This window comes from Acinetobacter sp. ANC_7635 (genome assembly GCF_056779945.1).
Genome location: NZ_JBWYIS010000002.1, coordinates 115,343 through 173,013 on the forward strand (window position 1 = coordinate 115,343; position 57,671 = coordinate 173,013).

The 57,671-nt window shown below is 37.5% G+C and carries 56 protein-coding genes and 1 pseudogene (2 of these 57 running past the window's edge); 38 read left to right on the forward strand and 19 right to left on the reverse strand.

Going from position 1 to position 57,671, the window contains the following annotated elements:
* From AC1M89_RS04500 to AC1M89_RS04525, 6 genes and pseudogenes are all read left to right on the forward strand, one after another.
* On the forward strand, positions 1–274 hold the 3' portion of the coding sequence (locus AC1M89_RS04500) for a hypothetical protein (protein ID WP_481595901.1). Its footprint begins 653 nt before the window's first position; the window shows 274 of its 927 coding nt (coding positions 654–927); the start codon falls outside the window, past its left edge; the stop codon is at positions 272–274.
* Positions 275–396: 122 nt separating this feature from the next.
* Positions 397–1,515: a hypothetical protein gene (locus AC1M89_RS04505; RefSeq protein WP_481613964.1), complete on the forward strand. Its 1,119-nt coding sequence runs from the start codon at positions 397–399 to the stop codon at positions 1,513–1,515.
* Between the two features lie 56 nt (positions 1,516–1,571).
* Positions 1,572–1,867 (forward strand): annotated as a pseudogene (locus AC1M89_RS04510) (type VI secretion system Vgr family protein); the annotation flags it as partial.
* 375 nt (positions 1,868–2,242) lie between these two features.
* Positions 2,243–2,479, forward strand: a complete 237-nt coding sequence (locus AC1M89_RS04515; RefSeq protein WP_481613965.1) for a helix-turn-helix domain-containing protein — start codon at positions 2,243–2,245, stop codon at positions 2,477–2,479.
* A gap of 106 nt (positions 2,480–2,585) precedes the next feature.
* Positions 2,586–2,900 carry a transposase gene (locus tag AC1M89_RS04520; protein ID WP_481591352.1) on the forward strand — a complete coding sequence of 105 codons (315 nt, stop codon included), beginning with the start codon at positions 2,586–2,588 and terminating at the stop codon, positions 2,898–2,900.
* Positions 2,901–2,903: 3 nt separating this feature from the next.
* On the forward strand, positions 2,904–3,056 hold the full coding sequence (locus tag AC1M89_RS04525) for a transposase (RefSeq protein ID WP_481591441.1): 153 nt from the start codon (positions 2,904–2,906) through the stop codon (positions 3,054–3,056).
* Positions 3,057–3,289: 233 nt separating this feature from the next.
* On the opposite strand, the gene AC1M89_RS04530 is transcribed toward AC1M89_RS04525, so the two are convergent.
* A complete protein-coding gene (locus AC1M89_RS04530; RefSeq protein WP_035267346.1) occupies positions 3,290–4,069 on the reverse strand; it encodes a ferredoxin--NADP reductase in 780 nt (259 codons plus the stop codon).
* Positions 4,070–4,174: 105 nt separating this feature from the next.
* Here AC1M89_RS04530 and tsaA point away from each other — a divergent pair, with 105 nt between their 5' ends.
* The 5 genes from tsaA (at position 4,175) to AC1M89_RS04555 (ending at position 9,416) form a co-directional block, all read left to right on the forward strand.
* The gene (tsaA, locus tag AC1M89_RS04535; protein WP_481613966.1) at positions 4,175–4,894 is read left to right on the forward strand and encodes a tRNA (N6-threonylcarbamoyladenosine(37)-N6)-methyltransferase TrmO; all 720 of its coding nucleotides are present in this window, start codon (positions 4,175–4,177) and stop codon (positions 4,892–4,894) included.
* Positions 4,895–5,022: 128 nt separating this feature from the next.
* On the forward strand, positions 5,023–6,780 hold the full coding sequence (tfpB, locus tag AC1M89_RS04540; protein WP_481608794.1) for a type IV pilus assembly ATPase TfpB: 1,758 nt from the start codon (positions 5,023–5,025) through the stop codon (positions 6,778–6,780).
* A gap of 102 nt (positions 6,781–6,882) precedes the next feature.
* Positions 6,883–7,260, forward strand: coding sequence for a NirD/YgiW/YdeI family stress tolerance protein (locus AC1M89_RS04545; protein WP_481608795.1), 378 nt, complete (start codon positions 6,883–6,885; stop codon positions 7,258–7,260).
* A gap of 146 nt (positions 7,261–7,406) precedes the next feature.
* Complete coding sequence (locus AC1M89_RS04550; RefSeq protein ID WP_481591355.1) at positions 7,407–8,072, forward strand: response regulator transcription factor; 666 nt, start codon at positions 7,407–7,409, stop codon at positions 8,070–8,072.
* Positions 8,073–8,084: 12 nt separating this feature from the next.
* Positions 8,085–9,416 carry a sensor histidine kinase gene (locus AC1M89_RS04555; protein WP_481613967.1) on the forward strand — a complete coding sequence of 444 codons (1,332 nt, stop codon included), beginning with the start codon at positions 8,085–8,087 and terminating at the stop codon, positions 9,414–9,416.
* 100 nt (positions 9,417–9,516) lie between these two features.
* Here the strand turns inward: AC1M89_RS04555 and hemP are convergent, their stop codons facing one another.
* The gene (hemP, locus tag AC1M89_RS04560) at positions 9,517–9,687 is read right to left on the reverse strand and encodes a hemin uptake protein HemP (protein ID WP_035267337.1); all 171 of its coding nucleotides are present in this window, start codon (positions 9,685–9,687) and stop codon (positions 9,517–9,519) included.
* A gap of 136 nt (positions 9,688–9,823) precedes the next feature.
* Here hemP and AC1M89_RS04565 point away from each other — a divergent pair, with 136 nt between their 5' ends.
* On the forward strand, positions 9,824–10,726 hold the full coding sequence (locus AC1M89_RS04565) for a thiamine phosphate synthase (protein ID WP_481613968.1): 903 nt from the start codon (positions 9,824–9,826) through the stop codon (positions 10,724–10,726).
* Positions 10,727–10,756: 30 nt separating this feature from the next.
* On the opposite strand, the gene AC1M89_RS04570 is transcribed toward AC1M89_RS04565, so the two are convergent.
* Together AC1M89_RS04570 and mrcB are read right to left on the reverse strand one after the other, a co-directional pair.
* Positions 10,757–11,326, reverse strand: coding sequence for a tetratricopeptide repeat protein (locus AC1M89_RS04570; protein WP_481613969.1), 570 nt, complete (start codon positions 11,324–11,326; stop codon positions 10,757–10,759).
* A 26-nt stretch (positions 11,327–11,352) separates the two neighbouring features.
* Entirely contained in the window at positions 11,353–13,749 is a 2,397-nt protein-coding gene (mrcB, locus tag AC1M89_RS04575; RefSeq protein ID WP_481613970.1) for a penicillin-binding protein 1B, read from the reverse strand.
* A gap of 227 nt (positions 13,750–13,976) precedes the next feature.
* Here mrcB and AC1M89_RS04580 point away from each other — a divergent pair, with 227 nt between their 5' ends.
* Positions 13,977–14,918, forward strand: coding sequence for an NAD(+) kinase (locus tag AC1M89_RS04580; RefSeq protein ID WP_092767167.1), 942 nt, complete (start codon positions 13,977–13,979; stop codon positions 14,916–14,918).
* 2 nt (positions 14,919–14,920) lie between these two features.
* Positions 14,921–15,187, forward strand: coding sequence for a YeaC family protein (locus AC1M89_RS04585; protein ID WP_035267325.1), 267 nt, complete (start codon positions 14,921–14,923; stop codon positions 15,185–15,187).
* 50 nt (positions 15,188–15,237) lie between these two features.
* Here the strand turns inward: AC1M89_RS04585 and AC1M89_RS04590 are convergent, their stop codons facing one another.
* Positions 15,238–16,239: a glycosyl transferase family protein gene (locus tag AC1M89_RS04590; protein ID WP_481613971.1), complete on the reverse strand. Its 1,002-nt coding sequence runs from the start codon at positions 16,237–16,239 to the stop codon at positions 15,238–15,240.
* A 211-nt stretch (positions 16,240–16,450) separates the two neighbouring features.
* Between AC1M89_RS04590 and AC1M89_RS04595 the strand changes: the two genes are divergently transcribed.
* The 4 genes from AC1M89_RS04595 to AC1M89_RS04610 all read left to right on the forward strand — a co-directional run bounded on the left by AC1M89_RS04595 (position 16,451) and on the right by AC1M89_RS04610 (position 21,737).
* Complete coding sequence (locus AC1M89_RS04595; RefSeq protein ID WP_035267322.1) at positions 16,451–17,593, forward strand: acyl-CoA dehydrogenase family protein; 1,143 nt, start codon at positions 16,451–16,453, stop codon at positions 17,591–17,593.
* Between the two features lie 282 nt (positions 17,594–17,875).
* A complete protein-coding gene (gene pheA, locus AC1M89_RS04600; protein WP_035267321.1) occupies positions 17,876–18,985 on the forward strand; it encodes a prephenate dehydratase in 1,110 nt (369 codons plus the stop codon).
* A gap of 19 nt (positions 18,986–19,004) precedes the next feature.
* Positions 19,005–21,251, forward strand: coding sequence for a bifunctional prephenate dehydrogenase/3-phosphoshikimate 1-carboxyvinyltransferase (locus AC1M89_RS04605; protein WP_481608801.1), 2,247 nt, complete (start codon positions 19,005–19,007; stop codon positions 21,249–21,251).
* A 111-nt stretch (positions 21,252–21,362) separates the two neighbouring features.
* Complete coding sequence (locus AC1M89_RS04610) at positions 21,363–21,737, forward strand: hypothetical protein (protein ID WP_092767159.1); 375 nt, start codon at positions 21,363–21,365, stop codon at positions 21,735–21,737.
* A gap of 67 nt (positions 21,738–21,804) precedes the next feature.
* Here the strand turns inward: AC1M89_RS04610 and AC1M89_RS04615 are convergent, their stop codons facing one another.
* Positions 21,805–22,434 carry an alpha/beta hydrolase gene (locus AC1M89_RS04615; protein ID WP_035267316.1) on the reverse strand — a complete coding sequence of 210 codons (630 nt, stop codon included), beginning with the start codon at positions 22,432–22,434 and terminating at the stop codon, positions 21,805–21,807.
* A 123-nt stretch (positions 22,435–22,557) separates the two neighbouring features.
* Here AC1M89_RS04615 and yaaA point away from each other — a divergent pair, with 123 nt between their 5' ends.
* Both yaaA and AC1M89_RS04625 read left to right on the forward strand, forming a co-directional pair.
* Positions 22,558–23,337 carry a peroxide stress protein YaaA gene (yaaA, locus tag AC1M89_RS04620; protein ID WP_481608802.1) on the forward strand — a complete coding sequence of 260 codons (780 nt, stop codon included), beginning with the start codon at positions 22,558–22,560 and terminating at the stop codon, positions 23,335–23,337.
* 210 nt (positions 23,338–23,547) lie between these two features.
* A complete protein-coding gene (locus AC1M89_RS04625) occupies positions 23,548–23,955 on the forward strand; it encodes an HD domain-containing protein (protein WP_481613972.1) in 408 nt (135 codons plus the stop codon).
* A 37-nt stretch (positions 23,956–23,992) separates the two neighbouring features.
* On the opposite strand, the gene AC1M89_RS04630 is transcribed toward AC1M89_RS04625, so the two are convergent.
* The 4 genes from AC1M89_RS04630 to AC1M89_RS04645 form a co-directional block, all read right to left on the reverse strand.
* Positions 23,993–25,405, reverse strand: a complete 1,413-nt coding sequence (locus AC1M89_RS04630) for a cryptochrome/photolyase family protein (RefSeq protein WP_481613973.1) — start codon at positions 25,403–25,405, stop codon at positions 23,993–23,995.
* A gap of 130 nt (positions 25,406–25,535) precedes the next feature.
* Positions 25,536–26,018 carry an FKBP-type peptidyl-prolyl cis-trans isomerase gene (locus AC1M89_RS04635; RefSeq protein ID WP_092767151.1) on the reverse strand — a complete coding sequence of 161 codons (483 nt, stop codon included), beginning with the start codon at positions 26,016–26,018 and terminating at the stop codon, positions 25,536–25,538.
* 135 nt (positions 26,019–26,153) lie between these two features.
* Positions 26,154–27,440, reverse strand: coding sequence for an NAD(P)/FAD-dependent oxidoreductase (locus AC1M89_RS04640; protein ID WP_481613974.1), 1,287 nt, complete (start codon positions 27,438–27,440; stop codon positions 26,154–26,156).
* 122 nt (positions 27,441–27,562) lie between these two features.
* Positions 27,563–28,873, reverse strand: a complete 1,311-nt coding sequence (locus AC1M89_RS04645) for a D-alanyl-D-alanine carboxypeptidase family protein (protein ID WP_481613975.1) — start codon at positions 28,871–28,873, stop codon at positions 27,563–27,565.
* Between the two features lie 179 nt (positions 28,874–29,052).
* Here AC1M89_RS04645 and AC1M89_RS04650 point away from each other — a divergent pair, with 179 nt between their 5' ends.
* Positions 29,053–30,756, forward strand: a complete 1,704-nt coding sequence (locus AC1M89_RS04650) for a M61 family metallopeptidase (RefSeq protein ID WP_481613976.1) — start codon at positions 29,053–29,055, stop codon at positions 30,754–30,756.
* 129 nt (positions 30,757–30,885) lie between these two features.
* The gene (locus tag AC1M89_RS04655) at positions 30,886–31,590 is read left to right on the forward strand and encodes a hypothetical protein (RefSeq protein WP_481613977.1); all 705 of its coding nucleotides are present in this window, start codon (positions 30,886–30,888) and stop codon (positions 31,588–31,590) included.
* Between the two features lie 16 nt (positions 31,591–31,606).
* Here AC1M89_RS04655 and uraH read toward each other — a convergent pair whose 3' ends face one another.
* Positions 31,607–32,002, reverse strand: a complete 396-nt coding sequence (uraH, locus tag AC1M89_RS04660; protein ID WP_481588988.1) for a hydroxyisourate hydrolase — start codon at positions 32,000–32,002, stop codon at positions 31,607–31,609.
* A gap of 127 nt (positions 32,003–32,129) precedes the next feature.
* Positions 32,130–32,912: an rRNA large subunit pseudouridine synthase E gene (locus AC1M89_RS04665; protein WP_481613978.1), complete on the reverse strand. Its 783-nt coding sequence runs from the start codon at positions 32,910–32,912 to the stop codon at positions 32,130–32,132.
* Between the two features lie 304 nt (positions 32,913–33,216).
* On the opposite strand from AC1M89_RS04665, the gene AC1M89_RS04670 reads away from it, so the two are divergent.
* From AC1M89_RS04670 to AC1M89_RS04690, 5 genes are all read left to right on the forward strand, one after another.
* A complete protein-coding gene (locus AC1M89_RS04670) occupies positions 33,217–33,768 on the forward strand; it encodes a M23 family metallopeptidase (protein ID WP_481613979.1) in 552 nt (183 codons plus the stop codon).
* 234 nt (positions 33,769–34,002) lie between these two features.
* The gene (locus tag AC1M89_RS04675; protein WP_035268717.1) at positions 34,003–34,194 is read left to right on the forward strand and encodes a hypothetical protein; all 192 of its coding nucleotides are present in this window, start codon (positions 34,003–34,005) and stop codon (positions 34,192–34,194) included.
* 104 nt (positions 34,195–34,298) lie between these two features.
* Complete coding sequence (locus AC1M89_RS04680) at positions 34,299–34,424, forward strand: hypothetical protein (RefSeq protein WP_257219857.1); 126 nt, start codon at positions 34,299–34,301, stop codon at positions 34,422–34,424.
* 172 nt (positions 34,425–34,596) lie between these two features.
* On the forward strand, positions 34,597–35,424 hold the full coding sequence (locus AC1M89_RS04685) for a PhzF family phenazine biosynthesis protein (protein ID WP_481613980.1): 828 nt from the start codon (positions 34,597–34,599) through the stop codon (positions 35,422–35,424).
* 72 nt (positions 35,425–35,496) lie between these two features.
* Positions 35,497–38,286: a M16 family metallopeptidase gene (locus tag AC1M89_RS04690; RefSeq protein ID WP_481613981.1), complete on the forward strand. Its 2,790-nt coding sequence runs from the start codon at positions 35,497–35,499 to the stop codon at positions 38,284–38,286.
* A 54-nt stretch (positions 38,287–38,340) separates the two neighbouring features.
* Here the strand turns inward: AC1M89_RS04690 and AC1M89_RS04695 are convergent, their stop codons facing one another.
* Complete coding sequence (locus AC1M89_RS04695) at positions 38,341–39,405, reverse strand: amidohydrolase family protein (protein WP_481613982.1); 1,065 nt, start codon at positions 39,403–39,405, stop codon at positions 38,341–38,343.
* Between the two features lie 140 nt (positions 39,406–39,545).
* Positions 39,546–39,935, reverse strand: a complete 390-nt coding sequence (locus tag AC1M89_RS04700) for a DUF3144 domain-containing protein (protein ID WP_481586410.1) — start codon at positions 39,933–39,935, stop codon at positions 39,546–39,548.
* A 113-nt stretch (positions 39,936–40,048) separates the two neighbouring features.
* On the opposite strand from AC1M89_RS04700, the gene AC1M89_RS04705 reads away from it, so the two are divergent.
* Together AC1M89_RS04705 and AC1M89_RS04710 are read left to right on the forward strand one after the other, a co-directional pair.
* The gene (locus AC1M89_RS04705; RefSeq protein ID WP_481613983.1) at positions 40,049–40,681 is read left to right on the forward strand and encodes a hypothetical protein; all 633 of its coding nucleotides are present in this window, start codon (positions 40,049–40,051) and stop codon (positions 40,679–40,681) included.
* 142 nt (positions 40,682–40,823) lie between these two features.
* A complete protein-coding gene (locus tag AC1M89_RS04710) occupies positions 40,824–42,533 on the forward strand; it encodes an ATP-binding cassette domain-containing protein (protein WP_481613984.1) in 1,710 nt (569 codons plus the stop codon).
* Between the two features lie 168 nt (positions 42,534–42,701).
* Here AC1M89_RS04710 and AC1M89_RS04715 read toward each other — a convergent pair whose 3' ends face one another.
* The 3 genes from AC1M89_RS04715 to AC1M89_RS04725 form a co-directional block, all read right to left on the reverse strand.
* Entirely contained in the window at positions 42,702–43,391 is a 690-nt protein-coding gene (locus AC1M89_RS04715; protein WP_092767123.1) for an aspartate/glutamate racemase family protein, read from the reverse strand.
* A 383-nt stretch (positions 43,392–43,774) separates the two neighbouring features.
* A complete protein-coding gene (locus AC1M89_RS04720; RefSeq protein WP_180028591.1) occupies positions 43,775–43,999 on the reverse strand; it encodes a hypothetical protein in 225 nt (74 codons plus the stop codon).
* A 396-nt stretch (positions 44,000–44,395) separates the two neighbouring features.
* Positions 44,396–45,616, reverse strand: coding sequence for an MFS transporter (locus AC1M89_RS04725; protein WP_481614021.1), 1,221 nt, complete (start codon positions 45,614–45,616; stop codon positions 44,396–44,398).
* A gap of 135 nt (positions 45,617–45,751) precedes the next feature.
* On the opposite strand from AC1M89_RS04725, the gene AC1M89_RS04730 reads away from it, so the two are divergent.
* Positions 45,752–46,399 carry a TetR/AcrR family transcriptional regulator gene (locus AC1M89_RS04730; protein WP_481595933.1) on the forward strand — a complete coding sequence of 216 codons (648 nt, stop codon included), beginning with the start codon at positions 45,752–45,754 and terminating at the stop codon, positions 46,397–46,399.
* Between the two features lie 39 nt (positions 46,400–46,438).
* On the opposite strand, the gene AC1M89_RS04735 is transcribed toward AC1M89_RS04730, so the two are convergent.
* Positions 46,439–47,905: a CYTH domain-containing protein gene (locus AC1M89_RS04735; RefSeq protein WP_481613985.1), complete on the reverse strand. Its 1,467-nt coding sequence runs from the start codon at positions 47,903–47,905 to the stop codon at positions 46,439–46,441.
* Positions 47,906–48,120: 215 nt separating this feature from the next.
* On the opposite strand from AC1M89_RS04735, the gene AC1M89_RS04740 reads away from it, so the two are divergent.
* The 8 genes from AC1M89_RS04740 (at position 48,121) to rapA (ending at position 56,995) form a co-directional block, all read left to right on the forward strand.
* Positions 48,121–48,501 carry an Mpo1-like protein gene (locus AC1M89_RS04740; protein ID WP_035268687.1) on the forward strand — a complete coding sequence of 127 codons (381 nt, stop codon included), beginning with the start codon at positions 48,121–48,123 and terminating at the stop codon, positions 48,499–48,501.
* 296 nt (positions 48,502–48,797) lie between these two features.
* On the forward strand, positions 48,798–49,472 hold the full coding sequence (locus AC1M89_RS04745) for an HAD family hydrolase (protein ID WP_481608816.1): 675 nt from the start codon (positions 48,798–48,800) through the stop codon (positions 49,470–49,472).
* A 502-nt stretch (positions 49,473–49,974) separates the two neighbouring features.
* A complete protein-coding gene (gene thiE / locus AC1M89_RS04750; RefSeq protein ID WP_481586403.1) occupies positions 49,975–50,595 on the forward strand; it encodes a thiamine phosphate synthase in 621 nt (206 codons plus the stop codon).
* 31 nt (positions 50,596–50,626) lie between these two features.
* Entirely contained in the window at positions 50,627–51,925 is a 1,299-nt protein-coding gene (hemL, locus tag AC1M89_RS04755; protein ID WP_481586402.1) for a glutamate-1-semialdehyde 2,1-aminomutase, read from the forward strand.
* Positions 51,926–52,014: 89 nt separating this feature from the next.
* Positions 52,015–52,431: a GlcG/HbpS family heme-binding protein gene (locus AC1M89_RS04760; protein ID WP_035267160.1), complete on the forward strand. Its 417-nt coding sequence runs from the start codon at positions 52,015–52,017 to the stop codon at positions 52,429–52,431.
* Between the two features lie 7 nt (positions 52,432–52,438).
* Positions 52,439–53,149: a phosphopantetheine-binding protein gene (locus tag AC1M89_RS04765; RefSeq protein WP_481595992.1), complete on the forward strand. Its 711-nt coding sequence runs from the start codon at positions 52,439–52,441 to the stop codon at positions 53,147–53,149.
* 160 nt (positions 53,150–53,309) lie between these two features.
* Entirely contained in the window at positions 53,310–53,954 is a 645-nt protein-coding gene (locus tag AC1M89_RS04770) for an RluA family pseudouridine synthase (RefSeq protein WP_180028829.1), read from the forward strand.
* Positions 53,955–54,157: 203 nt separating this feature from the next.
* Positions 54,158–56,995 carry an RNA polymerase-associated protein RapA gene (gene rapA / locus AC1M89_RS04775; RefSeq protein WP_481595938.1) on the forward strand — a complete coding sequence of 946 codons (2,838 nt, stop codon included), beginning with the start codon at positions 54,158–54,160 and terminating at the stop codon, positions 56,993–56,995.
* Positions 56,996–57,024: 29 nt separating this feature from the next.
* Here the strand turns inward: rapA and AC1M89_RS04780 are convergent, their stop codons facing one another.
* Positions 57,025–57,671: the 3' portion of an enoyl-CoA hydratase-related protein gene (locus tag AC1M89_RS04780; RefSeq protein ID WP_481608817.1), read on the reverse strand. The gene runs 157 nt beyond the window's last position; 647 of the gene's 804 nt are visible here — the last part of the coding sequence; the start codon falls outside the window, past its right edge — the gene reads right to left on this strand; it ends in the stop codon at positions 57,025–57,027.

The following is a 57,671-nucleotide window of genomic DNA, read 5'->3' on the forward strand; positions in this document are numbered from 1 at the left end:
ACTTGATCCAGATTGCCCACAATATGATCATGAGGAAGATACGGAATGGGTATTGGTTGAACGAATTGCAGACGAGGGTGGGTCATCTGAGACTATTCAAGCTGAAAATTTAAAAGGTTTTGCTGGGCAGACTTGTCAACAGACAGGTAATTGGTGGAGTCCTGCAAATCAATTGCAATCCCGTTATTTTGAACAGGGAGAAGTATTTCCGAAGATTGAGAATAATAGCTGGGGAGAAACGATTTGGTATTTAGAAGTTACTAATAAGAAATAATTTATATATAAAAGATTGGATTGTCAAAATAATGATAAAGTTTTGATGAAGGTAAAATTCTATCTGAGATCAAATCTGATTGGGATAAGGAGTTTTAGTAGTTTGATAGTGATGACTAACTTATGCTTAGAAGCTGTTCTAAATTAACTCGTTTTCAAAAACAATCAGTTGCCTTAATCTATTATGTTACTTCACAACCTTATTTGGAAATGTTACTGACCAAACTGGATGATTTGATTCAATATACGGGTGGAGTAATTGATTTAGCTGATCAGCAGTATCGTGACCGTGTTTTATTGCAAGAAGGTTGGGGAATGGGGGATACTTCAGCTAATTGGAGTACCTATGCTTACCCATCTTTACTCGATTTCAGATTAGGTCTAATCAGAATTATTGAAGAAACGAAACAGGAAAAATATGGCTGGACACCTGCATATAATACAGCACGTATGTTAGGTGAGTTTCGACCGAACTGGATGTCAGAAGAAGAAGAAGCTGATTTTAAATTGCGTTTTGATGAATTATACAGATTATGTAGTTATTACGACTCTTGCGTAAAGCCTCCAAGATCATGGAGTTTATATGGTTTATTTGAAGTGATTAAAGAACTGGGAATTTTTGAATATAAAGTACCTAAATTTAAGCTTCGTACAGACATACGTGTAAATAGTGGGGAAATTATTCCAAAAACAGGGGTATATATTCCTGTGGGTGATCGATATGGCGTACCACAATTTGCTTGGACTTATCGCGATGAAAATAGTTTTACACGTGGGCAATTAGAAGAGTGTGAAACATTAAATGCTTTAGGAAAGGACTTATTTTCTAAGTTTAATGAATATACAGCATGGACTCCTTCTGAAGAGTTAAGGGCATTCGCAATTGAAAATATTAAAAATAAGCGAATAGAAGATGATTGGGATTATTTAAAATCAGATCGAGAAGTACAATTGGAACTAACCCCATCATTAATCTCAAGAAATGCATTTACTAGCTTTGATTCTAGCTGGTATTTCGTTGAGTTAATAGAAGGTGAGTTTGAAGATATTGGGGTTGAGGATGTAGATACTTTTGCTACACCTGATTTAAAAGTTATAGGGGGAGAATTATGCCCAAGAACAGGTTATTGGATTTTATCTAATGATAAAGCAAAACGACTGTATTTCACCAAAGGAACCATAATGAATAAATCTAGCAAAGACTGGGGCGAAGAATATTGGGTATATGACGGTGAAGAATAGAAATTCATTCTAGGCTTTTATTTAATTGAACGCTTTGTCATGCTACCCCTTATGATGAAATCTTTGAACTCAGAACAGATCAAAGGGGGCAGTGCGTGCAGGAGAAGGTATACTCATCTCTACCTACAAACAGGAACAAGCGAAAGACATCAGTGAAGTGGCAAAAAATCAACAAACTGATCCACTGAGCTTACTCGAAAACCTACAGGACTACCTCAAAAACTTAGAGAGCGAAGACCAAAGCAAAGCCGCTACGTTTAAACAAGCGATCATGCTCTTGGCTTCACCAAGTTCCATTGCCATAGAAAGCAATGAAGATATACATCTCAGTGTAGATGGGGAGATCAACCAGAAAAACAATTTGATGAATATGGCAAATTAAATAATCAATCTAAACAATAAATAGAGTTAGTGGTATTACGGTTGGTGAAGGATTTAAGTTACCGTTGTTTCGTTATCCTGAAGATAAGTCACCAGAATCTAACGATGATAAGCCTCACGGTAATTCATCTAATAATGGTCGTGGAAGAAATTAAATAGCTTATTAATTAGGATTTGTAAATGAGCACATCAACTTTATTTTTGAATAATCAAGAAATAGAAGAGTTAGTTCAGGATATTCCTCTTGATACGTCAATAATAGACCTCTTTCATAAATCAAAAACTGATCTATCTTTAGTTGATTATTTGTACCGAAGAATTTTAAATCTTCATGCATAATCTGCGGATGAAATACATTGATTCAAAGAAGCTCTCTGAAACACAGTTTAAGCGATATACAGGCATCTCATGGTCAACCTTTGATTTAATGGCTAAACAGCTAAAAATGCTTGTACCTGCTAAAGGTAGACCATCTAAGTTAAGTGTAGAAGATCAAATCCTTCTGTGCTTAAGTTATTGGCGTGAATATCGAACATTGTTTCATGGCGCAACGAGTTATGGTGTGTCAGAGCCTACTGCTTAAAGAATCGTCCGCCACGTAGAGGATTGCCTGATCAAGTCCAATCTATTTAATTTACCCAAGAGTTTGCCTGAAGGCGAAAGTATCGACTGGAATGTGGTGATCGTAGATGCCACAGAAATTCCAATACAAAGACCTAAAAAAACAGAAGAAAAGCTATAGTGGTAAGAAGAAAGCTCATACTTTCAATGTACAAGCCATCATCCACTATAAGACTCAGCAAATTCTGAGTTTATGTACGAGTCGTGGTGCAGTACATGATTTCGAGCTCTTCAAACATAACCTGAATCAAATTCCTAAAGGGTCTTTTATCCTTGCAGATAAAGGCTATCAAGGGATTTATACGGTGTATCCAAATAGTCTATTGCCATTAAAAGCAAAAAAGCACTGTAAACTAGAACCTGAGCTAAAAGTTTACAATTAAGAAATCAATAAAAGAAGAATTGGGATTGAGCATGTATTTGGGACTTTGAAGACCTTCAAAATCCTTGCTGAGCGATATCGCAACCGTGGCAAAAGATTGGGATTAAGATTCAGTTTAATCGCAGGGATTTATAATTTAGAACTGAGTAAAAAATGATTTATGAAAGAACCCTATTGTTTACTAGTATTAAAGTTAATACATTAGAAACTAAGTGTTAGTGATTACTGTGAATGTTGAATATCTGAAATGACGATATTGCTTCTAGTTCAGCATTGCTGAATAAAGTTACTACAGAGTTAAATCAAGATAAAATCGATTTAAATAATAGGGAAAATAAAACACTCCATAAAAAAACCGAGCAAAAAAGCTCGGTTTTTTTTGTACGTTATTTATTTTTCAACAAAAGCACGTTCAATCACATAATCACCAAGAACACCCATACGTGGAGATTCTTTTAAGCCATGTTGATCAAGAAGTGCAGCTACATCGTCAAGGAATGCAGGAGAACCACATAACATTGCACGGTCAGTTTCAGGATTAAAACGAGGTAAGCCGATTTTCTCGAAAAGAGCACCAGTTTCAATCGCAGTTGTAACACGACCTTGAGTATGGAAGTCTTCGCGTGTAACTGTTGGGTAATAAATTAACTTTTCTTTCGCACCAAGTTCCCCAAAGAACTCATGGTTTGGAATTTCATTTTGAATAAGGTCTTGATAAGCCAATTCTGAGATATAGCGTGTACCGTGTACAACGATGATTTTCTCGAAACGCTCATAAGTTTCAGGATCACGGATAGTCGAAAGGAAAGGAGCTAAACCAGTACCTGATGATAAAAGATACAAGTTTTTACCAGGATTTAAATCATCAAGAACAAGTGTACCAGTCGGTTTTTTAGAAACTAAAATTTCATCACCAACTTTTACTTTTTGTAGGATTGATGTCAAAGGACCATCTGGAACTTTAATAGAGAAAAACTCAAGTTCTTCTTCATAGTTCGCGCTAGCAATCGAATACGCACGCATTAAAGGCTTGCCATTGACTTCTAAACCAATCATCACAAATTGACCATTTTTAAAACGCAATGCTGTATCGCGAGTCGTTTTAAAACTGAATAATGTGTCATTCCAGTGGTGTACGTGAGTAATCTTTTCGACGTTAAAAGCAGCCATTAAAGGTCTCAATAAATTATCAAATTAGAACAGCTTGCTATTCTAAACTAAAACCATTCTCGATAAACTGAATATATTTAATTGAGCTTATCAAAAAAAGTGATTATGAATGAGCTGACTTTACCTGTGATTGGTATAATGAGATCTCCCTACAAAGAAAAGTTTGGTATTCCACGTCAGCCAAATTTAGTAAATGTTGAAAGTTATATTGAACTATTGGCGCCATATAATGATGAACTGGCTTTTGAAGGTATACATGATTTCAGTCACTTATGGCTGATTTGGCAGTTTCACGATAATAAAAATCAAGATAATCAAAAATTTAAGCCTCAAGTCAGACCACCACGTTTAGGTGGAAATAAAAAAGTGGGAGTCTTTGCGACAAGAAGCATGTACCGTCCAGCACCTATCGGCATGTCAGTCGTTCAATTCAAAAAACTTTTTAAAGAAGGTGATTCTTTGAGGCTGTATGTGTCAGGCAGCGATCTATTAGATGGAACACCAGTTATCGATATCAAACCATATATTCAATATTCTGATGCCGTAGTTGAGGCGACGAGCGGTTATGCACAAGATAAACCAATTCAAAAAAATGTTGTTTGGTCAAAAACTGCTGAAATTCAAAGAAATGAACTGTTAGTGCAACAACATGTCGCAGAAAGTTTAATCAAAGAATTGGAGCAAGTTCTATCATTTGATCCAAGACCATCTTATCAAAATGATCCTGAGCGAACTTATGGGCTAAGTTTCGGCCCCTTAAATGTCAAATTTAAAGTGGATACTGAGGTTGAGATCGTTGCACTGGAACTTTGTGCAAACGAATAAATTGTTGGACTGATGTATTTAAAGCTGAATTTGATCTAATGAATTTAATTGTAAATTCTGAACAGGCTAAAGGCTTATGTTGAATAAAGAATTTGTTATAGTTGGGCTCAAGGAATGGGGCAATTTGAATGAATTTTAATTTTGAAATTGATACAACATGGTGTTTAGAACAACTACTAAAAGATGGTCGTATTTTAGAGCGAGATAAGTTGCTCATTCAAACCCGACACCGCCAAAAAGATCAATTTAAATGGCATCCATTGCAGTGGATTGCTCATTTTGAATTGGTAGATCAAGTTCAACCTCAACATAAGTTAACACTGCAACGCTTATGTGAGTGGTTAGCATTAAAAACACAACTCCAATATTATGTGATTGACCCGCTTAAAGCAGATGTTGCAGCACTGACCCAGGTCATGTCACAAGAATATGCATTCAAAAATAAAATTCTAGCGGTGGAGGTGCATCCTGATCAGATCTTAATCGGTACAGATCAACCATTCTTGGATGATTGGGTTAAGAATTTAGAAAAGAGCTTAAGTCCTAAAAAAATTGTTAAGGTTTTACTGAATCCAGAGCAGTTACAACGTTACTTGATTGAATATTATCAAGTGAGCCGAGCAGTAAACTCTTCTCAATATTCAGGAGCTTACGACCGACAGAGCCGAGGTGTTGAATCCCTTTTACAATTGGGTGATAGTCAAAATCCTGATGCCAACGATCAGCACATCGTAAAATTAGTCGACTGGTTGCTTCAATTTGCCTTTGAACAGGGTGCGAGTGATATTCATCTTGAGCCTCGTGCGGAGAAAGGACGTGTTAGATTCCGTATCGATGGTGTGCTGCATACGATTTATAACATGCCCAGCAATACACTCACGGCAGTAATTTCTCGTATTAAAATTCTGGGTCGTATGAACGTTGCAGAAAAACGACGTCCTCAGGATGGGCGATTAAAAACGCGTACACCTAAGGGTCAAGAAACTGAACTGCGTTTATCAACTCTGCCTACTGCAGCAGGCGAAAAAATGGTAATGCGAATTTTTGATCCTGAAGTATTAGTGAGGAGTTTCCAACAACTGGGTTTTGAAGGAAAACTGCTAGCACAATGGAATGCCATTACCAAAAATAGTCACGGCATCATTTTAGTGACAGGTCCAACTGGTTCAGGTAAAACCACAACCCTGTATTCATCAATGAAACAACTTGCGACTGAGCAATTAAATGTTTGTACGATTGAAGATCCTATCGAGATGATAGAGCCGAGCTTTAATCAGATGCAGGTAAACCCTGCAATTGATCTTCATTTTGCCGATGGTGTACGTGCCCTCATGCGCCAAGATCCAGACATTATCATGGTAGGGGAAATCCGAGACCAAGATACAGCGAATATGGCGATTCAAGCTGCGTTAACAGGTCATCTCGTACTTTCAACACTTCATACAAACGATGCACCTTCAAGCTTGACTCGTTTACATGATCTAGGGGTGCAGCCATTTTTAACAGCGGCAACAATCTTAGGGGTTTTGGCGCAAAGGCTAGTCAGAAAATTATGTTCTCATTGTAAAGAAAAACGGGAAATTAATGCTCAAGAATGGGAGCATCTGACCTATGGGTATTTAGTAAAGATGCCTGCTCAAGTGTATCATGCCAAAGGCTGTGAACATTGTCGTCACACAGGGTATAAGGGGCGGGTGGGTATATATGAATTTATGCCTGTGTCTCTAGAAACAAAACAAAAAATCAGTGCTAATCTTAATTTAGATGAATTACGTGCTCACGCAAAAAAAGAAGGTGTAGAGCCGTTGCGTATTGCGGGTGCTCGAAAAGTCCTTGAAGGGGTAACGACATTAGAAGAGGTGCTAAGAGTCGTACCACTAAGTTAATTGTCAAAGATTAATAAATATTCATATTTCTTAAGATTCGCTTCAGCTTTGTTTGTTTTAATAGCTTCATCGAAACAAACATCACTTGAAAAGGTATAGAAAATGAAAATGTTTAATCAAGCTTTAATTGCGACAGCTTTAGTCGGTGCAACTACATTTGCAATGGCTAATACGGCAGTGAACCAAAGTGCTGTTAATCATGCAGCCATTGCACAACAAGCAATTACGACTGTTAAAAGTGCTTTAACTGCCAAAGATGATACGCCAGTGAAATTAAAAGGCTATATTGTTAAGGCAACTGGTGATGAAAAATATCAATTCCGCGATAGCACAGGTGTGATCACTGTGGATATTGATGATGAACTTTGGCAAGGTAAACCAATCTCTGCAAAAACACCTGTTGTTTTAATTGGTGAAGTGGATATTGATTATAAGCCTGCTAAGCGTGTAGAAATTGATGTAGATCAAGTTCAATTTTAATGAGCTATTTACTGAATTGAGTATTTGATTTATGGCTTTTAAGTACTCAAACCAAAAAAACCACATTCTCCAGAAATGTGGTTTTTTTATGCATCTTTTTTTGAAAAACTTTATAGTGAATGAATTGTGGCTTAGTGAAGAGAGACATGCGTATATTGTTAGCAGAAGATGATGTGTCACAAGCTGAAAGTATCAAAGCTTGGTTAGAAATGGATGGATATAGTGTTGATTGGGTCGAGCGTGGAGATCATGCGATATTAGCAATTGAGCAGCATCAATATGATTGTTTATTACTTGATCGTGGATTACCGAAAGCAACTGGTGATGACATTCTGACACATTTAAGAAAACACCAACACAATACACCAGTTATTTTTATTACAGCCCAAGACAGTATCCAAGATCGTGTTGGAGGACTTGATTTGGGGGCTAATGATTATCTAGTTAAACCATTCAGTTTAGATGAGCTCTCGGCGAGAGTGAGAGCACAATTACGTACTCAGCACAAAGGCACGTCTCAAATCCTAATGTATGGATCCGTGAGTTTGGACCCCCAAACCAAAGTTGTTAAATTGAATTCAGAAATTGTCAATCTCACAGCGAAAGAGTACCAAATTTTATATAAGTTGATGCAACATCCTGAACGTGTTGTGACACGTGAACAACTAGAAGAGTCCTTATATGCTTGGGGTGATGAAATCGAAAGTAATGCAGTTGAAGTTTTTATTTATCAGATTCGGAAAAAAATAGGCTCAACCATGATTAAAACGATTCGCGGATTAGGTTATAGAATGAATTTAGATCAGGCTTAAGGTAGAACAGCGTTGCATCAGCACCCTATTTCTTTACAAAATCTTCTTGTTAAGTCTTCAATGCTCAGTTCGATGTTGGCGGGCGTTATCGCATTAATTCTTTTATTGGTGATCTCGCTTTACCAAAACATGCAGACCCATGACAATATGATGGATGAAATCGCCGATTTGATTTTGGTCAGTGATATTTCAAGTCATGTGGGAAATGAGTTAGATGATTTAAGTGAACAATTTGATATCAAATATGAATTAAAGCTCGATGAACTTATTTTGATTGAATCCCAAGACCTTGCTTTCAATCAAATTGGTTCCAAGGTGTTTTTTCAGAATGATCACTTTGGTTTTGTTTGGCTAGAAGGACGATTATTTCGTTATTACAGTGAGCAAAGTGATCAGCAAATTCTAACTATGCTTCAACCCATGTCAGCGCGTGTTGATCAGTTATTCAAAAGTTTGCTGGGCTACGGTGGTGTTCTCATTATTTTATGGGGCATTCAATGGTTTATTCTACACTTTATTATACGACGTCAGTTTAGATCTATTCACCAACTTTCAAAATTAATTTCCCAAAAGACTGTTAAGGATTTATCACCGATTACACCTTCAAAACCAGAACTAAAAGAACTGCAACCTATTGTGAGTCAAATAAACCAAATGATGGAGCGTTTAGATCGGGCAATTACTGCGGAACAACGTTTTACAGCTGATGCATCCCATGAATTAAGGTCGCCACTTTCAGCGATTCAAATGCGGTTACAACTTTTAAAACGAAAATACCAGTCTGATCATGAGGATTTGTCACAAGACTTAGAGCAGATTCTAAAAGATGTGAGTAGGGGCTCAAATATTTTAGAAAATTTACTTTTGTTGGCCAGACTTGATCCGTCTTCAACGCAAGATGTACCGATACAGTCCATAGATTTAGACCGTTTGACGAAAGAGGTTTTACATTCAGTACAACCTTTGAGCCAAGAAAAAAATATTCAGTTTAAAACTGAGTTAGGAAATCATGCGATTAAGGCAAATCCTGAGTTAATGTTTAGCTGCATTCGAAATTTAGTCGATAATGCAATCCGCTATACGCCACAGAATGGAATCGTTGATATTTTAATCAAACAAAATAATAATGAAATTCTATTTGTGATTGAAAATGAAGGTCACGGCATTGAGCAAACAGTGATTGATCGGCTGGGAGAAAGATTTTATCGTCAGTTAGGCACACGTACAACGGGCTCAGGATTAGGATTATCAATTTGCCGTAAAATTGTCGAATTACATCAAGCCGAGATTGTATTTAAGAAATCGAAGTTAGGTGGGTTAAAAGTTGAAATAAAATTTCATTAAAACCAGTGTCTATAAAGTTGAAGAAATAAAATTAAAGAAGCAGTATGCGCTGATTCATACTGCTTAGTTCCACGATTATTATTATCAAATTTTAGAATTTTTATTTTGTCAAAATGAGTCGATTATTTCGTGTGAGACGAAGGCGATATTCTTCTCCTGCATGCATAATGCGAATTTCTCTGCCTAGAGCAAATAGATTATTTGAGTGAAGCATTGGTAATGCTTGGTGGTTTTCGTTATTACGTGTGAATAAGCTAAATGGTGCGTTCATTCCTTGGACTCCGTGGTATGTGGTGAACGATTTAAATGATAATCATTATCGAATAGAGCTGTCAACGATAATTTTTCTCATTTATAAAAAAACATAAAATGCTTACAATTAAGTACTCATTTTTTGAAAGATAATCATGTCAAAAAAAACGATTAATGTTTCTATAGCGTTGTTATTCCATAAAAATCAAGTTCTTGTAGGGTGGAGAGAAGCCTCTTTACATCAGGGGGGGAAAGCTGAGTTTCCTGGAGGGAAAGTCGAGTTAGGAGAAACTCCTGAACAAGCTTGCCAGCGTGAAGTTCAAGAAGAGGTGGGAATTTTTCTAGATCATGTCTATTTATTTGATCTTATTACGCATGAATATGAAGATCTAATCGTAAAATTGAACATTTATCAGGCTTATGTTGATCAGTCTTTACTAGATCATATTCAAAGTCCTTGGACATGGCATGATCGTTCAGCACTAACCATTTTGAATTTTCCTAAAGCTAATGATGCCATTGTTAAACGACTACTCTGGCCGAATAAAATTGCAATAAAAAATATAGATCGTCTCGAGACAACCATTGATCTTAATCGAGTTAGCTATTTGAGAACTGAAAATGCTTTAGATTTTGCGCTGCAACTCAACCAGTATAATCAACTGGATCAGCTCATTATCAATCGTGATGTGTGGATAGGATTATCAGAATCAAATCAGAAAAAAGTATTTGCCGTACAATTTAAACATGATCAATTGATGCAATTAAATTCTGATTCATTTATGGAGGAATGGAAGGGCATTAAACGCATCGCATCCTGTCATGACCATTCTAGTGTCAGTCGAGCTGTAGCGTTAGGTTTTGATGCAATATTTTTAAGTCCAGTACTGTGTACAACATCGCATCCTCAGCAAGCACCCTTAGGTTGGACGCAGTTTGAATTGTTATCAAAAGATATACATATACCAGTTTATGCGCTAGGCGGTATGAAGCCTGAATTATTAGATCAGGCCATACAACATGGAGCTTATGGAATTGCTGGTATTCGTGCTTTTTAAAGGCATTAAAAAGTAAAACTCATGCTTAAATCAAAATTTCTTGATTTGGTTTTGTGCTTCTTGGATGAGTTTTTGATTTTTTTGGAGTTGACCTGATTTCAAAATAATTTGCCAAAGTTGTCGCTTCATCGTTGCTGTTTGAGCATAACTGAGACCTCGTTTTGCCAACGATTCAGCATTTTTTGCCTCATTTTTTTGATTGGCAATCATCGCGAGATACATATAGGTCTCTGCAGATTGAGGGGCAAGTCTTTGTGCTTGGAGTGCGGCTTTCTCAGCTTCACTCCATTTTGCTTGACGAAATGCATGATGGGTTTGTTGCATTAGATTTTTAAATGCGGGAAGTTGGCGGCCATCATCGAATTTTTGAGTTGTGCTTTTCTGTTCAGGAATAACAATTTGTAATTGTTCCCGTTTAATCTCGGGTCGATCATAAGGCGTAATTTTAATACCATCGGCATCTTTTTGAGATGGTGTTGTTTTAGTCTCAGCTTGTTTAGGTTTCTGAGACGGTTGTGAGTTTTGAGGGGAGGTTAAAGTTTGGCAACCGCCTAAGAGTAATATGCTGGTGAATACTACGCTAAAATTCAGTTTTTTCATTAACCTTAACTCCTCCTAAACTTATTTTAAGGATTATAACTTCCACTCGAAAGTACTCGAGTGGCATTCGTATTTAAATCCCGTTCCATTTCTGTTTCGCTCTCACGAATATATTGGTCGATGCTGTCTTCTGCTGGAATTTCTTCTGCATTCGTTTCAGGAACGTAAGTCGGCTCTACTTGGTAGTGTGGTAAGCCACATGCTGTTGCGCGACGTGGAACAGTATATTTAAGTATCGGTACATAGAGCGCACCTTGACAACCTTGTGCTGAAAGCTCACCGCTATTTGAATCAATCCAATGCCATTGTACCTCATCAGGTTGACGTAAATTGACTGGTTTTTGCTTCAGTTGCTTCATTACGTTGGTCCACACGGGTAAAGCGCCAGATGAGCCCGTTAAGCCTGTGACTTTATTGTCATCTAATCCAAGCCAGACAACAGCCAAATGATTACCTGAATACCCCGCGAACCAAGAATCTCTTGTATCATTGGTCGTACCTGATTTACCCGCTAGATTTAGATTCGGAGCGAGGCCGTTATAAGCAGTACGTCCTGTACCTGCCGACATCACACGTTGTAATCCGTAATTTAAAATATAAGCAGCCGATGGGTCGATCGTTTGTTGAACATTTAAACTATAGCGATTAATGAGCTGACCATTGGTATCAACAACTGTTCGGATAGATTTTGTAGGATATTTAAACCCTCCAGTTGCAAAGTTGCCATAAATATTCATGATTTCCATAGGCGACATTTCAACAGCCCCTAAGAAAATCGATGGGTAATTTGGAATAGGTGAAGTCACGCCAAACTTCATTAAATGATTGGTAAATGAAGAAAGTCCAAATTCTTGTCCCAAGCGAACTGTAGATAGGTTATATGAATTGGCTAAAGCTTGAACCATTGGGACGTAACCATACGAAGTTCCGCTATAATTTTTTGGGGTCCAAGTCTGATTGCGATCGACTGGCACACTAATTGGCGAGTCTTCGATTGCCGTCGCCCAGTTATAACGACCAGATTCCAAAGCAGTTAGGAAAATAACAGGTTTTAATAATGAGCCTACCTGACGTTTTGCATCAACTGCGCGGTTAAAACCTGTGAAGTCAGATACTGAACCTACGGCCGCAATCAATTCACCATTTTCAGGGTGAGAAACTAATACCGCACCTTGAAGCTCTTTCAAGCGTGCAGGATTGGCCTTAGACAGTCTTGATACTGAATCTGTAAATGATTTTTGTACTTTGATTTGTGCGATTGGATCTAATGTTGTGAAAATTCGAAGACCTTGTTTCGTTAAATCGCTTTCTTGGTATTCTGTTTTGAGTTGACGACGTACGATGTCTAGGAAATCAGGGAAGCGAGCTGGACCTAAAGTCGGTTTTTTAATCACGTTTAAAGGTTTAGCTGACTCAGTTTCATATTGATCTTCAGTCAAATATCCCATGACTAACATATTGTTTAGAACAACATTACGGCGTTTTAATGCACTTTCAGGATTTCTCCAAGGATTGTATAAGCTAGGACCTTGAACGAGTCCGACAAGGAAAGCCTGTTGCGCTATACTCAATTCTCTAAGTGGTAAACCAAAATAAAATTGAGACGCTAAACCATAGCCATTGATCGAGTAATTACCATTTTGTCCTAAATTAACTTCATTCAAATATGCTTCCAGAATTTCATCTTTGTCATAATGAAACTCAAGCAACAACGCCATAAAGGCTTCATTCACTTTACGTTTGATTGTACGTTCAGGGGTCAAATAAAAGTTTTTAACCAATTGCTGTGTGAGTGTAGAACCACCTTGACGCTTACCACCAGTAACGTTGCTTACAACTGCGCGTGCTGTACCACGAAACGAGACGCCGTGATGATGATAGAAGTTGCGGTCTTCAGTCGCAATAAGCGCTTGAATTAAAGGTTTAGGAACACGATTGAGTTTAATGAGAACACGGTCCTCGTTGTGTTGAGGGTAGATTCCCCCAACTAACATTGGTTCTAGACGGGCAATCCCCGTACTCGATGGTTTTGTTGCTTTAATCTCTGAAATTTGACTAGCGCCAAAACTGACTTGGAGGATTTGTTCTGGTTCTACACTATCACCAAAATCGAAGCCACGCGTGTGGACATATATAGTATTGCCTTGAACCAAAAAATTACCTGGCTTGGTATAGTCTTCAGCGTTTTTATAACCCAACAGACCTAGCTCTTGAATGAAGTTTTGTTGCTCAACGGGTGCATTAGCATAAACTTCCAAGGGGCGTGCATATACTTTCGCTGGAATATCCCAACGATTGCCTTCAAATTTATCGCGAATAATATTATCTAAACGGATTAGATAAATACTAAAAGCTACAAATGCAGAAATCACCAGCACTGAGAAAATCAATGCAATTAAGCCAATACCACGTTCAAACTTCATAGATCAAAAAGCAAAACCCTGTTTTATTGCGCTCATCATGCGAAGCTTTTTTATAATTTGCAATAATTAAACTGTGAATTTATGCCTTTTTTAGATAAATGTAATGATTTATCTAATTCAATATTAAGGAGAAAATTAAGATTTTAAGTTGGGGAAATGTGAAATTATTCGTGAAATTCATAACATGAAACAGGCTTGAAATATGTAAGTCACAGAATGATGATGATATGATACTCAACAATTCATCTGGAGCCGTAGCATACGTGCAACTTTCAGCAAAGTCATTTCGTAATATTGGATTAATTGGACGACCAGATAAATCATCTGTGGTTGAGACTTTAAGTCTAATTCATGACCATTTGATTAGTTTAGGTTTGCATCCAGTTTTTGATTCAGAAACCGCTAAATTGGTCCCTTATAAAAATTCGCAAACGGTCAGTCGAGCTTTATTGGGTGAAGTTACAGATTTGGTGATTGTCGTAGGTGGTGATGGTTCATTGCTTCAAGCGGCTAGATCTTTAGTGAAATACAATACTCCCGTCATCGGGGTAAACCGTGGGCGTTTAGGTTTCCTAACAGATATCAAACCGACAGAAGTGTTATTTAAATTAGATCAAGTCTTGAAAGGTGAGTTTCAGCTAGATCGTCGTTTTTTATTAGAAGTCGAAGTTCGTAGTAAAAATGAACTGATTTATGATGCAATAGCATTGAATGATGTGGTTCTGCATTCAGGTAAGTCAGTCCATATGATTGAGTTTGATCTTCATATTGATGGCCAATATGTTTATCGCCAACACAGTGATGGTTTGATTGTATCGACACCTACGGGTTCAACAGCATACGCACTTTCTGGTGGCGGTCCAATTTTGCACCCAAGTATGGATGCGATCGCGCTAGTGCCAATGCACCCGCATACGCTTTCTTCTCGTCCGATTGTGGTGGGTGGTCAAAGTGAAATTAAAATTCAAATTCGTAAGAATCGAGTGTTGCCAATGGTGAGTGCTGATGGGCAACACAGTGTTTCTTTAAATGAAGGTGATTGGTTGCATATTCGCAAACATCCTTTCAAACTTACTTTATTACATCCACCTGGATACGACTTTTATATGGCATGTCGTACCAAACTAGGATGGAATCAAGATTACGATTCATTTCATCAGCAGGACTAAACATGAATATTGAACAAATGTTATCAGTTTTGGATGCAGACATCGTTGCTCGTTTAAGAACTGCCGTTGAAATCGGTAAATGGCCAAACGGTGTAGCTTTAACTCAAGAGCAGCGTCAGATTTCAATGCAAGCAGTCATTGCTTGGGAAGCTAAAAATCTGCCAGAAACAGAAAGATCAGGGTATATTGATAAAGGTCATAAAGAGGAAGGTGATGAATGTGATTCACATGTTCCAGAGCCAGAATTTCAACCTATACGTTTTGTATAATGTTCTATGCTTAAAAAAGACACCTGATGGTGTCTTTTTTTAATCCGAAGTTAAACTCGATGACGTGATTGCCAGTATTCTTGAGCCAAAGTCTGCGCTTGTGTAAATGTATCAGCCACATTCATGGTGTAAAGTGCGATTCCCATAGTTTCAATAACAGCCACCTCTCCGTAAGTATGTTGGGAATCACCTAACCATACTTCTTTGAAAGTATCTAAGTTCAACTCTTCTTCAATTGCTGAACGATCAGCTGTGAGTTTCGGAAGTTCAAGCTCATACAGTTCACCGTCTCGTATACCGCAAATTAAGGTTTTTGCATCTGGGTTTCGTTCAAATTCACCGCCTTCACCTTTAATCACCGCACTGTTAACGTAACCTAATTTGGCAGCAGTCTGTTGATGAGAATTGCGATACGCAGGGTGAAATATCGCTTGCAAAGTGGCTTTGGCATTGAAGGGATTGATGAGTCGTGAAAGCGTATGAATGGGTGAGCGTAAGCCCATGATATTGCGTAATGCAATTAAATCACTCAAGGTAGGTGAAATGACTTCGAGTGGTATATAGGCAAAGTTATGCTGATTCAGTTCTGATGCCACTTCGTTTTCATTTTGACAAATGGTATAACCTAAATACTGTAAAACTTGTTCTGTATATAATCGATTAATGGTATGTCCAGAAGCCCCATGCATTACAATACGATGACCATGTTTTGCTAAGGTTAACGCCGATAAGATAAACCACGGATAGTGTTTGCGTTTCCCCGCGTAAGATGGCCAGTCTAGGTCGACATCAATAGCTCTAAATTTAAGTTGATCACGAGTCGCTTGCACAAAGCCAGCCAGTTCATCTACAGATTCTTCTTTCACTCGTAAAAGCATTAAAAAAGCACCCAGCTGAACGTCTAATACCTCATTTTTTAAAATCATCTCAAATGCTTGATAGGCTTCTTCATAGGTCAGTGATCGCGCACCATTTTTTCCTTTGCCAAGAATACGAACAAATTGCGCAAATGGGTGTTCAAAGTCTTTATATAAATTACGTTTTGTATTCATGATCAATGCAGTTGGATGTTCTTAATGACAGTGTAACGTGGAATGATGCTTGGACTAAAAGCTAAATATAAAACTTAATGACCAAGCATTATTTTTAGCTTTTGAGACTGACCAAATTGTATGAATTTTCAAGCGCTTTTGTCCATGACAACTGGAAAAAAACGGGATAGCATGAAAACTTATAAAAAAATGAAGTGTAAGGAACACAAGAATGTTGGCATATGATGCAGATTTAGAATTATTCCGTGATAATTTCAAACGTTTTATGAGTGAGCACGTTGCTCCTCATTATGAGCAGTGGGAACGTGAAGGAAAAATGCCACGTTCAGTGTGGAATGCACTTGGTGAAAATGGCTTCTTGTGCGTAGATGTTCCTGAAGAATATGGTGGTTATGGTGTTCCAACAGAATATTCTTTAATGTTGGTTGAAGAGTCGGCACGTGCAGGTTATAGCGCATTATCGACAGGAATTTCATGTCACTCAGAAATTGCAGCACCATATATTCTACACATCGCGAACGAAGAACAAAAAAAATACTGGTTGCCAAAAATGGTTTCTGGTGAAGTGGTGGGAGCAATTGGAATGACAGAGCCAGGTGCTGGTTCTGATTTACAAGCCATCCGTACGAATGCCATTTTGAATGGTGATCATTATGTTTTGAATGGCTCTAAAACCTTTATTTCAAATGGTCAGCATGCAGACTTGGTTGTGCTTGCCGTTAAAACAGATCCTCAGGCACGTGCTAAAGGCGTCTCACTTCTATTGGTTGATACTCATTTAGAAGGGTTTAAAAAAGGCACAAATCTCGACAAAATCGGTTTGCATTCGCAAGATACTTCGGAACTCTTTTTTGACAATGTCAAAGTTCCAGCTGATCAGCTTTTAGGTCAAGCGGGTCAGGGATTTGCATATTTGATGCAAGAATTACCACGTGAACGTACAGCGATTGCTGCGACAGCATTAGGAGCAATTCGAGGTTCAATTGATGTGACAGTTCAATATGTCCAAGAACGTCAGGCTTTTGGTCAAAAAATTGGACAATTCCAAAATTCTCGTTTTGTTTTAGCACAAGCGAAAATCGATGAACTGGCTACAGCCGCTTTTTATAATCAAAACCTAGCATTGTATAAAGAAGGGAAATTGGATGTTGAAACAGCAGCTGCATTAAAAAGTTTCAGTACAGATATGCAAATGAAAGTGGCGGATAATCTACTGCAACTCTTTGGTGGCTATGGCTATATGACGGAATATCCTATTTCACGCTTCTTTGTGGATGCACGTATTCAACGAATCTACGGCGGAACCAACGAAATCATGAAAGAAATCGTAGCACGTGGCATGCTAGGACGTTAATTTTTATCCGTATTTACATCTCGCTTGATGAATACAAGCGAGATGTATTCGAATGTGTTTTCAATTTTTAAAACTTATAGAACGAACTGATTTTAAAAAAAAGATTAAAGCTATCCTATTCAATGTTCTTGTCTTTTTTCTAATTTATAGCGCGTATTGGATTGATGATTATTTCAACTGTATATTTTTAAGTCTTATTGCCATAAAGTTTGGTTGCTTAACATTTGAAAGCTAACTATTGTTATACTGTTTACATAACTGATTCTGTAAGGCGACATTACAATGATCAACGATGATCAAAACACGACGAATTCTTTAGACTTAGCTAAAATCCGCGAAGATATCGACTCAGTAGATCAACAACTCCAACAACTGATTAACCGTCGAGCACGACTTGCTGAAGCTGTAGCAAAAGCAAAATTTGCTTCTGAAGAAAATCCAATGTTTTATCGTCCTGAGCGTGAAGCACAAGTTTTGCGTAATGTGATGGAGCGTAATGAAGGTCCTTTATCTGACGTGACGATGGCACGTTTGTTTAGAGAAATTATGTCTGCGTGCCTTGCTTTAGAAGCACCACAAAGCATTGCTTTCCTTGGTCCAGTAGGAACTTACACCCATTCGGCAGTACTGAAGCATTTTGGACATGATGCGGTTGTACGCCCACTTCCTACAATTGATGAAGTGTTCCGTGAAGTCGAAGCAGGCAGTGCACATTATGGTTTAGTTCCTGTTGAGAACTCATCAGAAGGCGTGGTTAACCACACGCTTGATTGTTTCAAAGCGTCACATTTAAATGTGATTGGTGAAGTTGAATTACGTATTCATCATCAATTTTTGATTTCTTCAAATACGCGTAAAGACAGCATTAAACAAATCTATGCGCATCAACAAACTTTAGCTCAATGTCGTGGCTGGCTCGATGCTCATTATCCAGGTGTTGAACGTGTGGCTTTGAGTTCGAATGCTGAAGCTGCTCGCCGTATCCGTAATGAATGGCATTCTGCGGCAATCGCATCTGAAACAGCTGCGAGCTTATATGATTTAGAAATCTTACATAGCAATATTGAAGATAATCCAGAAAATACCACACGCTTCTTAGTTATTGGGCGTGAAAAAGTACCACAAAGTGGTAATGATAAAACTTCTTTATTGATCTCTGCACATGACCGTGCAGGTGCGTTATTAGAAATTTTAGCGCCGTTCGCTAAACATAACATTAGCTTGACCAGTATCGAAACAAGACCTGCTTTGCCTGAAAAATGGGCTTATGTATTCTTTATCGATTTAGAAGGGCATATCGAACAAGAGAACGTACGTGCGGCTGTCGAAGAAATTCGTCCATTAGTCAAAGAAATCCGTGTTCTTGGTTCATACCCAATTGCGGTACTTTAAAAAGAGTTGAAACTTAGATATGTCTCAACCTTTATTTAAAAAAGTTGCATTTATTGGGCTAGGATTGATTGGATCAAGTTTAGCACGTGTCATTCAAGCACATGGTCTTGCTGAAAATGTTGTGGCATCCACGCGATCTGTTCAAACGTTAGAAGATGCTAAAGCTTTAGGTTTGATTAGTGAAGGATATGCTGATGCCAAAGATGCAGTGGTTGATGCAGATTTAATTGTTCTTGCTTTACCCGTGAGAGCTACACAATCTGTATTAAACTCGATCAAATCTGTGATTACTCCTGATACTATAATTACAGATGTGGGCAGTACCAAAGGCAATGTGGTTGAGGCTGCAATTGCGGTTTTTGGTGAGCAGTTACCCGCAGGTTTTGTTCCAGGGCATCCAATAGCTGGTGCTGAACATACTGGTGTTCATGCAGGTAAAGTAGATTTATTTGCTAACCACAAAGTGATATTAACGCCGTTAGCAACAAGTGCTGAGTGGGCAGTGCAAAAACTGATTCAGTTATGGCAAGCTGCTCAAGCTGAAGTAATTTGTATGGATGTGGAAAAGCATGATGAGGTGCTTGCGCATACAAGTCATCTGCCACATTTAATGGCATTCAATTTGGTTGAGCAACTTGCAAATCGTGAAGATAATCTGGACATTTTCCGTTATGCAGCAGGTGGTTTCAGAGACTTTTCTCGCATTGCGGCGAGTGATCCACAAATGTGGCATGACATATTCTTTGCCAATAAAAAAGCGATTTTGAATGCTGTTGATGGATTTGAGAACCAATTGGCTCATATTCGACAGCTCATTGAAAACGAAGATTCAAAAGCACTCATGGGATTGCTTGGACATGCTCAAGCAGCACGCCAACATTTTAACCATATGCTTGCCAAGAAACCTTTAATGGAGAACAAAACTGTGACACAGCAATTTACTATTCTGCCGGGTGCTAAATCATTTTCTGGAAAATTTAGCGTGCCAGGTGACAAATCTGTGTCACACCGTTCAATCATGTTTGGTGCGATCGCTGAAGGTACAACACATGTTACTGGTTTCTTAGAAGGTGAAGATGCCTTAGCAACACTTCAAGCATTCCGTGATATGGGTGTAAATATTGAAGGTCCAAAAAATGGTGAAGTCACGATTCATGGTGTAGGAATGTATGGCCTTAAAGCTCCAGCAAGTGAGCTTTATATGGGTAACTCTGGGACTTCGATGCGTCTTCTGTCAGGGATGTTGTCTGCGCAAAAATTTGACTCAGTAATGACTGGTGATGCATCGTTGAGCAAACGTCCTATGGAACGTATTGCAAAGCCACTCCGTGAAATGGGTGCTCAAATTCAAACAACAGGTGAGCGTGGCACACCGCCAGTATCGATCACAGGTAATCAGCAACTAAAAGGTATTCATTACGATTTACCGATGGCTTCTGCACAAGTGAAGTCTGGCATTCTGCTCGCTGGTTTATGGGCAGAAGGTGTAACGTCGGTGACTGAGCCAGAACCGACACGTGATCACTCTGAGCGTATGTTACGTGCATTTGGGTATGATGTGAAAACTGAAGGTAACCGTATTTCTTTAAAAGGTGGTGGTAAGTTAGTTGGAACGAATATTCAAGTGCCTTCAGATATTTCATCTGCTGCGTTCTTTATGGTGGGTGCTGCCATTACTGAAAATTCAGATGTAACACTTGAGGCAGTGGGTATTAACCCTACTCGTACTGGTGTGATCGAAATTTTGAAGCAAATGGGGGCTGATATTTCAGTCGAGAATGAACGAATTGCAGGTGGTGAACCAATCGCTGATATTCGAATTCGTGGCACTCGTACTTTGAAAGGCATCCACATGCCTGAAGATCAAGTGCCTTTAGCGATTGATGAATTCCCAGCATTATTTATTGCTGCAGCTTGTGCTGAAGGTCAAACAGTGTTAACTGGTGCAGCTGAACTTCGTGTAAAAGAGTCTGATCGAATCCAAGTGATGGCTGATGGATTGAAAACAATGGGTGTTGATTGTACGCCTACGGAAGACGGTATTATTATTGAAGGTAAAGGTAAGTCTGGTGATTGGTCTGCTATCTTTACAGGTGGTGAAATTGAGTCACATCATGATCATCGTATTGCAATGAGTTTCTCCATTGCGGGTCTGCGTACTTCAGGCGCAATTAAAATTGTGGGAACTGAAACCGTTGCAACAAGTTTCCCAACATTTACTCAACTCACTGAACAAGCGGGTTTATCTATTCAAGTTAGTGAATAATACGACCAAAGATTTGTATATTTCTTTTCAAACAGCCAAGCAAAAGCTTGGCTGTTTTGTTTATATTGCTTATTCTAATTCTATATAATTAAAAAGCCTTTGGATGAGGAAATGAAAAAATTACAATTTTTAGTTGATCAAACGAAATACGCTAAGGCTCATTCAAGTCATTCTCATGATAATGCACAAACTTACGTTACAGCATTGTTATCTGAACAGTTGGTGCAACATGGATTTCACACTCAAACTACGAATCCGCATGAATTAGAAGTCAGTGTCTCTGATCACCCAATCGCTTTAGGGGTGAACTGTAATCAACCAGATGGCGAAGGACATTTTGTATGTGAAATAAGTGCGCATGCAGACGAGGAACAGGATTGGTTCCAAAAAATTGAGACGCAGAGTGTGATTAAACAACTTGCGCAAGCAGTAGAGCAGACATTAAGAGAAGATGAGTCGTTCCAGTCGCTAGAATGGAAATCCTAACGAGGAATAAAACAAACCCAATGTAAAGAATCTACACTGGGTTTTTCTGAAACACGTAATATTTATATTAAGCCGTAAGGAAGCGAGTGATCGCGACGCGAAGTTGCTTCAAATAACCTGTGAAGAAGTGATTAGCACCAGGTAGCACTGTAATAATATGGCGTTGAGGCTTTGCCCATTCAATTAAATCGGATAATAAAGTGACTTCATCTGCTTCACCATGAATAAACAGAATATCACCTTTAATTGCCGGAGTAACATAGTGACGGATACCAGCAACTGTGGCTGTTGGTAAACCACATAGAATGACTTGTTCAGGTTGAATTTCTTGAGGTAGTGCATGATAGGCCTTCGCCATAACATGTGCACCAAAACTAAAGCCTCCAACATAGAAAGGCAATGTAAGGTGTTTTGCACGTACTTGACGGATGACTTCTAAAATATCTTCTGTTTCACCAAATCCTTCATCGTGAACCCCTTCACTTTGACCTGATCCACGGAAACTTGGACGATAAACGATATAACCACGCTCAAGGAACATTTGAGCTAGCAGAGTGGGAACTTTGTGTTGAGGAGTACCACCTTGAAGCGGGTGAGGGTGACAAACGACCGCAAATCCTTTTACTTCAGACTGAGGATAATCTACAAAAACCTCAATTTTGCCAACAGGGCCTTGAATGAACATTTGTTCAGACATAAAAATACCGATTAACGTGCAGGAGAATCGTATATTTTAACGTCAATAATTAAAAAAAACACAATTGGAAATAAAATAAGTCTACTGTTATAGTTTGATTAATTGTTTTTTGATCAGGTTTCTATGTTTGCCTTAATTTCTCCTGCTAAGACATTAGATTATGAATCTACACTTCCAACTGATGAGCATACTTTACCAAGATTGCTTGACCACTCACAACAGCTTATAGACGTAAGTCGTAAATTGTCTGCTTCAGAAATCGCCAAATTAATGAGTGTGAGTGAAAAGATTGCGAATCTTAACGTGGAGCGTTTTAGAGATTGGCAATCAGACTTTGATTTATCAAATGCACGCCAAGCAATTTTTGCTTTTAAGGGGGATGTTTATACAGGTCTGGATGCGTATTCGCTTACGCAAGCTGATTTAGAATATGCTCAACGCCATTTAAGAATGCTATCTGGTCTCTATGGATTACTTCGACCAATGGATTTAATGATGCCTTATCGTTTAGAAATGGGCACGAAATTAGCAAATCCACGCGGTCACAATCTTTACGAATTTTGGGGCGATGAAATTACCCAGTTGATCAACGAAGACTTATCAGAAGCCAAGAGTGATTTATTGGTCAATATCGCATCCGATGAATATTATAAATCGGTGAAAGAAAGCAAAATTAAAGCTGAAATTATCAAGCCTGTATTTTTAGACCAGAAAAATGGAAAATATAAAGTGATAAGTTTCTATGCTAAAAAAGCCCGAGGATTGATGGCACGTTATATTATCGAAAATAAACCTAACACGGTGGATGATCTTAAATCATTCAATACAGACGGCTATTATTTCGATGCTGAAAGTTCTTTGAAAGGTGAGCTCGTTTTTAAACGTGATGAGCAGGCTGCTTAAAAATAAATAGGCGGTAGCGGGGCAAGGTGTCTGATGATTGATGCATATTTAAACCAGTTGAGAAGATACTGGGCCGTTACTGCACAACAGCTTGAACTATCCTCAGAGGATTCCATATCTATTCTTGATAGATTAGAAGTTCATTACAGTGAGCCTCATCGGCATTATCATACAGTGCAGCATATCGTTGAATGTATGGATCACTTATAATTGGTTCTACCAAATTTAAAAGATCCTTTATCAGTCTCTATAGCTCTTTGGTTTCATGATGTCATATATGAGCCTAAGGCACACGATAATGAACAACAAAGTGCTGATCTGATGCTGAACATCATATCTCCCCACATGGAGATGAGGAGATATGAGAAAATTTATCAGTGGATATTAGCGACCAAAGAGCATCGTGCTTCAGTTGATTCAGACCTTATCTATTTACTTGATATTGATCTTGCAATTCTTGGTTCAACCGCCAAACGTTTTGAAGAATATCAGCAGCAAATTCATCAAGAATTCAGTTGGGTACCCTCTGAAATTTATACACTAAAACGAAATGAAGTTCTTAATACCTTTTATCAAATGGAATCCATTTATAAAACAGCTTATTTTCATGACACTTAAGAAAATCAAGCCAAACAAAATTTAGAGCGAGCATTCGTTAGGCTGATTTGAAAGCAGCTAATGCGCGCTGTCGACTCATCTTTAAATCAACAATAGGTTTTGGATAATTGAGTTTAAGATTCGGATATTTAGCATAAGGCTCATGAATGATTTTCGCATCAAGATGAGCTAATTCAGGTATCCATTTGCGAATATAATCACCTTGACTATCAAATTTTTGTGATTGACTAATGGGGTTAAAAATACGGAAATAAGGTACAGCATCTGTACCTGTTGAAGCACACCATTGCCAGCCACCATTATTTGCCGCTAAATCCCCATCTATCAAATGTTGCATAAACCATTGTTCGCCTTTACGCCAGTCGATGAGCAAATTCTTACTAAGGAACATGGCGACAATCATTCTGACACGATTGTGCATCCATCCTGTTTGAAGCATTTGACGGATTCCAGCGTCCACAATTGGAATACCCGTTTGTCCAAACTTCCAAGCATTTAATTCATCGGGTGCATCACGCCATGGCACATTAGACGTATTTAAATTGAATGGTTGATATTTCGATAATCTTGGAAAGTCAAACAGGATGTGTTGATAAAATTCTCGCCATAATAACTCATCTAACCAAGTTTGTTGACCATCAGAGTAGAGATGAAAATTGCCATTTGAGCGACTAAAAATTGCAGCCAAACATTGTCGAATCGAAATAATTCCTAGATTTAAATACGGTGATAATTGACTGGTAGTATTAATGTTTGGAAAGTCGCGTTGCTGTTTGTAGGTCTCTAAATTCTCGTCAACAAATTTCTCGAGCATTTGTAGTGCAAATGACTCTCCAACAGGCCATTGATATTTAATCTGAGCATCAGGATAAAAATCATGTATCGATGGAATTTTGGAGGTATGAAAGCGTTGTATAAGCTCATGAGGTTGTACTTTCGGTACAGCGAGTGGTTGAGGAACAGAGATATTCAAGATTTCATAGCATGCACGTTTATAAGCACCAAAAACTTGGTAAGGCTGGTGCGTCTTATTTCGAATTGATCCAAGTGGGAAAATTGTGCGGTCATGATAATACTTGACAGTTACTTGATGCGATTCTAATAAGGTCTGCACTTGTGCATCACGATGTAACTCATTCACGCCGATTTCAATGTTGGCGTGTATCGCAGTAATTTGATATTTATTTGTGAAAGTTAATAATCTAGCTGGTACATCGTCCCATTGGGGAACGATTTCCACTACAAGTGGGATATTGAATTGCTTTAACTCACTTTCAAGTGATTTAAGTTGGCGAAGATAAAAGTCAATTTTAATCACTGCATCATCATGCAATTTCCATTGTTCAGGCGAAAGTATCACCACTGCACAAGTATTCCCATGCCGGTTTGCCTCCATTAACGCCGTGTTGTCCCTAACTCTTAAATCCTGACGAAACCAAATGAGATTCATATGATTAATATCCAAATATCCTCAGGAAATTATAAGAATTTGAATCATTTAAATCGTTAAGCATTGTAATTTTTTGCATAAAAAAAGGCGAAGCAGAAGCTTCACCTTTTTGTCCTAAAATCCGTAGATCTTAGTGGTGGTGACCACCAACACCGTGAACGTGACCGTGATCTAACTCTTCTTGAGTTGCTTCACGGATTTCAACGATTTCAACATCAAATGTTAAGTCTTGACCAGCAAGCGGGAAGTTAGCATCAACGATTACGTTTTCGCCCTCAACCGCTTTAACAGTCACAATTTGAACGCCATCATCAGTTTGCGCTTGGAATTGCATACCAGCTTCGATGTTGTCTACGCCTTGGAACATTTGTTTAGGTACTTCTTGAACTAAATCAGTGTTGTACTCACCATAAGCTTCAGCAGCAGGAATCGTTACTGTGAATTTATCACCAGTCGTTTTACCTAACATTGCTTTTTCTAAGCCAGGGATAATGTTGCCAGCGCCTTGCAAATATGCAAGTGGTTCACCTTGAGATTGATCGAGAGTTTCACCCTCTGCATTAGTCAATTTATAGTTAAATAAAACCACAAGGTCATTTGCAATAACTGTCATGTTAATGATCCATTCAAATATTTTAAGGGTACATCATAAAGTGAAAACCAATTTTTGTAGACAATTTTCTAAAAAAAATGCAGTTTCGATAATTTATAACGCTTAAATATTACATTGGGGCGTCTTTTCGATTTTTCAATGCAATTTGATTTTAGGTGCTATTTTTCTGGTCACAAAATCTTTGGCTGTGAGTAACCCTGCCTGTGCATAACCATAAATCGTGGCTTGATGCAGTCGGTAAAGCGATACATACATCGACTTCGCCACAAATCCTTGAACATTGACCTGACCAAGTAATTCACCAACTGCTTTATTCTCACTTAAAGACACAAGTGAACCTTTGTCAGAAAAATTGAACATCGGCTGTGATTTTCCTGAAATTCGTGCTTTCATTGCATCAACGAGGAAAGCAGCCTGTTGACTTGCAACTTGCGCACGCGGTCCTAAAGCTGTTTCACGGGCATCTAAAATACAGTATGCGCAATCACCGAAAGCAAAAACATTCGGATCTGCTTTTGTTTGGAGTGTTGCAAATACGTGTAAGCGACCCATACGATCTTTTTCGAAGCCTTCTAGGTTTTGAATCACTGCTGGAGTTTTAATGCCTGCAGCCCAAACTTTTAATTGTGCTGGAATTGAACTTCCATCATTAAAGTAAATTTGATTAGCATCCACTTTTTCGACACGCTTAGACGTTAAAATATCCACATTCATGCGCTTAAGCTGCTTGGTGCTGTGGTCTGACATTTTTTCAGAAAGAGCCGGTAGAATACGATCCGCGCCTTCAATTAGTGAAATTTTGACGTTTTTAGGGTCAATTTTATTTAGACCGTATTTAAAGAAGTTTTGTTTGGCTTGAACTAATTCAGCTGCAAGCTCAACACCTGTTGCACCTGCACCTATAATGCCAATATGCAGCTCACGATGGTCATTGTTATTTTGAGCTTCGATATAAAGATGAAGTAGATGCTGCTGGAACTGTTCGGCCTGTTTTGGATTATCTAAATAGTGACAATGTTCTTGCACACCTGAAGTATTAAAATCATTGGAAACCGAACCAACCGCTAGAATAAGAGTGTCATAACTTAGCGTTAAATGATCAGTCGATTGGTCATAGGTCGATGCAACAGGTTTGAGCAATTGAATGGTCTTGGCTTCACGATCTAATTGTTCAAATTTACCCAATACAAACTCATAATGATGTTTCGCAGCATGACCAAAATAGTTTGTTTCTTCATCACTAGGGCTTAGTGTACCTGCTGCAATTTCATGTAAAAGTGGTTTCCAAATATGTGTAAGCTTTTGGTCAACTAATGTAATTTTTGCTTTTTTAGATTTGCCCAGCGTGTCACCCAGTTGTGTTGCTAGTTCTAAGCCACCAGCACCACCACCCACAATGACAATATGATGAAGATTCGACATTTAATATTCCTATTTTTATAGCGTCATAAATAAAAAAGAGATGGGGGTTAATATGCCATCTCTTTTTTAAAGAATTGTTCTTTTTGTATTACAAGTTACAGATTTACAATAAAAAACTGCAATCAGTTTAAAGGATAGATTTTTGCTTGATTTGCACTGCTAGATCCGAAACTAAATAATTGTTTAAACCAATTCAAAATACTTTCAAACCATGATGCTTCATCAATTTGAAGTTCATCCTCAATCAATACCGTTTGAATGAGTCGATTATTTTGATAGATATGAATACGTGCCAACTGCTGAATTTGCGCTATAGGTGCGGTTAATGATTGTGTTAGTAGCTCGACGTTCATATGCGTTTGAGTTTGCTGTAAAGGCTCAAGAGCTGAAGTGAATCCAAAAGCATCTGTTTGAATCAAACGATGAGTTTGATTGTCAAAATTACGCATATCAATCATTTGATTCGCGTTATACAAAGAGGTCGTCACGATACTTGGCTTTTTAGTTTCGACTCTGAACATTTTTAAGGTAGATGCGACTACAGGGAGTTCAGCAATTAGTTGCTTATTTTTAATTGCAATTTCATTGCGTGTATAAGCATAGGATAGGTTTAAAAGCTGATGTGCGATTTCAGCGCGTTTGAAGCCACTTTGAGCACCGAGTACCACAACAATAAGTCTTCTTTGATTGAGCTCAAATTGTTGAGTTGGTCGGTTGGCTGTAAGTGCAAGGTTATAGCCTGCAGCACGAGTAAACCCTGTTTTTAAACCATCAACAGTAGCATCTTGTTTTAGTAAGATATTCGTTGCACGGTGAAAATGCTGATTGTAAGTAAAACTTTGCTGTTTCGAGTAGTCAAGGTAATCGGGTGTTTCATTGGTGAGTGCTTGTGCGAGCACGGCTAAATCATGCGCTGTTGAATAGTGCATATCCATTGTAATGCCCGCAGGATTGGCAAAGTTTGTATCTTTCATGCCAAGTGCTTTGGCTTCTTGATTCATGCGTTGAACAAATGCAGGCACTGATCCTGAAATTCGTTCAGCCAATGTGACAGCAGCATCGTTGGCAGACATGATAATTAAGCCTGCTAAAAGCTGATCAATCGTAATTTGTTGAGTCGGCTTCAGATACATCTGAGACTCATCCCATTGAACTACATTGACGACTGGTGTGGCAGTAATAACTTCATTTTTGCTAATTTTACCCGCTTGAATGTCTTTCAGAACGATGTATGCCACCATCATTTTGGTTAACGAAGCTGGTGCACGTTGGACATGGCTATTGTGTTCAGTAATGACTTGACCTGATTGTGGATCTAAGACAGTCCATGCTTCAGCTTCTAAACTTTCTGGTGCAACTTCGAACAAGGAAGCATGTGTGATATTTACTATAAAAAAACTAAAAATTATGAGTAGAGCAGAGTAGAGTTTCAACGGGTTTACCTATATAAGCCAATCCAATGGCATAGATCATCAAGCACACCGCATGCTATGCCTTTTTTTTCTGAAACTCTAGTCAGATTTGTAGACAATTAATACGAATCGCGCAACTCCAAGTAAAAAAATGCTACTCTAAATACAAGTTGGTTCTATAGTTTCTCAATTAAGACATTATGTTGCATTATCAGATCGAATTTGACGACTTTCGTCAGCATCTCATTCACGTTACTGTTCGTTTCGTTGCTCAACCAACTCAAATATTGAGCTTGCCAACTTGGATTCCAGGAAGTTATCTCATTCGAGAGTTTTCAAAACATATTGAGTCTGTTCGTGCCTATGATGAAGATGGTCGAATACTCAAGATTCGTAAAAATGAAAAAAATAAGTGGCAGTTATTTAATACTGATTTTGAGCTGATTACGGTTGAGTACGACGTCTATGCATACGACCTCTCAGTACGTGGTGCTTATGTTGATGAAACACGCTTATATGTGAATCCTGCTTGTGCATGTTTAGGTTTAGAAGGACAAGAAGATAAAGCGGTAGAAGTTGAGTTATTTTTGCCAGATGAATTGAAACATTTCCAACTCGCTACAGGATTGGCATCTAAAAGTTTAGTGCGTGGTCGCTATACGCTTAAGGCAAAAAACTACGCTGAATTGATTGATGCACCATTTGAGCTTGCAGATCAAACTCGTTTTGCTTTTGAAGCAAATGGTATTCCACATGAGTTTGTGGTTTCTGGCAAACATGCGATGAATGTCCAACGTATGAAACAAGACATTGAGAAAATCTGTGCGACAGAAATATCCATGTTTGGTTCAGCACCATTTGAAAACTACACTTTTATGACCATCGCGACGGGTAACAGTTATGGTGGTTTAGAGCACCCGAACTCAACCAGTTTGATTTCTCCACGTGATGATCTACCTAAGTCCAATGAGCCTGTTGAACCTTCCGCTGATTATCAGCGTTTCTTAGGTTTGTGTAGCCATGAATATTTTCATTCATGGTTGGTGAAATTTATTCGCCCTGAAAATTTTGTGAATTATGATTTAGACAAAGAAGGCTATACCTCTTTGTTATGGATTTTTGAAGGCTTTACGTCCTACTATGATGATTTAATTCTACTTCGTAGTGGTGTGATTTCTCAGGAATCTTACTTGAAGTTGTTAAAGGCGCAGATCGATCGTTATTTGCAAAATCCAGGTCGTTTTGTTCAAACTGTTGCAGAGTCAAGTTTTGATGCATGGGTCAAATTCTATCGTCAAGATGAAAACTCTAACAATTCTGGCACAAGTTACTATAACAAGGGTTGCTTAGTAGCGCTGTGTCTAGATTTAGGTTTACGTTTAAGAGGTTCAAGTCTTGATGCATTGATGCGTAAGCTGTATGAAAATGCGCAACAGGGTATACAGGTTCATGAACGTACCATCTATGAACTATGCCAAGAATTAACAGGTGATGATTGGTCTGAACAAATTAACCATTTGATTAATACCACGGATGAGTTACCGCTTGATCAGTTGTTCCCTGAATTTGGCTTAGACTATGTTTTAAAGCATGATAAATCTTTACCATTTGGTTTAAAACTTGTAGATAAACCTGAAGGTGTATTAATTCAGTCTGCTCGTCGTGATGGCGCTGGTGTTAAAGCTGGGCTTTCTGCTCATGATATTATCATCGCAGTTGATGGTTTAAAGGCGACCACTAAGCAACTCGACAAGTATGCAAAATTGGAAGTTACTTTTAATGTACATGCTTTCCGTCGTGATGAATTAATGCAATTTGAAGTTCAATCAGGTGGTAGTGAACTCACTGAAGTGGAACTTAAGGTTACAGATCAATCTAAAGTTGATAAATGGCTTAAAGCTTAATTTAACTTAGGATTTAAAAAAACCAGTGTTTATGCACTGGTTTTTTTTTGAAAAGTTTTATGAAAAAATTGAAAATTAAAAACAGATAATATAATAATGATACTTATATATAATTTTATCAAAATCAAAATGTTAAATAATTTTTCTGAAAATAAGAAGCAACTTTACTCTATGGTTGTTTTATGTTTAGTATCATTGTTAGTTTATTTTAAGACAAGTAGTGATCCTATATTTTCATTAATTCAAGGTACTTTTTTAGAAAGCTTTTTTTATCAATTTGCAGAAGGGAATAACATATTAAATGCATTGAGTATTGGTATATTAGTTAGTTCAATTTTTTGGTATTTAAATATTTATTTACCAGAAAATAGAGTTAAAAACTCCAAGTTAAAGAGATTAAATAAAGCTTTGATGTTAATTATTGAAGCAAAAAATGGTAATCCGTACAGTTGGGATAAACATTATATTCATTGCCTACCATTTGAGAAAAAACATTTAATTTTCTTAAAAGAAGTAAAAGATCAATTGGATAATAAAAAAATTTATAATTCATTAGCAGAAAAAGCTTTTTATGAAATTTGTGAATCGTCTTTTGAACTTTTTAATTTTTTGAGCATAACTGCTAACGAAGTATCTCCTAAGCATGGTGAACTTTGGGATTCAATGGCTAGAAACATTGCACAAATTGGTAAATTTTATCCAGAGTTTCATAGAAAAAAAATTGACTCAGGTTGGCGCTTAGGAGATAAAAAACAAGATTTCTCAAGTGGTTTATTTGAACTCAATATGACAGAGCTACTAGAAAAGATAGAGAAATGGATTGATTTACATTGAAGGATGTCTTCTAAAATCAATTACCCCGATAGGTTGAATAACCATATGAACTTAATAACAACGGAATATGGTAATGATCTAAACTACCATCAATCACAAAAACCACTGGCACTTCTGGGAAGAAAGTACGTTTGTTATTTGCTTTAAACCAGTCACCAGTTTTAAAAGTTACTCTGTAAACACCTTTTTGAAGATCTGTTTCGGCTGGATATAGAGCCTTGATACGACCATTTTCATCCGTTTTAGCTTCGTTGAGCTTTATCCATTTTTCACCCTGCTGCGCTTCAAGGGTAACTGCAATATTAGAAGACGGAAGACCAGTTTCTTGATTAAGCACATGAACACTTAAAGGATTTGCCAAAGTGAATGTTGAGAATGCAAAACCTGAAAGAGCAAGCGTAAATTTTTTCATAAGTATCAACTCACAATAAGCAAATAATCGAAAAAGTGTACTTAAAATGAGAGATTATTTAAGTTAATTTATGTATAAAAAAAGGATGCAATCGCATCCTTTTTACTTTTTATACAATAGCTTGAGCTTAGCGTGCGCGTCCACGTGGAGCTTTTGTATTTGGGCGAGTAGTACCATTGGTCTTACGACGTGGTTTCTCATGTTCTTCCATTTGCCAAATACGTTTAGTACCCGATTTTTTCTTAGTACCATCTTTATTGACTTTCTTATTAATCGGCTTGCCACCTGTACCGCCTGGTTTCTTCACATAAGAGCGTGAGCGGTATGGCTCTTCTGCAGGAACATTTTGAAAGTCAGGATAAAGTAATGGTTCAATTTCTCTAGTTTCGCCAGATTCAAGACCCATCTGTACTAAGTCAATTGATCCAATTTTAGTGCGAATAAGACGTAAAGTTGGGAAACCTACTGCTGCAGTCATACGTCGAACTTGGCGGTTACGACCTTCGCAAATCGAAATTTCAACCCAAGAAGTAGGTACAGAAGCACGGAAACGAACAGGAGGATCACGATCCCATAACCACTCAGGCTGTTCAACTTTTACAGCTTTTGCGGGTAGAGTCATACCGTCTTTAAGCTCTACACCTTTACGAAGCTGTTCTAAAGCCTCTTCAGTCACATCACCATCAACTTGAACCAAATAAGTTTTAAATTTCTTATTGGCAGGGTTGGTAATGAACTGATTTAAACCACCATGGTCGGTTAAAAATACTAGACCTTCAGAGTCCATGTCTAAACGTCCAGCAAGACGTAATGTCGGATCGTCAACAAAATCAGACATTGTCATATGCGCTTCGTCTTTACGAAACTGGGAGAGAACGCCATAAGGTTTATTGAGAATGACGATTTTCATATAAAAACTTCAATAATGTGCAAATAGTGAAAGGTCTGACTTATCAAGAATTTATGAACATCCTGAATTGATCTGAGGATTCGATCATTGAAGTCAAACAAAATAAATCGGGGAATTGGTGACTATTATGCGTGATTCAAAAAAGAAAGTATCGTATTGATCAAAAAAAATATGTAATTCTGACGATTTAATCGGTATAAGCAGGCTTTTATTGGTTTCTGACAAGTGCTTTTAATTTAAACAATACAATGCAAACGTCGATCAGACGCTAAAATTTAACTCAATTTAAGATGTTAGGTTGTATATGAAAAAAAGGATTATCGGATCACTCATTGCAATCAGTTGGATGCTTACTGCTTGTCAGCCCCCAAATTCAGGCGCAACAGCAGGAATACAATATCCATATTTATACTGGAAACTTCAACAGCAAGCGTTGACAGAGCCGTTGGCGATACCCGTTGAAGGAGTCAAAGTAACTCAAATTGCAGATACTTGGGGGGCAGCACGTTCAAATGGTCGTACACATCAAGGAATTGATATTTTTGCCAAACGAGGTACGCCTGTATTGAGTGCAACACAAGGTATTGTAAGTCGTATCGGCACAAATAGTTTGGGAGGTAAAGTCGTCTGGGTGGTAGGACCTCAGTTAAGTCGCCATTACTATGCACATTTAGATGAATATGCAGCACACATCCAAGAAGGTGACTGGGTTGAAGTCGGTGAAGTATTAGGATATGTGGGAAATACTGGCAATGCGATCAATACACCTCCACATTTACATTATGGGATTTATTTAACGAGTGGTGCTACAAATCCATATCCATATTTAAAACCAGATTTAAAACCAGAGGAATAAGTCTCGTTAATACAAGTAAACAAATGAGAGAGCCTTGTAAGCCTCGTAACATATATCAATTTTAATCCTCTGAAATTTAAATAGCTTACACAATGGAAGTTACGATGCAGTATTTTGATACAGCTCTATGCTCGCAGTTTCGTGCAAAAGGGTTATGGTTATTTGTATTGGTCTAATTCAAGTGAAAAAGAATTCAAGATCAGTATCAAAATCTGATAATCATGGAGATATGAAATGAGTAATCAATACAATCAAGATCAAAATGAGCAACAGCAACAAAATCACCAGCAACGTCAACAAGGTCAACAGCCACATCAACAGCAACCCAATCAGCAGCAACAGCAACAAGATCAACAGCAGCAGAATCAGCAACAGTCCCGTCAACAATCACAACAGCAATCTGATTTAGATCAACAAAATCGTTAATCCATTAATCATGAATTGAATGGGAATTTAGGGATGAATGCCCATTCTTGTCAGTAAATTCAAGCATTAACAATTTAAAGTGAATGACACGAGGAAGATAAGATATGGCGAATAAGTCCAAGTTAAAAATTAAAGATTTAAAAGATCAAATTAAATCGAGACTTAAGAAAATTTCTAAGCATGAATCTAAGTTAAAAGATTTAAAGAAAGCGCTCAAAAAGCGTAAATAGCAAAAGACCCTCATGTGAGGGTTTTTTTATGGAAGATCATTAGAAATATACAGTTTATGAACGAATCTTTGTGAAGCAATAATTTATAGTCAAGATTGAAATTAATCTATGATTTGAAATGATAAAAGATTATTATTCTCAATTAGAAGTTTGGAAATATTAGGGTGTATTTATGAAAATGTATCAAGTTGATGCCTTTACTACAGCGTTGTTTAAGGGGAATCCTGCAGCTGTAGTGGTCAGTGAAGAATGGCTTGATACATCACTCATGCAAAATATTGCATTTGAAAATAATTTGGCTGAAACGGCTTTTGTTAAAATTATTGATGATGAAAATTATGAAATCCGTTGGTTTACACCTAAAGTTGAAGTCGATTTTTGTGGTCATGCCACTTTAGCGAGCAGTTATGTACTTTTTAATGAGTATACTCAAGCGAAAAAAATTAAATTTCATGTCAAAGATTTAGGAATTTTTACCATCACTCGACAAGATGATGGAAAAATTACAATGAATTTCCCTGTTCGAATCCCTCATTTAACTAAAGAGTTTCCTGAGTTATTAAAAGAAGTGGTTGATCGTCCAATCAAGGAAATTTATCTAAATCAACAAGCTTATATTTTAGTCTTGGAAAGTGAACAAGATGTGCTTGATGCCAAACCTAATTTTGCCAATATTAATGCAATTGCTGAAGCATATGAGGTTAGTACTTGTATTACAGCATCCGATCATCCCGATATTGCTATAACTGCAGCATCAGAACAATATGATTATGTGGCACGTTATTTTGCACCACATAAAGGCATCAATGAAGATCCTGTAACAGGTTCTATGCATACAGGATTAGCACCCTTGTGGGCTGAGAAATTGAATAAAACAGAACTTATTGCTTTTCAAAGCTCAGAACGAGGTGGCGTGTTGTATTGCCAACTTAAAGAGAATCAAAGAATTGAAATTTCTGGCTATGCCAAACTTTATATGAAAGCTGAAATTTACCTTTAAAGCATAAACCCTATTGATCATACCCTTGTCAGGCGTGTGATCAATTTTTTTATATCAATAATTGGAAGAACAATGCTAACTCGTTTTAAAAAACTTTCACTTACTTTAATGATCGTTGCGGTCAGTTCTAGCGGTTTAGCACAACCTGTTTTTGTCAAGACTGAACAAAATATTGAAGAATACAAACTAGAAAATGGTTTGCGGGTAATTTTGGCACCGATACCTAAAGAAAATAAAATTTTTATGAATATGGTGTATTTAACGGGAGCTTTGAATGACCCACAAGGTAAAGGTGGTTTAGCACATTTACTTGAGCATCTCGCGTTTAAAGGCACAGAAAATGTAAAAGGAGATGAGTTTCAACGTCGTCTAGATCAGCATACGCTCATGAGTAATGCGATGACTGACTACTATTCTACCCAGTATATGAGTGTCATCCGTCCAGAAAAAAAAGCTATTGATGAAATGTTGTATCTGGAGGCAGAGCGAATGGATAAGCTCGTACTTCAGGAAAAATTTGTTCCGTCAGAAATCGCAATCGTAAAACGAGAGCGTGAGGTTCGAATGGATCAACCTTTTTCAGTATTGATGGATCAAATTTGGAAATCTGCTTACGGAAATCAGTATCTAGGTCGTCTACCGATTGGTGATTTAACTGAGCTTCAGTCAATCAACATGAAGGAACTGAATCAATTTTACCGACAATGGTATGCACCGAATAATGCAGTTCTAGTGATTGCAGGTAAATTTAATAAAGCGGATATCCTGAAAGCAGTGGATAAAAATTTTAATCAAATTCCTGCGCGTCAAATTCCTGAGTCAACCCAAGTTCCAATGCTTGATTCGACCAAGATCAAAGATCGTCAATTTATCGTGCAAAAGGGAAGTGATTTAGGCAAATACAATATTTATATCAATGGCGCCCAGCAAAAAACACAGACCGCACTCGCTTTAGCACCTTATTTATTTACAATGCAACCTAGTGGTCATTTGTACAAAGATATTGTGGAAACAGGTACAGCTACACAGGTTCAATCGACGACATGGTTAACACCTGATTTTAATCTTGTTTTTATGGGGGCAGTGTATGCTCCTAATCATGATGAGAAAAAAGTTGCCCAGTCTCTAGAAAAAGGAATTGAGAAAAAGCATCAATTTAATGAAACAGAATTAAATCGTGTCAAAAACATGATTAGAAATGGTCAAGAGAGCATGATGACCAATGCCTCTTCTGTGGGTGGTTTCATTAGTGATTATGTGGTTTCATCCAATGGGGATTGGACAAAATATTTTAAAGACCAAGCAGAGATACAAAGTTTAAATGTCGATCAGGTTAATCAGGCAATAAATCAATTCTTGGTTGCTGAGCATCGTATTTCGGGAGACATACAACCTACGCCTGAGGATCAAAAAAAGGCACTCGAGCTAGACGCTAATGAGCAAGAGTCAAAAACTTTAGATCAAGTGACAACTCAAGAAGAGCCTTTAAAAGACCCAGCTGTGTATAAAGCTGAAGTGGCTGAGCACCTAAAAAATTCCAAACAGTATGTTGAAAAGTTAGAGAAAAAAATCAAGCGTGGTACTTTGAAAAATGGGATGCAGTATGCACTATTCCCAACGTCAACACGCGATGACAAAACTTACGCATCGATATCTTTAAATTTTGGGACAGCACAATCACTTAAAAACCAAGGTGAAGCGCTAGGCTTTATGTCTTATTTGCTATTGAGAGCATCTGAGCAGTATAGCCTGCAAGATATTGCAGACAAATCAATCGAGGCGGGTGGACGAGCATCTGCTTCAGCTGTTGCTAATGGTATTGTGATTAACGTATCTGCGAAGAAAGAAAAATTTCCAGAATTCTTCAAGTTTATTGTCGACGTTATGAATAATCCGAAATTTGAGCAAAGTCAGTTTGACCTCATCAAATCGCAAACATTATCGTCATTAAATCGACCATATACAGAGCCTGAAACTGTTGCAGGACTGACTATCGCTAGAATCGTAGAGCGATATGAACCAGGTGATTTGCGATATCATTTTGAACCTGAGCTAGCAAAGCAGCAAATTGAAACCATCACCAATGATCAAATTAAAGCTTTGTACCAAAAGTATTTTACAACTCAAAATGGTCAAATATCGGTGACTGGCGATTTTGATGACAAAGCCATTCTGAAATATTTGAATTCATCTTTAGGTCAGTCTAAGACAAAAGAACCATACCAACGTTTGCAGGGCAGTCATATAGATTATCCTGCTCAAAAAGTTCATGCGCTGGCTGAACAGCGTCAATTTGGTAATTATCAAGCGGTTATTGCCATTCCAGTGGGTAATAATCATCCTGATGCAGAAGCATTATATGTGTTGAGCCATATTCTAGGCGAGTCACAATTATCATCACGCCTTGCCATGGAGTTACGTGAAAAAAATGCGTTGGTTTACAGCTTTGGAAGTAGTTTGAGTTTGGATAATTTTATCAATGCTGGTGCTCTAGGTGTAAGTGCTAATTATGCAGCAGGAAAATCAGCTCAAGTTTCTCAAGGTGTGCATAAAGTATTCACTGACTTATTAAAGAATGGTGTGACGGAGCAAGAGCTTGAAGCGGCTAAAGCTAATATTATGAAACAGCGTGTCACGAATTTAGAGGATGAGCGCCGTATTCATCGTGGATTGAACAGCCAGCTTGAACAAAATAAAACACAGCTTTCAAGACTAGAGCGAGATCAGGCATTTGCAAAACTGACGAAGAAAGATATAGATGCAGTGATCAAAAAATATATTAAGCCTGAGTTTTTGGTTGAAGTTATGGCAGATCAGTATGGTAAACCACAACCTGAAATGATTTCAAAGCCTAAAACTTAGAACCACAATGTACGATTCAAAAAGGCTCATTCGATCGTGAATGAGCCTTTTTTTTTAAAGCTTATAAAATTGCTGCGCATTTTTACAAAATATCTGTTCAACAACATCTGAATTATAGGCAGCGACAATGTCGCTAAAGGCATCAATGATATTTGTAAGTGATGTGCTCACTTTGTCCATCGGAAAGTTGGATGCAAACATGACACGATAAGGTCCAAAACATTTTAAAGCATGATTAATCATAGGAGAGACCAATTCAATGATTTGTTGTTTAGATGCTAAGGTTCGTCGTGTATGAAATTGATGACCCAAAACTGGCATGAAAAGTCCAGACATTTTTGTATATACATTCGGACATTGAGCTAATTCTGCAAGATCTTCTTTCCAGTGGAAATAGATATTGTCTCGTGCAGTTTGGGTAATTCCTGTGTGTTTACCTACTGGGCCGAATAAACCTGCTGGTGTGCCCAAATGATCTAAGACAATCGAAGTCTCAGGAAAACGTTTTGCCAAAGCAATAACATCTTTAAGCTGGCTAGAATAAACCCAAGCATCGAAGCTTAAATTGTACTGGGCTAAGGCTTCAAAACCTTTTAAAAATTTTCGATCAGTGTAGAGATGGGGATCATCGTTCCAAGCATGAATTCCGGGATCTTCATGATGTGCAGCCATTTTTCGAATACCACGAAAATGCGGAGATGCTTTTTTATGCATTTTAAGAATTTTTTTGAAATTGCTTTCACGAGGATCAGCTGTTGCAACGATTCCAGCCAATTTGATGTTTTCTTGAGAAAAAGGAAGCTGCTGAATAAATTGCGTTTCTTCTACAACGCCAGTTCCTTTTTGATGATGCCAGCTGGCTTCGACATGTACAACGCGGCTCACAGTATAGTGTCCAATGTCTTTGTGGTAATCCGCTGGTAAATAGGGTGCTGTGATGTAATCTGTAAGTCCTACTGTCTCTATTAAATCTTTAGGTTTTACGAGACGAACGATTTTATCCAAGATTTTTGGATGTTTTCCAAAAAGCTTAACAGCTAAAGCGGCAGCGTGCGGCGTGTGATAAGGATCCCATTGATGGATATGTGCATCGACGATGGGAAAGTTGAGTTGATTCATCGCTATCCTTAGTTGAGTCATCAATAAGAATAACATACGAGAAATTGATCAATTTTTGAATTGCATTTTCGTTTGAATATTAGAGTTTAAGCATTAAAAAGCCCCCTAAAGGAGGCTCAATGCACACAATGCAAATCTATTTAATGATCGTGGTCATGTTTATTTGCATGAAACTCTTCATTACGACGGAAGCGAAGATAGTTTTCAAACTGCTCGCAGTATTCGTCATAATTATCTTCAAGCATCATATGAAACTGTTGCATGATATAAGACATCACTTGTTCTTTAGCATCACGCATTTCATTGCCATCTTTAAAGTTATTGGCAGCAACCCATGTGTTAAAACGAGCAGTACCAAATAGCATCGCAGCACTGACTTGACCACGAGCATCGGCTGGTTTAACAGTAGAACCTTTTTCAACACGGCAAAATTCATTGGCTTGCTTAATAAATTCATCAGCACGTTCGAAGAAAATCGCATTCAATGCTTCTTCTTCAGTGACATCAGTCGCTTGAATCTTTTGAACCATGAATTGTTCCTAATAAATAACTTAATTCAAGCACTATTATAGGCAAAGGCTTGCATAAACTAAACCTTTCACTTAATCTAAAAATAGCCTAAGTAATTTTTATGAGCCTTTCTATGCAAGATGCTATCGCAGTTCAAAATTTAAAAAGTGATATTGCGTTACTGAGACAGAATATTTGGCCACCTGTCGATCTTGCAAATGTCGAAGGTCTACCCATTTATTATGGTAGCAAAGAGCAAGTTGCTGCATATTACCAGCAGTGGACAGGTCTAATCGAAAGGGCACAAGATTTATTTGAACCTTTTATGGAAGACGAGGTTTTAGATGCCATTCATTTACCGAGTCATCTAAATTTACCGCTGTTTTATTTTCATGTAGACCGAATTCGCATTAACAAAACACGTGCAAAGGAATCAAAGACTTTTCGTGGTATTGCCAGTGTGTTAGAGAAGTGTGGGCAGTTTGAGCCTGAACAAGTTTTAGCAATGAGTCGCTGGTTGGATCATGATGACACTGCTGCATTAGTTGCGCATCGCGAATTTATAGATTTAAGAACTTATGTATTTCAGCATGGGCAAAGTGAATATACGAGAACACGTTTTTATGTAAATGGTATTGTCTTAAGTGTTGAGTCTCATTTCGAGTTGGTTGATGCTCGCGATAAACCACGTAAGCAACGAAATGACTCATATAGCGATCCATTGGCGGATAACAACACGTGGCGTATTTATGGAAAATATCGTTAGTTGGGCTGATTGAACTTAGTTTAGACATTAGAATCAATGATTAGCTACTTTATAAGTACAAAGCTTCTACGATCAATATCCAAACCTATTGATAAGTATTGTTTAAAATAGTCATCACAAAAAATAACTAATTTAAAGAATTATGACTGAAAAGATTGAACAATTTAAAAAGGCGTGGATGTTATTTCGTCAATATGATGAAAATGGATTAGGTGTATTCTTCGTTTTAGCCATACTTCAAATTTTAATTATTGGTACAAGTGTTGGTTTACCGTATTTGTTTAAGCTGCTGATTGACCAGACCAGTGAGCCTGATCATTACTATTCGATGCAAGACTTTTTTCAAATTCATCTACTCTATTTATTCGCCGTTGCTTATGCACTCGCTTGGTTTATCAATGAAGGGATGAAGAATATAAATAATTTTGCCATGTCTATGATGATCAGAAATGTTGATGCATCCATGCTTAAAGCTGGTGTATTTAATTTTCTAGATTTGAAATTAAAAGATCAACGTCAACAAGATATCGGTGTATTTAATGCAAATCTAATTCGTGGCAGCGAAGCACTTGGTACAATTATTTTTACTATATTTTTTGTTATTGTACCTACGGTATTTAAAATCTTAGGTATGGTGTATGTGCTCGGAAATACGATAAATTTTGAATTTGGTGTGTATTTTTTCGTATTCTCAGCTTGTACAGTTGCTTTATCGCTCATCATTACCTTTAAGACACAAGATATCTTTACGATTATGTATGGTGCTCGAAATCAACTGAATCAATTTGTGATTGAAAAACTACAACAAAGTTATGATATCAAACTCAGTCATTCGAAATATTACGAATTTGAAGAGTTTAGCCGCAGAATCGATGACTATAAAATAAAGACTCAGGATACCTATAAAAAACTTCAGTATCTCATGATATATCAACTGTTATTTGTGTCATTTTTTCTTTTGGTATTCATGGTTTTATCAGTCTATATGTTTGAATATCAAAGTTTTAGTTCAGGTGATTTTGTTTTAGTCAGTACCTATATTATAGGTTTAACCATTCCTTTAATGATGATGTCTCAAAATATCATTCATTTGAAAGGTCATATTGTGGCTATTGATCAGTACCTAGAATATTTTGAATTGGAACATGAGTCATTCAGTACGAATGATCTAACAGCTGAGGAACAGAAAGAAAGTGAGGTGGCGTATTCATTTCAAAATGTGACATTTGATCTAGGTCAGCAGACGATTGAAAATTTTAATTTAGACATCGTGTGTGGAAAAATATATTTAATTCAAGGTCGAACAGGTATTGGAAAATCAAGTTTCCTCAATTATTTGGTGGGAATAGAAAAGATCAAATCTGGACGACTATTCTTTAGAAATTTAGAGATCACTTCAGTATTTTCAGAAAAGATATTTGATCAGATTGCTGTGGTCAGCCAAACTCCGATCGTTTATTCAACCTCATTAAGACAAAATTTGATTCAAAATACTGAGATCAAATATTCTGATGAGGAGCTTAAACATTGGCTAAAAGAGTTTGATTTACTCCATTTGCTGGAAAAAAATCAAATTGAGTTAGACGATGATATACAAGAAATTTATAAAAATTTTTCTGGTGGTGAAAAACAACGATTGAACATCATTCGTGCATTACTAAAACAACCAAAGTTCCTGATCTTAGATGAACCTACAGCAGCCTTAGATGAGAAAACAAGTTCGAAAATTTTAAAAATTATTCAAGAGCGAGTTGAAACGGTCATTATGATTTCTCATGAACGTATGGCGACAGAAATCGCAGATGAAATTATTGATTTCAACATCATTCTAAATTCTATCGATGAGGATTAAATGATGATTGTTGTGGCATGAATATCAATCAAAAAAAGCGATTTTTAAAATATGTATTTATTTGATTAAATTTAGTCTTGAGCAACGATTCATGTACTTGATGATAGATTTTGATGTCAGTTAAATATTTTTTAGCATGAGCTGAATGATTTTTATGCTATGAAATATTTATGATAATACAAAATCTACAGCTGCTTGCGCATGAATAGAAGTTGTATCAAATAGAGGGACTGAGAATTTTAGATCTCCTATAAGCATACAAATCTCAGTGCATCCTAAAATGATTCCTTCAGCGCCAGAAGATATTAATTCTTCGACAATATGAATATATTTCTTTTGCGAAGCTTCGCTAATTATGCCTAAACATAATTCGTTGTAAATAATATCATGAACAATTTTTCTACTCGCTTTATTAGGTGTTATTACTTTAAGTCCTTTTTCCTCCAATCTGCTTTTATAAAAATCTTGTTCCATCGTAAATGCAGTACCAAGCAGCCCAATTTTTGTAATTTTCTGGCTCATGATTTCCATGGCTGTCGCATCTGCTATATGAATAAATGGTATGTTGGTTGATTCCTCAATATAAGTTGCTACTTTGTGCATTGTATTTGTACAAAGTACTATGCCATCTGCACCTGCTTTTTCTAATTGTATGGCTTGATCTCTTAAATAGATTCCTGCATCTTCCCATAATCCTTTGCGTTGTAACTCCTCAATTTCAGCGAAATCTACGCTAATAAGAATAACCTTAGCAGAGTGTAACTTGCCAAGTTTCGTTTGAACCATCTTATTGATTTGTTGATAGTACAAATCAGTCGACTCCCAACTCATTCCACCTAATAAACCAATTGTCTTCAAGTTCGCACCTTTAAAAATTAAATATTTAATTTATCAATATAATGAAAATTATCGAGTATGAAATTGCTACTTTTTAAAATAATGACTTAATCAAAGTGAGAAAAGTTCAGCTTTTGATGTGTATTTTTAGGGATGAATGTATATAAGTTTAGCAGCAGAATTTACCAATCTTATGGTTGAGTAAGCTTCTCATCGGAAGAATTCACATTAACCCCGAACTTAGATGCCATAAATAGAGGAAAATTATTGTATTGCTGAACAATCCATGTATAGAGCATTCTAGTTCAAAATCTTATAGGATATCAATCAAAAGGCTCATTCATGAGCCTTTTGATGAGTGATTTGAAAGATTAAAAAGTCTATTGTTCATAAGATTTTTAAAATTAAATCAACGTGTCTACAACACCTTTTAATACACCTAATCCTAGTGAATCAATTGTTCCATTAAGTGTTTCATTTACGCCAGTGCCAATTTTCACTAAAGGATCTTTTAATCCTACAAGAGAGCCGACAGTACCAAGCAAATTAGTCACTAAACCTGCACCAGATACTGCTTCAATTTCATCTAATGTAAGTTCTTTTAAAGTTGTTGGATTTGAATTATTCATTGTATTCACCATTCATGTTTGATTTTATTTTCAAGTAAATCGAATAACTAGCGTTAAACGATAGACTCATCATAATGAATGCATTTTGTATGCCAACTAATAAATAATGATAAATATATAATTTAGGTATAATTAATAATATGGAGGAGTGATTAACGGATTTTTCATGAAAAAATTCATCATTTTTGTGCAAATGTCACCGAATTGGTGCATTGATCGATTTGAATGATGGTTGAGAATTTAGCGCGTTAATTTCTTAAATTGATTTCACTCAACGAAATGAGTTTATATTTCATAGAATTATTTAAGAATTGAGCGTAAAAAATTACACTCAACTCAACTCAACTCAACTCAACTCAACTCAACTCAACTCAACTCAACTCAACTCAACTCAACTCAATTAATTGATGTACATTGCTGAGCTTTAGGATTATTCAATCCTCGACTATGTGTAAATACAGCAATTACAGCTAAAGAGATAAAAATCAAAACACTGTAAATTAAGGTACTGGTATTGAAGTGATCTACCATAAAACCACCAAATAAAGCGCCTGCTGCAATCATGATTTGGAACATACTGACAAAAAGAGGCATCCCTTTTTCAACCGCAAGTGGCGCATGTAAAAACATCCAGATATTGGCTGTCGTAGGAAAGGCACCAAAAGCAAAACCCCATAATGCTGTAAGAATATATGCACCAGTTAAGAATTTGGCATAAACAGGGAATGTAAGGAATACGATTGCTAAACACAATGCAACAGCAAAAAGCGTATAGCGGACATTGATATTGCTGCTATAACCGGAGAATGCATTGCCTACGAAGCCTGCTGCTCCATAAATAAGAAGTAATGAACTGATGGTTGAACCATCAAATCCTGCTTCATTTTTATAGAATGGCGCCAAGTAACTGTACGTTGAAAAATGCGCTAATCCGATAAATAAAATAATGATTAACCCTTTACGAGCTTTCGGATCTCGAAACAATGCGGGTAAATCACTATATTGAATAGCTGAAGTCGGCGGTAATTTCGGTAGGAATTTAATTTCAAATAACAGAATAATGGCACCAATCACTGAGGTGATCATAAAAGCATTACGCCAACCGTAAATTTCACTTAGCCATGTTCCAACCGGAACACCCAGCACAGTTGCCAGAGTCACGCCAGCCATAACGATAGCTGTTGCTTTGGCGATGGGTAGGTGAGGAGGTGCAACACGACCACTTAAGGCGATTGCAGTTGCCCAGAATCCGCCTATCGCGATACCCAAGAAAAAGCGACTCAATAGAATCCAAGTGATACTTTCTGAATAGCTCGTAATGAAATTTGCAATGACCATGACCGCTGTGAGTGCGATTAATAAATAGCGTCGATCAAGTTGCTTCACCCAGACCGAGATAAGCGGTGCTGCGAAAGCACCCATCACGCCTGGAAGGGTAATGAACAGGCCAGCAGTACCGACTGAAATGTTGAGATCTAATGCGATTGCATTGAGCACACCAATAGGGAGAAACTCACTGGTCACTAATATAAAAGCGGTGATAGAAAGTGTAATAACAGCAAACCAATTACCTTGATTTTCTGTAGGAGATGGAGAATGAACAGCGGTTTCAGTCATATGAGATTCAGATTTCATTGACCAACGCTCCTTGAAAATAATTTCATAATGATTGTTATAAAAATAAAATATTTGAATTTAAGATCTGGGTCAATTAATTTATTAATGATCATTATAAAATTAATTGGGTTGAATATGCAGGAAAGTTCAAAGCCAATAAATCAAATGGATAGTACCAAATCAATATCTAAGGGGCGTGGACGTCCTAAGTGTTTTAATGAAGAACAAGCACTTGAAAAAGCCATGACACTATTTTGGAAATACGGTTATGAAGCCACGTCAATGAGTGACTTAACATTCGCCATGGGAATCACTGCACCTAGTCTTTATAGTACGTATGGTGATAAATCTGAGCTCTTTAATCGTTGCATTGACTATTATCTCAAGCATGAATCATGCTCGATGGAAATGATTTTTAAACAGGCACATTCCATAAAATTAGCAATGGAACTTTATTTGATTGAAAATCTAAAACGACTGGTGCAGAAAGACAAACCAAAAGGATGTATGTTGGTCGTGTCGACAATGAACTGTTCGATTCAAAATCAACAAATACAACAATCAATTTCGGAAAAAAGACAGCTATCTAAATCGAATTTACTAGAAAAATTATTAGCTGCCCAAGCCTCAGGTGTAATTAGTGCACAAACTAATATTCAGGCAATGACAGATTATTATATGACGATTTTGCAAGGACTAAGCTTTCAAGCACGTGATGGTGCAACTTTTGAACAATTGGAAAGCGTTGTACACATGGCGATCCAAACTTGGGATCATTTTTAAGTCAGAACTTCTCACTGACGAAAAGTTCTGACTTGAATTTTATGACTTGATAAATTTTCGACTGACTAGGAATTGTTCAGTCGCTTCCAAAAGTTTTTCAGCGTAAATTTCTTGCTTTGCCGTCAACCAACCTAAGGCGAACCAGTCACTGGCTTCTAATTCTGTTTGCTGTAAGTAGGATGATGAGGAGGACAATACTTGATATTGTTCAGCTGCATAATGTGCATCATTAAGCGCCTTGCCGTATTTTTGTAAATTCTTCACATCAAAAATTTGTGTTAAGACTGGGAAACTGAATTTTAATTCACTTAAATGTATTGCCAATTGGTCAAGACTTTCAAAGTTAGAAGGATCAGCTTCATTCAGACATTCCTGTAAAACTTTATACTGCTGTTGAAGCGTATTTTGAGCATAGGTTTTGAGGTCTTGGGTTTGCACCTTCTTGGAATTGCCTAAACTAAAACTCAAAAGTTCAAGATAGTGTTGAACGTTTTGGGTAGATTTGACTAAGTTATTTAATTTTTCTCGGGCGTAGAGCACATCTTTGCTGAGCATTTCAGCAGTTTTAGGGTTTTGAAGAATAGCGCCTAAGGTATGTTGCATATGCTCATAATGTTTTAGGTTTTCAAAATGACTTTTAAATGCAGATAACTGATGTGCCCATTTATCTGTGCCCTTTGATGTCCAGTCTTTAAAAATAGATAGACTTAAAAACAAATAGTTCAAAGCAATATGTGCTTGTTCGATGTGTTCCTGTTCAGCCACTTCCGCAGAAATCGCAGCAATATTCGGCAGTAAATGTTGCATATGATGACCGATCATCATCCGAATTGTTTTTTCTGCGCTTTCTTTTTTTGCAACGATCCATTCTTTTTCAGTTCGCGCTGGGCTTACAACTAAATTTGAAACCAATAAATTACCAAACTCAGCCTTACTTCGAACGTCTAGCCAAAGTTGATATTTTTTGACCCACTCAAAACTAAACGCTAGTAATGTTTCAACTTTTCCTTGTTTGAGTTCAAACTCTACTTCATGAATCTCATGTTCTCGATCACCTGATCGTACAACGCCAATATCTAGACTCACTTCAATCTCAGCATCTTCAAAGCTAATCACTCGAACTGTACGTTGAATGTCTGTTTCAAACTGCAAGACTAATTGGTCAAAATCACCTTTCAATGCGTCATTTAAGACCTCATAAGCTTCGGAATCATCCGAATAAATAGATAGATCTAAATTCGGTGCAGCCTCAAGATTACCTAAATCATGATTATGTTCGAAACGGTGTAAATGACTTTTACTTTTCGTCGCTTTTAAGGTTTGAACCCAATTGGTATTTTCAAGACGTTGTCGAATGGCTATCCCATGCTGAGAGAGTAGGCGATCAGGAGTGTCATAGTACTTTGCTTGCATTTGAATGAGTTCAGACTTTTTGAGATCGATTGCTTTTAAAATCGCATTCCGTCGAGCTTCTGGGATCTGAAACTTTAATTCAATTTCAAGCATGTGATTTTCCTAATTGATCAATCATTTTCATAGAAGTAAGACATTTGATTGCCTTTTAATTTAAAGGGGATTGTAACTGATTCAGTTAGAACCACAATCTTGACAATTCACTTACATTTAATTGAATGAATGATTAATAACAATATTTGTAAGATAAGCTTTTCAAGTGCGATTTTTTGAATTATGGTGGTCAAAAAAAGGACAGGAATACAACAATGAATGCTTATGTAGAGCCGTCTTCATCGCAAGAAGAAGCTAAACTTCAATTACCCATCAAGAATTACTCAGAATTTTATCGTTTTTATTTGACTGAGCACCGCAGCATTATGAGTCGTCGTTTACATGCAGCAGGTAGCTCAATCGGTATTTATTTTTTTACTCAAGCGATTCGTCAGCGTAAAGCTAAATATCTGGTCTACGGATTAGTTTCAGGCTACGCATGCGCGTGGGTGGGGCATTTTGTTTTTGAAAAAAATAAGCCAGCAAGCTTTAAACAACCGTTGTATAGCTTTATTTCAGACTGGAGAATGTTATCGGATATTTTGCGCGGAAACTTGAGTTTGAAAGATCGTAAATTTGATAAAATTGATAGCTAAATTTATATATTGTTAAAAAAGCTCAGCAGATTCTGGGCTTTTTTTGTCATGAAATGTTTTAAGAAAGCTACACAAAAATATGATTATATGATAGCTGGAGAGGCTTAACATCCAATGAATAAATCCAAATTATAAATATTGGGATTAAATAAAAAAATTAATGTATTCAGTTAGATGAGTTAACGGTATTATTCTGATAAACCGCATATAATACATATTATGTTAATTTAAATAATACTGAAAAAAAAGAAGATGAACTATATATAGAACTTTTATTATGAGAGTGAGTATTTTTAATGCGAAACATACTTCTGTTTGATTTGGATCAAACTATTTTGAATAGGAATGAGTCACTTATTCGTTTTATAAGTTGGCAAGTAAATTTTTTCCAATTAGTACCACAAGAACTAAAAGATGCATTTATAAAAAAATTTATTGAATTGGATGATAATGGAAATGTTTGGAAAGATATAGTTTACAGTCAATTAATCAAAGATTTTAATATAAAAAAATTTACTGTTGATGAATTACTTAATTCTTACATTACTGATTTCAATAAATTTTCAATTGGTTTTGATGACGTCCAAAAAGTCATTTCAGATCTTTATCAAAAGGGATATAAGATTGGGTTAGTCTCCAATGGAAAAAGCCCATTTCAGGAACATAATTTTTATGCTTTAGGTCTTACCGAATATTTCTCGACTATCATAGTTTCAGAAGCGATTGGCTTGAGAAAGCCCGATAAAAAAATATTTGCTTACGCTTGTAACCAGTTAAATTGTACACCTTCTGATTGTATTTTTATTGGTGACAATCCTAAAGCTGATATAGAAGGTGCAAAAAATGTTGGTATGAAAACTATTTTTTTTCACCCAAATACAATACTAAAAAAAGCAATTACAGATGAGAGTATTCATCATTATGATGAATTAGAGCGAGCCATCAATAGAATAAATAATGGGGGCTTATGATGAATGATAAAATTAATTTATATGAAAACGTTTTATAAAATTGAATGAATTAAGAAAATGTATTGATAATATTGGTGCTTCACTCATTTTGATACTATCCGAGCGCTTTAACTAAACTAATAAAACTAGTAAAATTAAAGACTTAATCTGAGTTACCCTCAGTAGATCTCTGAAAGAGAAAACAATCAAATTGTTAATTTTAAAAAACTTTCTGATGAAGCTATTTAAGTCCATTAGTTGCCGGCAAGTTTTACGATTGATTATTGATGAAGTTATCAAACATCATGAATTAAGTACTGAATCAAATAATTAAACGCATCTATTTAATATAATTGAGATTATACAAAATTATTGACTGTACTTTAATGGAAGAGGGAATCCTTTATGCATTTACTGTACATAACATGCCAAAAGGTGTTTTCATACTAATTATGAATGTGTTCTTCCAAGGCTTTGTCCTATAATGTTTTAAATTTTTAGTATTTGCCTAGAGTTATTCTTTATGCGCGGTTTGTATTTAATCACCAACGATGATCCTATTGAACTTCTATTAGCAAAGCTTGAAGGAGCGATGGCAACTTATGAAGTTGCAGTACTTCAGTATCGTCGTAAAAACGTTGCGAAAGAAGATCAAGCTTATGAAATTGAATACATGAAGAATATGTGTAATCAATATAAGGTTCCTTTTGTCATCAATGATGATTTAGAGGCCGCAGTCAAATATGGCGTGGGTGTGCATCTTGGTCAAGATGATGGTTCAATCCAAGAGGCTGTGGAAAGATTGCCAAAAAACGTCTTAATTGGACGTAGTTGTAATAATTCTATTGAACTAGCTGAGCAAGCGATCGCAGACGGCGCAAATTATGTAGCATTCGGCGCAATTTATGCGACACAAAGCAAACCTGAAGCAGGTAATATTGGTTTAGAAACATTAAAAGCTGCAAAAGCAAAATTAAATGTACCTATTTGCGCGATTGGAGGTTTGACGGTTGAAAATGGCGCTGAAGTGATTGCTGCTGGAGCAGATCTTTGTGCTGTCATTAGCGATGTATTGGGTCGGTCTATGTCAACTGTTGGTCAACGTGTTTACGACTGGTCAGAGCTATTTGCTAAACAAGCTTAAATTTTTTACTTTTTCGAGTTGAGTGATTTTCATGAGTTTATCTCCTAAGCAAGAACAACTATTTAAACAAGCCAGCAAACATATTCCTGGTGGTGTGAATTCTCCAGTACGTGCTTTTAATGGTGTAGGCGGTACGCCGGTATTTATTGAAAAAGCTCAAGGTGCCTACCTGTATGATGTAGATGGCAAACGCTATGTAGATTATGTGGGTTCATGGGGACCAATGATTTTAGGACATGCACACCCTGCGATTATTAAAGCTGTTCAAGACGCCGCTGTTGATGGTCTAAGTTTTGGTGCACCTACAGTGCATGAAACGACATTGGCAGATATTATCTGTGAAATTATGCCGTCGATTGAATTGGTACGTATGACCAACTCAGGGACAGAAGCAACAATGACTGCGATTCGTCTTGCACGTGGGTATACAGGTCGTGACAAGATTGTTAAGTTTGAGGGCTGTTACCATGGTCACTCAGATTCACTTTTAGTGAAAGCAGGTTCTGGTCTACTCACAAGTGGTGAAGGCGAGGCGACATCTGCGGGTGTTCCTGCTGATTTTGCAAAACATACATTAACGCTTCCATACAATGATATTGCGACTTTAAAAGAATGTTTTGCTAAGTTTGGTTCCGAAATTGCGGGTGTTATTGTTGAACCTGTTGCAGGTAACATGAACTTGGTCAAACCAATTGATGGATTCTTGCAAGCCATTCGAGATGTGTGTGATGAGCATGGTTCAGTATTCATTATTGATGAAGTGATGACTGGATTCCGTGTGGGATTAGGTGGAGCTCAAGCACACTACGGCGTTACACCTGATTTAACTACGCTAGGTAAAATTATTGGTGCAGGTCTTCCTGTAGGCGCATTTGGTGGTAAGCGCGAAGTGATGGAATGTATTGCACCTCTAGGTAAAGTTTATCAAGCGGGAACTTTGTCAGGTAATCCGCTGGCAATGAGAGCTGGGATTGAGATGTTTAAACATCTTCGTCAACCAGGTTTCTATGAAAATCTAACCGCACAGCTCGAAAAGTTATTGACTGGTTTACAGACTGCCGCTGATGAAGCAGGTATACCATTTAAGACTCAACAGGTTGGAGGTATGTTTGGATTGTATTTCACTGATCAAGAAGACATCACAAGCTTTGATTCAATGTTGAAATGCGATGTTGAAATGTTCCGTAAATTCTTCCATGGCATGTTGGATGAAGGTGTAAATTTAGCGCCTTCTGCTTTTGAAGCCGGCTTTATCTCAAGTGCGCATTCCGATGAAGATATTGCGTTCACTATTCAAGCAGCTAAGAATGTATTTGCGCGTTTAAAATAGAATTTTTTTGAAAATCTATTAACATAAGCCTACAGTGTAAATACTGTAGGCTTTTTTGCACGTATAAAATTCACGGACTTAAAATAGAAATGAAATTAAAACATTATTTAACTTTAGAAGACGCGGAGTTCTTACTGACGCGTGCGCAACAATATGCGATTGATAAAAAGTTGAATGTCAGTATTTCTGTTGTAGATGAAACTGGAAGTTTACTTGCAATGAAACGCATGGATGGTGCATCTCCGATGACTGCGAATTTGTCAGCTGAAAAAGCAAAATGTTCAGCTTTGAGCCGCCACCCATCTCAAATTTTTGAAGAGCTGATCAAAGATGGGCAATTGGGTTTTCTGACTGTTCACTCATTGTCGGGAATGTTAGAAGGTGCGGAACCCATTATTTATCAAGGGCAATTAGTGGGAGCCGTGGGAGTTTCAGGTGCTAAATCTTTTGAAGATGCTGAAATTGCGCTGCATGCCATAGAAGTTTTCTTGGCTTTAGCTGATTAAAGTGGCAATGTCATATTTTTATACACCACCCAAAAAAATTGAACTCAGCGCGAGTTTGGCAAAGTGGTCCATTCAAGCTGAACAATGCGTCTTGGTGGTTTTTGGATTTCAACGTTTAGCTGAATATAGCAATGACCAACATCAAGAATTATTAATTCATTTAAATCGCTTAATTAAAAAAGCTCAGGCTTTAGATATTGAAGTGATTGAAATTGAAGAGCAGCAATCATTTTCTAAAGTAGCGCAGTTGGGTGAATTGCTCGCAGAAAAGAAACAACTCATTGTCTCTGGCATGATCAATTCACCTATAAAGCAACTTTTACAGCATATCATTTCGATTACTCCTCAAATTTGTGTGGTGAACGATGCTGTTCATGTAGAAACGAAGAGCCAACATTTACAGTGGATAGAGAACTGTGTAGAACAAGGTATTCATCATATGAATACCTCTGCCATGATTCGAATGTTGGAATTAAGTGCGCCGACTTCATTTATTCTTTCTGAAAAGGGCATATTACTGTCTATTGCTGAATACCTCGAATTCGATATTTTAGAAATTGATCCATTTCAAGATTTACGGAACTATGGCTTAGATTCAGTCGCAATGGTGAGTTTGATTGGCTTGTGGAGAGCCAATGGCGCACATATAGATTTTGAATCATTTGTGCAAAATTGTACACTTTCTCAATTGCTTCCTATCCTGAGAAAAGACTGCTAGATGTCACAAACAAAACTTAATTCATTTGAATCGTTAGATTGATTTAATTTCTATCAGATATCGGAAAAATCATCACTGTTTGTCCATTTCAAGATTGTAATTTATCGCTAAGCTTTCTATTATTGCCGCCTTGTTTTCACGATCTGCTAGGAATAGAAATTTGAGTCATTTTCTTCAGGAACATCTCATTCATCGTGATCAAGATTTTATGGTGATTCACAAACCAGCTGGATTACTTTCTGTTCCGGGCAAAACGCCTGATCTTCAAGATTGCGTTATCAATCGTCTTCTTCAAGAAGAACCACGTACGCTTCTGATTCATCGTTTAGATCGTGATACATCAGGCTTATTGGTGTTTGGACTCAGTAAAACAGGTCAAAAATCGATCTCTCGCCAATTTCAAGAACGTGAAACGGATAAAACTTATCAAGCACTAGTCGTGGGATGTGTAAAAGGTCAAGGAACTGTAGATATTCCCGTGATTTACGACCCATCGCGTCCGCCATTGCATATCGTAGATGCGCATCACAATAAAGCAGCGTTAACGCATTGGGAAGCAGTTGAACAATTTCAAATTCAAGATCAGTGGGTGACACGCGTAAAATTAACGCCAATCACAGGTCGAGCACATCAACTTCGCGTTCACATGCAGCATTTAGGGCATCCCATCGTAGGGGATACTTTGTATGCAACACCAGCGCAACAAGCTTTGAAAGATCGACTCTGTTTGCATGCAGAGCAGTTAAGTTTCAATCATCCTGTTACCGGTGAACGACTGAACTTTCATTGTCCAGTGCCGTTCTAAATACACATTTTAAAATCAGCATACGAATATTTTTATGATCTGATCATGATGAAATTATGGTTATGATCAATTAAATAGATCGGTGCTAAATATTGCTCACTTTTTGGTGGGCTTTATGTCAAAATATATTGCTTATAGACGTTAAATTTTGCTCAAATCATCTCCTGTTTGAGCATAAGTTTTCAGTCCTAACTTGAGATAAGGTGGAAAAATTGCAGCAGTTTGCTATTGGTCAACGTTGGTTATCAGACACAGAGACAGAGTTAGGTTTAGGGGTTTTGATTGATGTAAATGAACGATCAATTAGTATCCTCTTTCCTAAAAGTGACGAAACCCGTGTCTATGCACGTAGTAACGCACCTTTATCTCGAATTGTGTTCAATGTGAATGATGAGCTTCAAGACCAAGAGGGCATCGTCTGGAAAGTCGAATCATTAGAAGAGCGTGGTGGCGTTATTCGTTACAACGTCATTCGTCAGTTACAAGATGGTACTGATGAACGTAAATCATTAAATGAAACTCGTGTTGGTGCGACGATTCAATTGTCTAAACCACTTGATCGTTTACTGGCAAGCCAAATTGATTATAAAGAATGGTATGACCTGCGTATTGAAGCATTACAAATGCAAGCTAATATGCAAAATAGTCCATTACGTGGCATGGTGGGTGCTCGTGTTGGATTGATACCTCACCAATTTTATATCGCGCATGAAGTAGGTAAGCGCTTTGCTCCACGTGTCTTATTGGCGGATGAAGTTGGTCTAGGTAAAACTATTGAAGCAGGTTTAATCATACACCAGCAACTTAAAACAGGACGTTCTGAACGCATCCTCGTTTTAGTTCCTGATTCGCTGCAATATCAGTGGATGATTGAAATGCGTCGCCGTTTCAATTTGAATTTCTCGCTATTTGATTTAACGCGTACTGCTTCGATCAAAGAACATGATCCAGAATTGAATCCGTTCTTAACTGAACAGTGCATCATTGCGTCTGTTGATCTTATGATCGACCATGAAGATTTACGTGTGCAAGCGCTCGAAGCAGGTTTTGATTTGCTTGTGGTGGATGAAGCACATCACTTGATGTGGTCAGAAGAAGAAGGTGGTAATGACCGCTATGACCTTGTTGAAGAATTTGCTGAAAAAACAGCAGGGGTACTTTTGCTGACTGCAACGCCGGAACAGTTAGGTGTTGAGTCCCATTTTGCTCGTTTACGTTTACTCGATCCGCAACGTTTCAGTTCACTTGATCGTTTCTTAGATGAAGAAGAAAAATATCAGCAAACTGCTCAAATTGCGGAAGTGCTGATGTCGGATCAACCCCTTGAAGCTGATCATTTCCAAGCAATTGAGCAGTTACTGGGTCACAAGATTGAAGATGAGCCAGAACAGCGTTTCCGTGCAATTCATGAATTGTTAGATCGTCACGGTACGGGACGTGTACTATTCCGTAATACACGTGAAGCGATTCAAGGCTTCCCTGGTCGTGATTGTCAGCCTGCACCATTACCTGCGCCAGAAGGATGGTCGATGGATGGTAAACTTCGTGAACAAATGTGGCCAGAAGAAGCGCAATTGGACGGGGCTTGGATGGAAACTGATCCGCGTGTAACGTGGATTATGGAAATGCTCCGTACTCAGTTAAAGCATAAAAAAGTCTTACTCATTGCGCGTAGTGGGCCTGTAGTTGAAGCTTTAGAAAATGCATTACGTATCCATGCAGGGATCCGTACAGCAATGTTCCATGAAGGCATGAGTCTATTAGAGCGTGACCAAGCAGCTGCTTATTTTGCAGAAGATTCCTATGGTGCTCAGATTTTATTGTGTTCAGAAATTGGTTCAGAAGGTCGTAACTTCCAGTTTGCTTCAGATTTAATTCTATTTGATTTGCCAGCGAACCCTGATGTTCTTGAACAGCGTATTGGTCGACTTGATCGTATTGGTCAAGAAAACCGTATTCAGATTCATGTGCCATATTTAGTGGGCACTGCACAAGAGCGTATGTTCCGTTGGTACAATGAAGCATTAAATATTTTCAGCAATATTTCTCCGACCGCGCAAACCTTACAAGAAAACTTTATTATTGATCTTAAAGATTGCTTGTTGGCTGATAAAGGTCAAGCCTTTGAAGATTTGCTTGAAGCTGTAAGTGTGCAACGAGAAGCTTTAGAGCAAGAGCTACAAGCAGGACGTGATCGTTTATTGGAATACAATTCTTGTCGCCCAATGGTTGCGCAAGAAATTGTGCAAGCGCTTGAAGAGTATGATGACAATACGACTTTGCCAATGTTTATGAAACGCTTCATGGCGTCAACCAATATTGATTTTGATGAGCAAAGTAATGGCACGGTGATTATTAAGCCTACTGATCAAATGCAAGTCCAAGGTCTGACTTTGGATGAGGAAGGCATGACCGTGACGTTCTATCGTGATCAGGCTCAGATCCGTGAAGATGCGCAATACATAACGCTAGAGCATCCTTTCACTGAAAGTGTCATGGAAATGATCAATACGCAATCGTTTGGTAGTACCAATGTGGCGTTATTGAAATCTGCAGCTTTACCACAAGGTTCAGTTTTAGTTGAGGTGTGGTTCAAAGTGGATGTGATTGCACCGAAAGCATTGAACTTGCCAGCGAGTTTACCAACACAATTGATTCGTGTGTTATTAAGTGAAAAAGGCCAAGATTTATCAGCTAAAATTGCACCAGATATTTTGAAACCATACTTACATCATCTTGACGGTAATAGTTGTCGCCAAGTGGTGAAAGCACGTCGTGATGTCGTTGAACAACGTTATGCACAAGCTTTAGACATTGCAAAAGGTGCTTTGCCTGAATTAAAACAGCAAGCGAAAGAAATCTATAGCAATAAATGGCAATATGAAATTGATCGTTTAAGTTATTTGAAACAATTTAACCCAAGTATTCGCGAAGATGAAATTGCACGTTTGCAGAAGCTTCAAAAAGAAGGCTTAAGCCTTTTAGAAGGTTTAGCTGTAACGCCTGAAGCGATTCGAGTCTTGGTGGTGGTAAAGCCATAAAATAAAAAAAGCACCCTAGGGTGCTTTTTTTAGGACTGCAGAAATTGATTGAAGTCAGGTTTTCTTTTTTGTAAGAAAGCCATCACGGCTTCAATCATTTCAGGTGATGTTAAACGTTCTGCAACAACCTCAGCTTCCTGAACAATACAATTCAGAATTTGATCTTGCTCGGGTCGAATTTGTTTTTTAATAATTTTTAGCGTGGTCATTGGCAGTTGACTCATCTGTTGAGCTCGCTGCAAAGCTAATTGTTCAGGTTGCTCGCAAATCTGATTGATGATTCGACATTTTAGCGCTTCTTCCGCTGAAAATTTTCGACCTGTGAGCAATAATTCGGCAGCCATATGATAACCAGCCAACTCAGTGAAAAGAAGGCTGGTGCCACCCTCTACAGATAATCCCAAACTTACAAATGGAATTTGAAATTCTGTATCGGGGTGGGCGTATACCATGTCACAGTGAAATAGCATAGTGACGCCAACGCCTATAGTGCAGCCACGTACCGCAGCAATAATAGGTTTAGAAAATCTTGCGATCGCTTTTAGGAAGACAAAGGGTGGTGTAGCATCAGCGGCTAAACCAACATATTTTTGAGCGGCAGACATAAAATCTTTCAGATCATTTCCTGCGGTAAAATCCTGTTCGTTACCCTGTAAAATCACAACATTCACTTGTT

What these genes read in the sequence shown, in the direction of transcription:
- AC1M89_RS04670 (WP_481613979.1), top strand. Translation starts at nt 33,217, where the DNA reads ATGAAAAAAAGGATTATCGGATCACTCATTGCAATCAGTTGGATGCTT.
- AC1M89_RS04530 (WP_035267346.1), bottom strand. Translation starts at nt 4,069, where the DNA reads ATGGCTGCTTTTAACGTCGAAAAGATTACTCACGTACACCACTGGAAT.
- AC1M89_RS04735 (WP_481613985.1), bottom strand. Translation starts at nt 47,905, where the DNA reads ATGCTTGAAATTGAATTAAAGTTTCAGATCCCAGAAGCTCGACGGAAT.
- AC1M89_RS04515 (WP_481613965.1), top strand. Translation starts at nt 2,243, where the DNA reads ATGAAATACATTGATTCAAAGAAGCTCTCTGAAACACAGTTTAAGCGA.
- AC1M89_RS04545 (WP_481608795.1), top strand. Translation starts at nt 6,883, where the DNA reads ATGAAAATGTTTAATCAAGCTTTAATTGCGACAGCTTTAGTCGGTGCA.
- AC1M89_RS04630 (WP_481613973.1), bottom strand. Translation starts at nt 25,405, where the DNA reads ATGAATCTCATTTGGTTTCGTCAGGATTTAAGAGTTAGGGACAACACG.
- AC1M89_RS04655 (WP_481613977.1), top strand. Translation starts at nt 30,886, where the DNA reads ATGTTAAATAATTTTTCTGAAAATAAGAAGCAACTTTACTCTATGGTT.
- AC1M89_RS04690 (WP_481613981.1), top strand. Translation starts at nt 35,497, where the DNA reads ATGCTAACTCGTTTTAAAAAACTTTCACTTACTTTAATGATCGTTGCG.
- AC1M89_RS04760 (WP_035267160.1), top strand. Translation starts at nt 52,015, where the DNA reads ATGAAATTAAAACATTATTTAACTTTAGAAGACGCGGAGTTCTTACTG.
- pheA (WP_035267321.1), top strand. Translation starts at nt 17,876, where the DNA reads ATGATCAACGATGATCAAAACACGACGAATTCTTTAGACTTAGCTAAA.
- hemP (WP_035267337.1), bottom strand. Translation starts at nt 9,687, where the DNA reads ATGAACGCACCATTTAGCTTATTCACACGTAATAACGAAAACCACCAA.
- AC1M89_RS04700 (WP_481586410.1), bottom strand. Translation starts at nt 39,935, where the DNA reads ATGGTTCAAAAGATTCAAGCGACTGATGTCACTGAAGAAGAAGCATTG.
- AC1M89_RS04720 (WP_180028591.1), bottom strand. Translation starts at nt 43,999, where the DNA reads ATGAATAATTCAAATCCAACAACTTTAAAAGAACTTACATTAGATGAA.
- AC1M89_RS04745 (WP_481608816.1), top strand. Translation starts at nt 48,798, where the DNA reads ATGCGAAACATACTTCTGTTTGATTTGGATCAAACTATTTTGAATAGG.
- AC1M89_RS04505 (WP_481613964.1), top strand. Translation starts at nt 397, where the DNA reads ATGCTTAGAAGCTGTTCTAAATTAACTCGTTTTCAAAAACAATCAGTT.
- tsaA (WP_481613966.1), top strand. Translation starts at nt 4,175, where the DNA reads ATGAATGAGCTGACTTTACCTGTGATTGGTATAATGAGATCTCCCTAC.
- AC1M89_RS04590 (WP_481613971.1), bottom strand. Translation starts at nt 16,239, where the DNA reads ATGAATACAAAACGTAATTTATATAAAGACTTTGAACACCCATTTGCG.
- uraH (WP_481588988.1), bottom strand. Translation starts at nt 32,002, where the DNA reads ATGAAAAAATTTACGCTTGCTCTTTCAGGTTTTGCATTCTCAACATTC.
- AC1M89_RS04765 (WP_481595992.1), top strand. Translation starts at nt 52,439, where the DNA reads ATGTCATATTTTTATACACCACCCAAAAAAATTGAACTCAGCGCGAGT.
- AC1M89_RS04680 (WP_257219857.1), top strand. Translation starts at nt 34,299, where the DNA reads ATGGCGAATAAGTCCAAGTTAAAAATTAAAGATTTAAAAGATCAAATT.
- hemL (WP_481586402.1), top strand. Translation starts at nt 50,627, where the DNA reads ATGAGTTTATCTCCTAAGCAAGAACAACTATTTAAACAAGCCAGCAAA.
- AC1M89_RS04565 (WP_481613968.1), top strand. Translation starts at nt 9,824, where the DNA reads ATGTCAAAAAAAACGATTAATGTTTCTATAGCGTTGTTATTCCATAAA.
- AC1M89_RS04675 (WP_035268717.1), top strand. Translation starts at nt 34,003, where the DNA reads ATGAGTAATCAATACAATCAAGATCAAAATGAGCAACAGCAACAAAAT.
- AC1M89_RS04585 (WP_035267325.1), top strand. Translation starts at nt 14,921, where the DNA reads ATGAATATTGAACAAATGTTATCAGTTTTGGATGCAGACATCGTTGCT.
- AC1M89_RS04740 (WP_035268687.1), top strand. Translation starts at nt 48,121, where the DNA reads ATGAATGCTTATGTAGAGCCGTCTTCATCGCAAGAAGAAGCTAAACTT.
- AC1M89_RS04550 (WP_481591355.1), top strand. Translation starts at nt 7,407, where the DNA reads ATGCGTATATTGTTAGCAGAAGATGATGTGTCACAAGCTGAAAGTATC.
- AC1M89_RS04650 (WP_481613976.1), top strand. Translation starts at nt 29,053, where the DNA reads ATGTTGCATTATCAGATCGAATTTGACGACTTTCGTCAGCATCTCATT.
- AC1M89_RS04710 (WP_481613984.1), top strand. Translation starts at nt 40,824, where the DNA reads ATGACTGAAAAGATTGAACAATTTAAAAAGGCGTGGATGTTATTTCGT.
- AC1M89_RS04665 (WP_481613978.1), bottom strand. Translation starts at nt 32,912, where the DNA reads ATGAAAATCGTCATTCTCAATAAACCTTATGGCGTTCTCTCCCAGTTT.
- AC1M89_RS04610 (WP_092767159.1), top strand. Translation starts at nt 21,363, where the DNA reads ATGAAAAAATTACAATTTTTAGTTGATCAAACGAAATACGCTAAGGCT.
- AC1M89_RS04705 (WP_481613983.1), top strand. Translation starts at nt 40,049, where the DNA reads ATGCAAGATGCTATCGCAGTTCAAAATTTAAAAAGTGATATTGCGTTA.
- AC1M89_RS04595 (WP_035267322.1), top strand. Translation starts at nt 16,451, where the DNA reads ATGTTGGCATATGATGCAGATTTAGAATTATTCCGTGATAATTTCAAA.
- AC1M89_RS04605 (WP_481608801.1), top strand. Translation starts at nt 19,005, where the DNA reads ATGTCTCAACCTTTATTTAAAAAAGTTGCATTTATTGGGCTAGGATTG.
- AC1M89_RS04685 (WP_481613980.1), top strand. Translation starts at nt 34,597, where the DNA reads ATGAAAATGTATCAAGTTGATGCCTTTACTACAGCGTTGTTTAAGGGG.
- AC1M89_RS04635 (WP_092767151.1), bottom strand. Translation starts at nt 26,018, where the DNA reads ATGACAGTTATTGCAAATGACCTTGTGGTTTTATTTAACTATAAATTG.
- AC1M89_RS04615 (WP_035267316.1), bottom strand. Translation starts at nt 22,434, where the DNA reads ATGTCTGAACAAATGTTCATTCAAGGCCCTGTTGGCAAAATTGAGGTT.
- yaaA (WP_481608802.1), top strand. Translation starts at nt 22,558, where the DNA reads ATGTTTGCCTTAATTTCTCCTGCTAAGACATTAGATTATGAATCTACA.
- thiE (WP_481586403.1), top strand. Translation starts at nt 49,975, where the DNA reads ATGCGCGGTTTGTATTTAATCACCAACGATGATCCTATTGAACTTCTA.
- mrcB (WP_481613970.1), bottom strand. Translation starts at nt 13,749, where the DNA reads ATGAAGTTTGAACGTGGTATTGGCTTAATTGCATTGATTTTCTCAGTG.
- AC1M89_RS04730 (WP_481595933.1), top strand. Translation starts at nt 45,752, where the DNA reads ATGCAGGAAAGTTCAAAGCCAATAAATCAAATGGATAGTACCAAATCA.
- AC1M89_RS04520 (WP_481591352.1), top strand. Translation starts at nt 2,586, where the DNA reads ATGCCACAGAAATTCCAATACAAAGACCTAAAAAAACAGAAGAAAAGC.
- AC1M89_RS04725 (WP_481614021.1), bottom strand. Translation starts at nt 45,616, where the DNA reads ATGACTGAAACCGCTGTTCATTCTCCATCTCCTACAGAAAATCAAGGT.
- tfpB (WP_481608794.1), top strand. Translation starts at nt 5,023, where the DNA reads ATGAATTTTAATTTTGAAATTGATACAACATGGTGTTTAGAACAACTA.
- AC1M89_RS04640 (WP_481613974.1), bottom strand. Translation starts at nt 27,440, where the DNA reads ATGTCGAATCTTCATCATATTGTCATTGTGGGTGGTGGTGCTGGTGGC.
- AC1M89_RS04580 (WP_092767167.1), top strand. Translation starts at nt 13,977, where the DNA reads ATGATACTCAACAATTCATCTGGAGCCGTAGCATACGTGCAACTTTCA.
- AC1M89_RS04695 (WP_481613982.1), bottom strand. Translation starts at nt 39,405, where the DNA reads ATGAATCAACTCAACTTTCCCATCGTCGATGCACATATCCATCAATGG.
- AC1M89_RS04570 (WP_481613969.1), bottom strand. Translation starts at nt 11,326, where the DNA reads ATGAAAAAACTGAATTTTAGCGTAGTATTCACCAGCATATTACTCTTA.